The sequence below is a fragment of the Plectonema cf. radiosum LEGE 06105 genome (genome assembly GCF_015207665.1).
GTDB lineage: Bacteria > Cyanobacteriota > Cyanobacteriia > Cyanobacteriales > Nostocaceae > Rivularia > Rivularia radiosa_A.
Map to the genome: position 1 here is coordinate 1 of NZ_JADEWL010000023.1, position 57,671 is coordinate 57,671.

The 57,671-nt window shown below is 36.8% G+C and carries 41 protein-coding genes and 1 pseudogene; 27 read left to right on the plus strand and 15 right to left on the minus strand.

Annotated elements, in window-relative coordinates:
• Positions 1-968 (plus strand): hypothetical protein (locus IQ247_RS09960; protein WP_228059621.1); only part of this gene is annotated, 968 nt, incomplete at its 5' end.
• A gap of 98 nt (positions 969-1,066) precedes the next feature.
• Entirely contained in the window at positions 1,067-1,423 is a 357-nt protein-coding gene (locus IQ247_RS09965) for a hypothetical protein (RefSeq protein ID WP_193919455.1), read from the plus strand.
• Between the two features lie 15 nt (positions 1,424-1,438).
• Here IQ247_RS09965 and IQ247_RS33370 read toward each other — a convergent pair whose 3' ends face one another.
• Both IQ247_RS33370 and IQ247_RS33375 read right to left on the minus strand, forming a co-directional pair.
• Positions 1,439-1,561 (minus strand): hypothetical protein, encoded by a 123-nt coding sequence (locus IQ247_RS33370; RefSeq protein ID WP_375341222.1) that lies wholly within the window; start codon positions 1,559-1,561, stop codon positions 1,439-1,441.
• Between the two features lie 37 nt (positions 1,562-1,598).
• On the minus strand, positions 1,599-1,829 hold the full coding sequence (locus IQ247_RS33375) for a Uma2 family endonuclease (RefSeq protein ID WP_322745480.1): 231 nt from the start codon (positions 1,827-1,829) through the stop codon (positions 1,599-1,601).
• 321 nt (positions 1,830-2,150) lie between these two features.
• Here IQ247_RS33375 and IQ247_RS09975 point away from each other — a divergent pair, with 321 nt between their 5' ends.
• The 13 genes from IQ247_RS09975 (at position 2,151) to IQ247_RS10030 (ending at position 20,711) form a co-directional block, all read left to right on the plus strand.
• Positions 2,151-2,903, plus strand: coding sequence for a Uma2 family endonuclease (locus tag IQ247_RS09975; protein WP_322745481.1), 753 nt, complete (start codon positions 2,151-2,153; stop codon positions 2,901-2,903).
• Positions 2,904-3,108: 205 nt separating this feature from the next.
• Positions 3,109-3,498, plus strand: a complete 390-nt coding sequence (locus IQ247_RS09980) for a hypothetical protein (RefSeq protein ID WP_193919457.1) — start codon at positions 3,109-3,111, stop codon at positions 3,496-3,498.
• Positions 3,499-3,622: 124 nt separating this feature from the next.
• Positions 3,623-4,093, plus strand: coding sequence for a DUF885 domain-containing protein (locus IQ247_RS09985; RefSeq protein ID WP_228059622.1), 471 nt, complete (start codon positions 3,623-3,625; stop codon positions 4,091-4,093).
• A 297-nt stretch (positions 4,094-4,390) separates the two neighbouring features.
• Complete coding sequence (locus IQ247_RS09990; RefSeq protein ID WP_228059623.1) at positions 4,391-5,110, plus strand: hypothetical protein; 720 nt, start codon at positions 4,391-4,393, stop codon at positions 5,108-5,110.
• Positions 5,094-5,387: a hypothetical protein gene (locus IQ247_RS09995; protein ID WP_228059624.1), complete on the plus strand. Its 294-nt coding sequence runs from the start codon at positions 5,094-5,096 to the stop codon at positions 5,385-5,387. Before IQ247_RS09990 ends, IQ247_RS09995 begins: the two co-directional genes overlap by 17 nt.
• Before the next feature lie 275 nt (positions 5,388-5,662).
• Positions 5,663-6,526, plus strand: coding sequence for a hypothetical protein (locus IQ247_RS10000; protein WP_193919459.1), 864 nt, complete (start codon positions 5,663-5,665; stop codon positions 6,524-6,526).
• 24 nt (positions 6,527-6,550) lie between these two features.
• Entirely contained in the window at positions 6,551-6,958 is a 408-nt protein-coding gene (locus IQ247_RS10005) for a hypothetical protein (protein ID WP_228059625.1), read from the plus strand.
• A gap of 38 nt (positions 6,959-6,996) precedes the next feature.
• Positions 6,997-7,785, plus strand: a complete 789-nt coding sequence (locus tag IQ247_RS10010) for a hypothetical protein (protein WP_193919461.1) — start codon at positions 6,997-6,999, stop codon at positions 7,783-7,785.
• An 81-nt stretch (positions 7,786-7,866) separates the two neighbouring features.
• On the plus strand, positions 7,867-9,162 hold the full coding sequence (locus IQ247_RS10015) for a DNA cytosine methyltransferase (RefSeq protein ID WP_228059626.1): 1,296 nt from the start codon (positions 7,867-7,869) through the stop codon (positions 9,160-9,162).
• Positions 9,163-9,857: 695 nt separating this feature from the next.
• Positions 9,858-10,001 carry a hypothetical protein gene (locus IQ247_RS32485; protein ID WP_228059627.1) on the plus strand — a complete coding sequence of 48 codons (144 nt, stop codon included), beginning with the start codon at positions 9,858-9,860 and terminating at the stop codon, positions 9,999-10,001.
• 486 nt (positions 10,002-10,487) lie between these two features.
• Entirely contained in the window at positions 10,488-19,184 is an 8,697-nt protein-coding gene (locus tag IQ247_RS10025; protein WP_193919463.1) for a putative Ig domain-containing protein, read from the plus strand.
• A gap of 125 nt (positions 19,185-19,309) precedes the next feature.
• The gene (locus IQ247_RS32490) at positions 19,310-19,459 is read left to right on the plus strand and encodes a hypothetical protein (protein WP_228059628.1); all 150 of its coding nucleotides are present in this window, start codon (positions 19,310-19,312) and stop codon (positions 19,457-19,459) included.
• Positions 19,460-19,940: 481 nt separating this feature from the next.
• Positions 19,941-20,711 (plus strand): PEP-CTERM sorting domain-containing protein, encoded by a 771-nt coding sequence (locus IQ247_RS10030; RefSeq protein WP_193919465.1) that lies wholly within the window; start codon positions 19,941-19,943, stop codon positions 20,709-20,711.
• A gap of 157 nt (positions 20,712-20,868) precedes the next feature.
• Here the strand turns inward: IQ247_RS10030 and IQ247_RS10035 are convergent, their stop codons facing one another.
• From IQ247_RS10035 to IQ247_RS10070, 8 genes are all read right to left on the minus strand, one after another.
• Complete coding sequence (locus tag IQ247_RS10035) at positions 20,869-23,088, minus strand: caspase family protein (RefSeq protein ID WP_193919467.1); 2,220 nt, start codon at positions 23,086-23,088, stop codon at positions 20,869-20,871.
• Between the two features lie 61 nt (positions 23,089-23,149).
• The gene (locus IQ247_RS10040; RefSeq protein ID WP_193919469.1) at positions 23,150-26,164 is read right to left on the minus strand and encodes a CHAT domain-containing protein; all 3,015 of its coding nucleotides are present in this window, start codon (positions 26,162-26,164) and stop codon (positions 23,150-23,152) included.
• 67 nt (positions 26,165-26,231) lie between these two features.
• Complete coding sequence (locus IQ247_RS10045; RefSeq protein ID WP_193919471.1) at positions 26,232-27,476, minus strand: tetratricopeptide repeat protein; 1,245 nt, start codon at positions 27,474-27,476, stop codon at positions 26,232-26,234.
• Between the two features lie 94 nt (positions 27,477-27,570).
• Entirely contained in the window at positions 27,571-30,918 is a 3,348-nt protein-coding gene (locus IQ247_RS10050) for a tetratricopeptide repeat protein (protein WP_193919473.1), read from the minus strand.
• 95 nt (positions 30,919-31,013) lie between these two features.
• A complete protein-coding gene (locus IQ247_RS10055; RefSeq protein WP_193919475.1) occupies positions 31,014-31,745 on the minus strand; it encodes a DUF928 domain-containing protein in 732 nt (243 codons plus the stop codon).
• A gap of 20 nt (positions 31,746-31,765) precedes the next feature.
• Positions 31,766-34,210, minus strand: a complete 2,445-nt coding sequence (locus IQ247_RS10060; protein WP_193919478.1) for a CHASE2 domain-containing protein — start codon at positions 34,208-34,210, stop codon at positions 31,766-31,768.
• A gap of 76 nt (positions 34,211-34,286) precedes the next feature.
• Complete coding sequence (locus IQ247_RS10065) at positions 34,287-35,615, minus strand: DUF1822 family protein (RefSeq protein ID WP_193919480.1); 1,329 nt, start codon at positions 35,613-35,615, stop codon at positions 34,287-34,289.
• A 1-nt stretch (position 35,616) separates the two neighbouring features.
• A complete protein-coding gene (locus tag IQ247_RS10070; RefSeq protein WP_193919482.1) occupies positions 35,617-37,014 on the minus strand; it encodes a hypothetical protein in 1,398 nt (465 codons plus the stop codon).
• A gap of 361 nt (positions 37,015-37,375) precedes the next feature.
• Between IQ247_RS10070 and IQ247_RS10075 the strand changes: the two genes are divergently transcribed.
• The 7 genes from IQ247_RS10075 (at position 37,376) to IQ247_RS10105 (ending at position 50,188) form a co-directional block, all read left to right on the plus strand.
• Positions 37,376-37,888: a hypothetical protein gene (locus tag IQ247_RS10075; protein WP_193919484.1), complete on the plus strand. Its 513-nt coding sequence runs from the start codon at positions 37,376-37,378 to the stop codon at positions 37,886-37,888.
• 278 nt (positions 37,889-38,166) lie between these two features.
• Positions 38,167-38,655 carry a hypothetical protein gene (locus IQ247_RS10080; RefSeq protein ID WP_193919485.1) on the plus strand — a complete coding sequence of 163 codons (489 nt, stop codon included), beginning with the start codon at positions 38,167-38,169 and terminating at the stop codon, positions 38,653-38,655.
• A 93-nt stretch (positions 38,656-38,748) separates the two neighbouring features.
• Positions 38,749-39,186, plus strand: a complete 438-nt coding sequence (locus tag IQ247_RS10085) for a hypothetical protein (RefSeq protein ID WP_193919486.1) — start codon at positions 38,749-38,751, stop codon at positions 39,184-39,186.
• Positions 39,187-39,280: 94 nt separating this feature from the next.
• Complete coding sequence (locus IQ247_RS10090) at positions 39,281-39,967, plus strand: hypothetical protein (protein WP_193919487.1); 687 nt, start codon at positions 39,281-39,283, stop codon at positions 39,965-39,967.
• A gap of 155 nt (positions 39,968-40,122) precedes the next feature.
• Complete coding sequence (locus IQ247_RS10095) at positions 40,123-42,945, plus strand: CHAT domain-containing protein (RefSeq protein ID WP_228059629.1); 2,823 nt, start codon at positions 40,123-40,125, stop codon at positions 42,943-42,945.
• A gap of 73 nt (positions 42,946-43,018) precedes the next feature.
• Positions 43,019-43,534 carry an RDD family protein gene (locus IQ247_RS10100; protein ID WP_193919488.1) on the plus strand — a complete coding sequence of 172 codons (516 nt, stop codon included), beginning with the start codon at positions 43,019-43,021 and terminating at the stop codon, positions 43,532-43,534.
• Between the two features lie 21 nt (positions 43,535-43,555).
• On the plus strand, positions 43,556-50,188 hold the full coding sequence (locus IQ247_RS10105; RefSeq protein ID WP_193919489.1) for a CHAT domain-containing protein: 6,633 nt from the start codon (positions 43,556-43,558) through the stop codon (positions 50,186-50,188).
• Between the two features lie 223 nt (positions 50,189-50,411).
• Here IQ247_RS10105 and IQ247_RS10110 read toward each other — a convergent pair whose 3' ends face one another.
• A complete protein-coding gene (locus IQ247_RS10110) occupies positions 50,412-50,570 on the minus strand; it encodes a hypothetical protein (protein WP_228059630.1) in 159 nt (52 codons plus the stop codon).
• Between the two features lie 24 nt (positions 50,571-50,594).
• Here IQ247_RS10110 and IQ247_RS10115 point away from each other — a divergent pair, with 24 nt between their 5' ends.
• The gene (locus tag IQ247_RS10115) at positions 50,595-50,837 is read left to right on the plus strand and encodes a hypothetical protein (protein ID WP_193919529.1); all 243 of its coding nucleotides are present in this window, start codon (positions 50,595-50,597) and stop codon (positions 50,835-50,837) included.
• The gene (locus IQ247_RS33580) at positions 50,720-50,962 is read left to right on the plus strand and encodes an IS1096 element passenger TnpR family protein (protein WP_193919490.1); all 243 of its coding nucleotides are present in this window, start codon (positions 50,720-50,722) and stop codon (positions 50,960-50,962) included. The genes IQ247_RS10115 and IQ247_RS33580 overlap by 118 nt, the downstream gene beginning before the upstream one ends.
• Positions 50,963-51,119: 157 nt before the next feature.
• Here IQ247_RS33580 and IQ247_RS33755 read toward each other — a convergent pair whose 3' ends face one another.
• Positions 51,120-51,866 (minus strand): element excision factor XisH family protein, encoded by a 747-nt coding sequence (locus IQ247_RS33755; protein ID WP_445974523.1) that lies wholly within the window; start codon positions 51,864-51,866, stop codon positions 51,120-51,122.
• Between the two features lie 652 nt (positions 51,867-52,518).
• Here IQ247_RS33755 and IQ247_RS10135 point away from each other — a divergent pair.
• Both IQ247_RS10135 and IQ247_RS10140 read left to right on the plus strand, forming a co-directional pair.
• The gene (locus IQ247_RS10135) at positions 52,519-52,788 is read left to right on the plus strand and encodes a hypothetical protein (protein ID WP_228059631.1); all 270 of its coding nucleotides are present in this window, start codon (positions 52,519-52,521) and stop codon (positions 52,786-52,788) included.
• A gap of 56 nt (positions 52,789-52,844) precedes the next feature.
• The gene (locus tag IQ247_RS10140) at positions 52,845-53,636 is read left to right on the plus strand and encodes an SNF2-related protein (RefSeq protein ID WP_228059632.1); all 792 of its coding nucleotides are present in this window, start codon (positions 52,845-52,847) and stop codon (positions 53,634-53,636) included.
• Here IQ247_RS10140 and IQ247_RS10145 read toward each other — a convergent pair.
• Positions 53,626-54,766, minus strand: a pseudogene (locus tag IQ247_RS10145) (IS4 family transposase). The gene IQ247_RS10140 and the pseudogene IQ247_RS10145 sit on opposite strands and share 11 nt — an antisense overlap.
• Before the next feature lie 624 nt (positions 54,767-55,390).
• Here IQ247_RS10145 and ltrA point away from each other — a divergent pair.
• The gene (gene ltrA, locus IQ247_RS10150; RefSeq protein WP_193919491.1) at positions 55,391-57,052 is read left to right on the plus strand and encodes a group II intron reverse transcriptase/maturase; all 1,662 of its coding nucleotides are present in this window, start codon (positions 55,391-55,393) and stop codon (positions 57,050-57,052) included.
• A 154-nt stretch (positions 57,053-57,206) separates the two neighbouring features.
• Here ltrA and IQ247_RS10155 read toward each other — a convergent pair whose 3' ends face one another.
• Both IQ247_RS10155 and IQ247_RS33100 read right to left on the minus strand, forming a co-directional pair.
• On the minus strand, positions 57,207-57,383 hold the full coding sequence (locus IQ247_RS10155; protein ID WP_193919493.1) for a hypothetical protein: 177 nt from the start codon (positions 57,381-57,383) through the stop codon (positions 57,207-57,209).
• 10 nt (positions 57,384-57,393) lie between these two features.
• Complete coding sequence (locus IQ247_RS33100; RefSeq protein ID WP_265579678.1) at positions 57,394-57,525, minus strand: hypothetical protein; 132 nt, start codon at positions 57,523-57,525, stop codon at positions 57,394-57,396.
• Between the last annotated feature and the right edge of the window lie 146 nt (positions 57,526-57,671).

Consider the following 57,671-nt stretch of genomic DNA (forward strand, 5'->3'; position numbering starts at 1 on the left):
GAGGGAGAGAAGGAGGGAATACTAACGAACAATTCCTCACTCCCGTTTCCCCACTCCCCCACTCCTCCACTAAAGCGCTCCTAACCCCCGGAACGCGAATCGTAGTCGCAAAAGATGATCGAGGGTGGACTGGTTACGCTGGGATAATCATGTCCGAGTGGAACAATGATTTCTGGGTGTTGCTCGATCACGTAGTTACTCAAGGAATGGACACTAAGCAGCTGTTCAAACCCCATCAACTTCAGCCAGAATCTCTTCATACAGTTATAAAACCAGCTTCTCCCAAGGAAATGTTTATACCACCCGAAGTTGAGCAAAAAGTCGCGGAAGCTTTAGTACAACGAGATAAAGAGAGAGCCGAAGAAGAATTGGGAAAATTTGTAGAAATTCGCGATGCAGCGCTAAAAGCAGCAAAAGAGGAAATAATTGCGGCGCAAAAACACGCGACTCAGATGGAACAAGCTAAACATGAACTAATCGAGCAGTTAATAGCGAAGGAAAACGAATTGCAGTCTGTACGTAGTTTAGTAGATCAAAATAACCAACTCCAACAACGAATAAAAGACTTAGAAAAAGCCCTCGAAGATTCTAATAAAGATAGCTGGGGAAATACGTTTAACAAACAAGCTGCGAAGGTGGTTAACAAGGAGTTGGAGAAAACTATCGAGCCATTAATGTCGGAAGTTGAGCGCTTGAATAATGTACTTTTTCAAAGAGAGCAACAACTAACTCAACTTCAAGCACATAGTATAAAACAGCAAGAAGAATTGCAGCAGAAGTCAAAATCTAATTCGGTAATTGCTGAGTTTGGCGAAATTGGAGAAAACCTTGGTTGGAATGGTTGGAGTGGTAAAGGATACCGAACAAAAAGTGGAACGCTATATACAGGGATTCATGCTCTAACTGCTTTTATTTGTGATTTGAAAGCATCGCATCCTAATTATCAAGGGCAGGAAATTCCCTTCTAAATTAAGTAAAAATTGGATTTTTGTAAAACCTTGCCTTTAATTCAAAATTAATGGCACTGAGCTTCGGCATGATAAAAAATCTTCCATAAATAAGTAATATGCAATTGCTAAAAGAGCCACAAGTCAATACGAAGAAAATCCCTCGTTGGTTAGCAAAATTTATCTTATATCAAACACAAAATAATTCTAGTCAACAAATATTTTTTGAACTGCTAGAGCCAATGTCCCCAGAAGAATGGTGCATTATTTGGATACCAATTATTCATCCCGGAATAGAAGTTCCAACACCCGGTAAACGAAGTCCTCACGGCTATATGAAAGCTTGTAATGCTACTCTTTCGTACTTAACTGGTTACAACGAAAGAACGATTGAAGGTTGGTTTTATAGTAAGTCTTATCATTATTCTGTGGGAATTTTATTACGGTGTTTTCATTTAATTTTTCAATTGCACTAAACCTCTTACTACCTATTACTTATTAATAATTTGTTCTACCAAAATAGAAAAATCATCAAATGCAAGGGGTTGAATTGTTCCGCTAGTAAGTGTAAATTTAGTTGCATAATTTCCATCTAATGGCTCTCTAAATACCACTAAATGCAACTTTTTCAAATTAACAACCCAATATTCCTTAATCCCTGTTTCGTGCCAAAATTTTACTTTTTCTCTCTAAATCTTTCTCTAAACTGGAATTAGAATACTCAATTACCCAGAAAATATTTTCTACATAAGGGTGATGTTCTCGGTAATCTCTTCCTAAACGTTGAACAATTGCTAAATCTGGTTCGGGTTCTGAATCGTTGGGTAAAGTAATTGGTTTGGCATGGCGAATTTTTGCACGTTTACCTAATAATTCACTCAAATACTCCCCTGCTTCATCGCGCTAAGTAAGCATGAGGCTCCCCTTCTGGTGATATTTCGACTACTTCTCCTTTGAGTAATTCAACGCAGGCGTTCGCGAAGCGACTCCTCTGGAGTTTCGCGCAAAATTCCTTTCTCAATCATCTGATGGTAATCTTCAACTGTCCATTTCGCAGCAATAACAGTCATGCCACTTGCTTCTCCCCATAATGGTTTTCTAATCCTACTCTATTTTTTCTTAGGTTCTGTGCGTCTAAGTAGTTTTTGATTGGTTTTCCGGTGAGGAAGTTAACTTAGATTTTATACTGAACTTGCTTCGGGTATGACGTTAGCAACCGATAGACAATTTAACTGTAATAATAAAACTGAAGCCATATTGGTAACAGCCATGCCTTCAGATAAATCTAAACTTATAGAACTACCAAGCACTGACGAATTAGCTTGCTCGGACGATATTCCAGTGGATAACGAAGACCAAAATTTTCTGCCCAACATTCTACTGTTCCTGCTTAACTCAATTTGGGCAAACCGCACTGATTGGTTTTTCGGCGTAGATATGGCAATTTACCATACAGCAGGGGTTAATCCAAGAGTACCTGTAGTCCCAGATGGATTTCTCAGTTTGGGAGTAGAACGTAAAAAAGGTGGAAAATCTCGGAGGAGCTACGCTGTCTGGGAAGAAGATGAGGTAGTCCCGACATTAGCGTTAGAAATCGTATCGTACACTCCAGGGAACGAATATGATGAAAAATTAGAAATTTATCGAAAACTTGGCGTACTTTATTACGTAATCTACAATCGAGAATATTGGCAACGCGACCGACATCAACCGCTTGAAATTTACAAGTTGGTAGATAGTAATTACCAACTACAAATAAGCGAACCATTATGGATGCCAGAAGTTGGTTTAGGTATTGGCAGACATCAAGGTGTTATTGCTGGAATTCAACAGGAGTTTTTGTCCTGGTATGACGAAAGTGGAAATCGCTATTTGACGGCAGAAGAAAGAGCAGATAATTTAGCACAACATCTACGTTCTCTTGGCATTGACCCGTCGAATTTACCCAGTAATTAGAAATTTACTTTCATCAAATTACAGCGCCAAAATTCTTCATCCTGGTGCTTTTTTTGAGCAGATTAGCTACCGAATAATTACGTATAACCTTGTACACAAACGGATATTTTATTGTTTAATAAAAGTAATTAAATACTTTAACTAAATGAAACTGTTTATTTAGTTAAACATCAGAATAACTGTAGATTAACTTACAGATTGATTCATGAAATATGTACACAAACTTTACACTCAGTCGTCTTTAGCTAAAGAATTGAACGTCAGCACTACAACCGTTAGAAACTGGTGCAAGCTAGCTGACATCAAAATCCCAAAAAGAAGAAGCTTTTTCAGTTGCTTCGATTTAGAGCTATTAGCTTGTTTTTACGTGGCTAATCGATTTCTAAGAGTCGGTCAGTTCGATTATCTGCAAGAAGTAGTTAACAGAGGAGGATTGAAATTATATGTTCAAGAAGTTCGACGGACTGACTTGTATCGCTTCTTAACTGAGTTCTTAACCCCCCAAGAACAAGACTATTTTTTTGTAAAAATTTTGATTGAAAAGTTGCAAGAGGAGAAAAGCAATGAATCTGTCAACAGCGGTACAGCAGCTTGAAATACCCCTGGGTGATTTCAAAGCTATTTGTTAAGCGCTACATATCGCAATCGTTAACAACTCAATCGACGATAAAAGTTTGAATGAGGTAAAAGTATTTGTTGATGCTTGCAAAGAAAGAAATATGACTATTTCTGAAGGTATTCAAGAGATAGTACGCTTGAAACAAGAAGCCCAAACCCAAGAAAAAGCTTTGGGTGAAAGATTCAATTTAAAGGAATTTTTTAAGCAACGCATCGGCACCTCTCCAGAAGAATTAAATTCTGGTAGCTATCATTACGACCTTTATCAGTTGTTGTTGAAATCCCAATCAATATCTCAGGTTGGTTACGCATTGTTTAGAGAGGCGTTTCTACGTCAAACCCAAGATTTGATAATGAATGGTACGGAACAATCATCTATAAATCAAAATCAAACAGCTGCTGGTTTTGATAAGGCTTTTGATACTATCGAAACTCAGTTCGAGCAAAATTTTTTGGGGACATCGGTAAATTGGGGGGAGGAGGAACATCCGATGTTAGCAAGTTCTCAAAAAACAGCCCTACCTTCAGCACAGAAGACCAATACATCAACATCCCCGTCGTCGAAGAAGTAATTGAAGCTGCACCTAAATTAGCAACCGCAACTGTACAAGCAATCGCGCCGACAATCAATAAAGCCGTAGTTAATGACCGACAAATTATTACCGATTTTATGACTGAAGGGGGATTTCTTGCAACGACTGCGGCAATAACTACAACTTGTACCGTTGCAACAATTACTGTATGTGTTACCTCTCCACCAAAACCAGTTTTCTTCAAAATTATGCTTGGTGGGATTGGCGGGACTATTTTGGGAGGATTTATTGCAGTACTTATCTTAAGGCACTATAGAAAGGAGGTTTTGAGTAACGATGCTTTCTTCAGATCAACATCCGAATTATCAAAACAATCAACTTTCAGAAGATGACTTTGATAAAATATGGGTGCCAAATCCTCATGGGCAAGTACAAGATAGTGCTGCAACACATGGGTTAATAAATAGTATTAAATCCGGAAGCTTAGATTCCTTGCTAACTAATCCCTGGTTGATGTCGATTTTTGTGGCAACAGTAATATTGGTTGTTATTAGTGCGATCGCAACAGTTCTTTCAGGTCAACGTTCATCAGAAATGAACCCATCCCAAGAAGCTTATTCTACACTTTTGGAAAAATCCCAAAATTTAGATGCAGCTGATAGCAACTTTCGAGAATACTTGACCCGCAATGATTATAGCTCTGGATTGGTAAGCAATCCTGGTTTATTACAAGCTGTGGTGTTGGAAGCGAGCGCGAGATATAGTAATCGCATGATTGCCAGCCAAAACAATCCCCAAAATCCGGCTTATAACCAACACGAGGAAGTAATTAATCACGGTTCTGAAATTGAAGCACTAAAACGGATTAATCTTGGTGCGTCAGGTAAAGAAGCAGAACTAAAATATGTCGATCCAAGTAGCGGTTCCTGGGTAACAATTCCGATTGACTCAGCAGAATTAGCAGCCAGCGGTTTGGTTAAGCTGAATATTATCTCGATTAGTTGTTGGCTCCTGGGTTACTCAATTCTTTTTAGGAGGATTGATTGCAACTCGTAATCCTCGACAATTACCGCAAAATACATCAACAGCAGTCCGATTCGGTCATGGCGTTGTAAATGCTGGTAAACCTGTCGCTAACGGCGTTTGGAATGGATTTGGTCAAGTTGCCACAGGTGCGGGAGATAGTTTGGATAGGGCTGTACGTTTCCAAACTGTTGAATCTAATAATTGGCAGCAATCACCTGTCAATGTGAAACAGCAACAACCCACTACCACTTTACCGTTGACTACTTGGACTGGTGATGGTGGATATCAATCTGTAGGGAGGAAGTAAAACATGAGTTGGGTGAGGATTCCTACGTCGAGTTTTCTTATTACCAGTACTGTGTTTGTTGTATTTGTTTTGGATATGGCGAGTCCTGGATATGCTTCGTTTGCTTTAATCCCAAATGTGCAACCTTACATTGCAACACTTGCTACCGATATCCGTTCGGATATAGAAAATTTGACACGCTCTGAATCCTCAATCCCACTCCCCTATAAAATTCAAGCAAACTCCGAACCATTAAACTGCCGAACACTATTAGATGCTTACAAAAAGAGTGCCAAATGTCATTTCGAGCGCCCGAATTACTCAAATATCTCCCATTAGAGATTCAGTATCAGGAAATCAAGGTATCCGAAGAAGCATCTCGTCAACTTCAATTATCGATAACACGAGGGCGTATCTGTTGTTTTGGATTGTCTTTAGTTATGGCGATCGCTATAGTTCACCCCGGAATTAACCAATGGTTTGAAGGTAAACTCCAACTCAATCGCATCGCTGGCATAAGTGTTTCAACTACCTCCAATAAACCAAAAGAAGCCGATAAAATAGCTGCTGCGCTTGTCAATTACGCACGCAGCCAAAACTGGGAAATACGAACTGGAGAACGCCGATACAACATTTTTTACGTCCAAGGTATGTTTCCTTCGGGGATACAAAATGAAAATGCACCCAACCAATTTAATGATTCGAGGTTTTTAGTTGAAGTAAATCCGACTCCCAGACTGATTGGAGCTTGGGAGGCATCTATTGAACCGGGAAATCATTATACTAAGCAGCCCATGAATAGTGATGGTGCAGCACACATACAAGTACCGGGACATTACAAAGCTTGGCGAATAGGAAAACATAAAGGTCGTGAGATTGCGCTAGTCCAAGTTGCACCAGTAAATATAATCCGGGATTTCAATCGTAATAGCAAAGTTGACAAGGAAGATAAAAAGGAATATTCCATAATCGGAGCAAATCAACATAGCGCAAGCGACCAAAAGTTTGTTGACAATGCAAGCGCTGGATGTCCGGTAGGACGTACATCGAAAGGACATCAAGAGTTTATGAATTATTTACGTCAAGATGTGGATTATCAAGCAGATAATAATTTCATATTTTCAACAACTTTTATCCAAGCAAAAAACTTAATTTTTTAACATTTAATAGGAGAAAAACTATCTATGAAAACAAAAAAATATCTTTCTTCAAGCGATTATTATTCGTACATTAAATCCGATGCTTGGAGAAGTAAGCATTATCACTGGCTAAAACAATCTGGCAATAGATGTTCAATGTTTCCTTGGATAAGAATAGGCAAATATGCCCGTAATAAATACGGTAAATACAACATACATCATACAGGTGTTGGCTATCGGCATTTAGGACAGGAGGAATTAGGAAAAGATGTACTTCCGCTTTGCCCGTTTGCTCATTGGTTAATTCATGGTGGAAGAATGAAAGCGAAAGCGCCTTGGCAACCGAATCTTATTCAAAAGTCTTTGCATTTATGGTGCAGCTTTCCACTGATTATAAAACAACTATTTTTCTTGTTTAGTGGTTTATTAATAATATTTTATTTAAGAGCATGAATAGAATTATGTAGTAGTGTTTTATTTTTCTGTAGATAATGAAAGATTCAATAAAATTAGGATACAAATGGGATTTACTCAATATCCTATTACTATTGTTAATTACAAGCTTTGCACTAAGTAAACCAGCAATTAAGTTTGTTTCTGATGGCGTAGAAAATATCTCAGAAATTAACGCTTCATATTCTGGGAAGTTAAACGATTTATTTGCTAATAATTATTCTATAGGTGTATTAGCAATTTGTGCAGCTGAAGGAAACTGTGAAATTGATGGTAGTAGAACAAAGCTTTATTCAGGTCATATTGACCCAGGAAATGGGGTTCTCAATAGAGGATGGTGTAGCGACCAAGGTAGAGGTGGCACAAATTTAGAAAATGCAGATACTTTATGTTTAAAAAGAACCAAAAGCCGTATTCCTAGATTAGCAAACAAACTTCAAATCGCTGGTATAAATCCCGAACAAAATATCGAAGCATTTATCAATAATTTAGACCAGTGGAATCAGGCATCACCTCGCGTATCTGATGCTTTTCCTAAAAGATATGCTGATGCTTTGAAGAAAGGGTTAAAGAGAAAAGAAGCTATTTTATGGGCAAGAGTAGAAGCTTTTCGTAAAAATAATGGAGAGCTTGAAGCAGGTAATTCGCGAGTTGGTTTGTTTTCAATTTGTGCTAACTCTCAAAATACTTACTACACTACAAAATTACAGCAATATTCAATGTGGTCGGAACGTTGGCGTTGGAATTGCATTGCTTTAGATCAAAGGCGAAGGTTAGAAGCTATTAATCAAGTTTTGATGAGAAATGAGAATAGTTTGAATAAATAAAAATAACTAATGATATTAACATGGCTATGAAGTTATTCTATAATATATGTATAAGAATTAAATCTATATTTTTTCATTAAAATGTTATCAAAAAGCAGGAAATTGGTAGTAAGTTTATTCTGTGGAGTTGGCGGTTTGGACTTGGGTTTTCAGTCTGCTGGGTTTGAAGTCGCAGTTGCCATAGATAATAATCCCAAAGTTTTAGAACTATATCAAATTAACTTCCCAGATACATTAGTTTTGTGTAAAGATATTGGCGATATTTCAGCAGCAGAGATTAGAGAATTTATTCAAAATAAATATTCAGATTGGGATGGAGAAATTGCAGCGGTTATTGGCGGTCCTCCTTGTCAAGGTTTTTCTGCTGCTGGTAAGCAAAACCTTGATGATGCTCGCAGTCAGTTAGTAATCAAATTTATCAGTTTGGTGGTAGAACTAAATCCATCGATGTTCGTAATGGAGAACGTTCCTGCTATCGAATGGAACAAATTTTCTCATATTACAAGTAATGCAATAGCTCTCATAGAAGAACACTATTTTCTGTCTAAATGGTTGCTTACAGCATCGGATTATGGTGTACCCCAAAAACGTCAAAGGGCGATTTGGGTTGGTTCTAAGTTTGGCGAGGTTGATGCACCGTACCAAAGCAATAGAAGGTTCAGTGCGGGGGAGGCGATACCGAAGGTGAGCGTCTTTGAGGCAATCGTCGATCTATCTTATATTCCGATTAATTCTCAAACAGACACCTGGGAGTGGAATTCTGAATGGGGCGAAAAGGGAGAATATGCCCAATACCTAGAGAAATTTTTCCCTAATTCGTCTAGCTCACAAAAAGATATTATCAGTGGTTGTAAAGCAACTGTGCATACAGTAGCCACCCAACAAAAATATGCCGATACCAAACCTGGAGAGAAAGAACCGACGACTTGGGCTTATCGACTTTCCAAAAACGGTTTCTCTCCTACCCTACGTGCTGGAAGTGGAAACAGAACAGCTGCACGTCCAATTCATTACGAACAAGCGAGAGTTATAACAGTTCGCGAAGCAGCGAGGTTACATAGTTTTCCAGACTGGTTCGATTTCGGGACGAGTAAGCTTGCGGCACATAAAGCTATAGGTAATAGCGTTCCACCATTGCTGGCTTATGCAATAGCGCAAACGTTGAGTGTTGAGTTAGAGCAAAAATTGCCGTATAGAAAATCTGCTCTCAAGACACTTTCAGCAAGCTCGTTTTTCGCATTAATTCATGCGCCAAGTTTTGCTTACATAAAGACTGTGAGCTTTTTAATGCGTTCCGTTCCACTTGAGGGAGCGATCAAAAAATGTTCGGGTAATAAATATTCGCTACGGGAAATTATTTTTGTTGATGATTCATAGGACCACCCCGCCAGACGTTAACTTTTATTTTCTATAATTTTTTAGGCTTATTGGTTTTAAAATAATTTAACAACCAGTAAAGTTGTGTTGCTCAAAACTATTTTGAGACTAATTATAAAACGACGCATCATACTTACTCCAAAATTTACAAGGAAGCTAAATACTCCAACCTTTTTCGCCAATTTTCATCATGTCGCAGGGTCAGAACGGTATAGCTGGTACTATATCTCAAGTTATCTCGTTCAATTGTGTCTCGCTTTCTTTGTTCGGAATTATCGTGAACTGAACGTCGCAGAAAACAGCAATTTCTGCCAAATGATAAATAAAATCTGGTATTAATGTTACCTTACTTACGCAAACCAAAATTGTCATAGCGACCGAAACGCACTGTAGGGAAGCAATCCCTGTGACTGTGGAGATTACGTCGCTACCGCTCGTAATGACGTAATTAGGTTACTTTTGCGTAAGTCCTATTATACTCTCTTTACTTTATCTGCATTTTTCCGCAATTATGATAAAGCTTTAGTTAAAAAAATATAGAACCACGCAAAAATACTAGACTTTGATGATGATAATAGGTTACACAGTAGAAAGTCAGTAATGTTAGCAGTTAATAGCTCATATTGTTTAATCTAATTCAATATTTTGTCGGTAAATTGTCTTCTTTTTAGTCTAAAAAAGCAGTATAAATTAAGATGCAAGTTAATAAAAAACTAGAACTCCAAGAATTGGTGATGCCTGCGGCGGGCGGAGCCATCGCAATCGCTGCGAAAAATCTCAATCCCACAGTCCTGAATCCAGACTTTCTTAAATGTACGGGAATTATACCGACTGATTGAGAATTAGCACGACAGCCAGTTTATACAATTAAGCGACACAGCTAAATTTCCAAAAATTTCCAGATAAATCAGTGTCAGCTATTCTATTTTCTGGTGATTTCAACTATCAGATAGCAGGGGATAATCCAAAAGAAAAAAGAATCGATTTGCAACAAATAATTCAAAGCTGGTAAACTGATTTGGGAACTTCCCAGAAGCTGATTGAAGACAAGTTATTGTCATCTGTTACTAGAATACTACATATATTTCCAGTTATGTCCTCACTATTTTAGCGACTTGATTAATAATTAATTGCAGTCAAGATAATTCGTGATTAATAATTCATAATTAATAATTAGTAATTCGTTAAATTTATCCAATTAGGTAGTATTTTTTTCAGTAAAATAATTAAAATAGTTTCTGCCTCTGCCTAGTTTCCAATGAATTAAAAATATTAAAAGCGTCCTCAGTCAAAATTTTACAATAGATTTAAGTGAGAATCCAATAATGGAAAACTTAGAATCAAATAACTTTCTCAATCAGTCCAGTTTATTCGCAACAAATAATATTTATTCTATTGGTGCTGAACCCTCTCCCTTTGAGGCACCATTTACATTAAATAACAGGCAGAGCTTTTCTTCTAGTCTTCCTCTTGACGAAGGAATCATACATGCTTTTGATTCCTCTGGAAATTATCTACCCTCACAACTAATAAAAGGTATTCAGTTTCCATCATTTACAAGTACTGTCTCATCGTCAAAAGATTCTTCGCTGGGTGATTTTTTTGTAGTAAATAAAGAAACTGGTATTTTTTCGGAATATACCAATATAAATAACTCACTATCGCGCGCAATTTCCCAAATAAAAAACTCCTTAGAAGATTTTTTACAAGAACCAGATTATCTTCAGAAATTGCAAATACCTTTTGGTAAACAATGGCAACCAGAAACCGCCACGACTTTGATTAGGGACTTTATAACTGGTAATTACTTTCCTTCTATAGAAATTGTTGAACTTCAGTCTCAGGGGGCTTTCAGTCAACAGACAAATACTATTTATCTGGCAAAATCATTTTTAGAAGCGAATCAATATAATGTTGAAAAAATTGTCCCAGTTATCACCGAAGAACTGGGACATTATCTAGATACACAATTAAATCCAAGTGACAGTGATGGAGATGAAGGAAAATTATTTTCTCTGTTAGTTTCTGGAAGTAATTTAACATCACAACGAATTCAAGATTTAAAAGTAGAAAATGACTTTAAGAATATAATTTTAAACGCTCAAACATTATTAATTGAGCAATCCACGAATGATATTGTAGGTACATCCGGACGGGATAATTTAGTTGGGACTTCTGGGAGCGATCGCATTACTGGTGGATTTGCAGCTGATACAATCTTCGGTGGTTTGGGTAGCGATACATTTGTTTACAATAATATCCGTGATGCTGGAGATATCATTAAAGACTTTGAACTCCGCACAGATGTCATCGACCTCACGGGGGTTTTAAACAGTTTTGGATACAACGGGGTAAATCCCATCAGTGATGGTTATCTCAAATTTAGCTCCTATTCTGGAGGAACAACAATTCTCCTAGATAGTGATGGCAATAGTAGTTTAACTGCTAGACCTTATCTCCAGATCGAAAATGTTACGCCAAATCAAATCAGTAGTTTTCCCAGTCACTTCCTTCCTCGGCAAACGATTCAACCACCGACTATTAAATTAACTTCCGATAGTGATAGTGGTATTAGCAACATTGACAATATTACCCGCGATCGCACTCCGACAATTACAGGTAATACGGAAAATAATGCCATAGTCCAGCTTTATAACGGTTCGACATTGCTAGGGGAAACCACTGCAAATAATACAGGTGCTTGGCAAATTACCACAGGTGAATTAAACGATGGGACGCAAAATTTCACTGCGATCGCAACTGATACCGCTGGTAATGTTAGTTCCCTCTCCCTACCATTAAATGTTGTTATCGATACAGTTAATCCATCGTTTAACCTTACCAACCCAATTGATACAACTCTCCTACAAACTGGTGCGAGATTGACGGGTAATGTTGATGGGACAGGTTCGGGTATTGCTGCTGTTAGTTATCGATTCGATAATTTACCAGAGATACCTTTGGTGTTTAATGCTGGGGGAGAGTTTGACCAAGTAATTGATTTAACTGGGATTGACAGTGGCGATCGCATCCTCACAATTACAACTACAGATATTGCTGGTAATGCCACCACAAACCAGTTGAATGTGACTATTGCCAATGCGGGTGGTGCTGGAAATAACGCTCCCGAAATTATCAGCCAACCAGAAACCGACTACATTATTCTGCGTAACACCAACACGAAAATCAAGGGAATTGAGTTAGGAACAACTCAAGCAGGTTTAGCAGAAATTCAAGGTCAAGCATTCTTGGATTTTGATAGAAATGCTGTGCGTTCAAAAGAAGCTGGTTTGGATGGGTTTGTAGTGGAATTAGTCAACTCAACTACAGGGGAAATTATCGGAACCCAGGTTACTCGCAGTTTTGATGTGAATGGGGATGGTAAAATTGACCCCTTTTCAGAACAAGGATTATACAAATTTACCAATCTCCAAGCAGGAAGTTACCAAGTTAGACAAGTCTCCCAAGATGATTGGAGTTTAACTTTACCAGCCTCTTCTACATATAATTTGACTTTAAATGGTGGTGAGAGAAGAGAGGGTATTGATTTTAGCAATGCTCAAAATTATGTTTACGAAGTACGAGGAATCGACGCAGATAGCGATACCCTTACCTACAGTTTAGTTTCCGCACCCCAAGGAGCAAGCATTGATAGCCAAACAGGTAAATTAATTTGGACTCCACCTGCAACTGGGGAATATGCTTTTAAAATCAAAGTTGCTGATGGGAAAGGTGGGGAAGATATTCAAGAGTATAAATTAAATGTCCTCGACCCGAATCGCTTACCCAGCATTTCTTCTAACCCAGGTGGGAATGCGACTGTCGGACAAAATTACACCTACCAAATAATTGCTGATAATCCCGATTTAGATGGTTTAAATTTCCAGTTAAATCAAGCACCCCAGGGAATGAATATTTCCCCCGATGGTTTAATTCAGTGGACACCGCAAGGAAACCAAATCGGCGCTCAACAAGTAAAATTATTAGTTAAAGATGACCGGGGTGGTGAGGTTGAACAGGTATTTACGATTTTGACCCAAGGAACACCCGCAAATCCTCAGCCATCGGGTAATTATGCACCTGTAATTACTAGTAAGTCTATAGAAAATGCTATAGTTTCGCAACAGTATACCTATGATGTTGATGCTGTTGATGCCGATGGGGATGTACTAAGTTACTCTTTAGTAAATGCTCCACAAAATATGGTCATAGACCCAATATCTGGAGTGATTACGTGGAATACTTCAACTCAAACATTAGGAACCTACAACGTAACTGTTCAGGTTAAGGATAATCGCGGGGAAATTGATAATCAAACTTTTAGTGTAAACTTAACAAATTCGGAACCTGGAACGATTCAAGGCTTTAAATTTAACGATCTGAATGCAAATGGTATTTGGGATATTGGCTTTACACCCACTACTGGTTCTCCTGCGAATGTCACCCTCACAGGTAATTCTGTTCTACTAGAAAACAATACAACAAGACTTGAAGTCAAAGGAGGATTAGCAAACAATGGTCTAATTCCTTTTGATGGTTATTTTAGATATATAGATACTCCAAGCAATGAAGAGGTTACTTGGTCAATAGACCCTGTACTTCGTTTTTCTGATGGTACTACAAAAGTTCTGAGTAATAGCTCAGGTGGTGGATTTGGCTCTCCAAATGTCATCGATGATGGGGTTGTCAGGAGTACAACCACAACTAATGGAATTGTAGTTCAAGCAGACACAACACTGATTGGTACAAATGCAAAGACAACTTTTACATTTAGCGGAAATCAGCTTGATGGTACAACATTTATTTTTTATGCCGAGAATGATATTTTTAGCTTTTCAGACGATACAGCTGCTTTTACAGGGTCAATTGCTGGCAATGATTTAGCCCTGTTTATGTATGACACCGCAGCAGGTGGTCTTTCGGTTCGGATGACAACCGAGACTGGACCTGGTTCTAAACTAACTTCATTTGGTTCTGGAAGGTGGACAGGTTTTGGACAAGCACTAGAACAAGGAAATTTATCAGTTCTTTCTGCAAACGCTTCAAACTTTGTTAGGACTGGTGATATTGGGAACGCATTTGCATTTGAACTGACTGGTTCAAATGCCAGTTTAGTCATTAATTATGATACAGATCCACAACCTCCTGAACCTGGTCTTGAAGGATGGGTAATTTACACTGATGATAATAATAACGGTAAGCGTGATGATGGTGAACGCTTTGCAACTACTGATGCAAATGGTAGCTACACATTAACTGGATTGGCTCCAGGTACTTACAAAGTCCGCGAGGAACTAAAACCCGGTTGGCAACAAACAGTACCTCAAGACAAAATTTACGAATTGACTGTTGCACCAGGTAATTCGGTTACTAATATTAATTTCGGTAATTATCAAACACCCGATCCCGCAACTAACTCCAATCCATTTTTTACTAGTACCGCTCCTACAAATGTTATCTCTAATGGCTTATTTCGCTATAATGCTTTCGCTAGAGATAGAGACGGAGATGTTCTAAGCTTTGATTTGTTGGAAAAACCTGATGGCATGGCTGTAGATGCATCAAAAGGTGTGGTAGTTTGGAGACCTACAGCAAATGAAATAGGAATCCAGAATGTTGTTTTGCGGGTACAAGATGGACGCGGAGGTTCTGCAACCCAAACTTTCCAAATAAATGTCGGTGATGGAGTAGATAGGGAATTACCTACAGTTCAATTTGGTTTTAGCAGCAATCTTGTTAACATCGGCGAAAGCGTCACTTTCCAAGTATCTGGTACAGATAATAATGGTATTGCCAATATTGCCCTAACGATCGATGGAAATCCCGTCACTCTCAATGCAGGTTCTGCGACAGTCCAGTTAAACAAAGCTGGTGTATTCCAAGTAGTGGCAACTGCAACCGATACCGCAGGAAATGTAGTTAAAAAAGATTTATCTCTGCGCGTACTTGACCCCAGCGACACTAATGCACCAACAGTTGAAATTATCAGTCCCCAAACCAATAAAACTATTACCAGCCTCACAGATATTGTTGGTAGTATCAGCGATGATAATCTGGAATTTTACCGCGTAGATTATGCACCTTTAGACCAAGTTGATATTAATAATCTGGCTGCTGTTGACCCAGATTTTGTGACTATCTCTGAAGGTAAAACTAATGTTAATCGCTCGATAATCGGTCAATTTGACCCGACTGTATTATTCAATGGTAACTACGTACTGCGAGTCACAGCCCAAGATTTTAGCGGTAATATTAGCTCGCGAGGAGTTTTTCTGGGTGTTTCCGGTGACAACAAACTTGGTAATTTCCGACTTGAATTAACCGATTTGTCGATTCCATTAGCGGGAATTCCTATTCAAATTAATCGAGTTTACGACACACTCCAAAGTAGTTTCTCCGGTGATTTTGGCTTTGGTTGGAGTTTGGGAGTTAAAGATGCCAAAATTAAAGAATCAGTACCATTAACGGATGCCGAAAAACAAGGTGTACCATCACTATTTGGCGCAAATCCCTTCACTGCTGGAACAAAAGTCTATTTAACCAACCCCGAAGGTCGTCGTGTTGGCTTTACCTTTGACCCCTATGTCGCTGGTGGTAGCTTGTTGGGTGCATTTTGGAAACCCCGCTTTGTTGCTGACCCTGGAGTTTATGACAAGTTAGAAGTTGATGACATTAACCTGCAACAAAGGTCAGATGGTAGTTTTGGTTTATTCTTGATTCCCTTTGCTTATAACCCCTCGGAATATAAACTCACTACCAAAGACGGTACAACTTACGAGTATGACCAATTTAAAGGTCTGCAAGAAGTTAAAGACCGTAACAACAATACTTTAACCTTCCGGGATAATGGTATTTTCAGTTCTACAGGCGCTTCTGTTGAATTTCTGCGGGATACCCAAGGACGAATTACCCAAATTAAAGACCCCACAGGTAAAGCAATTCTTTACGGGTACGATGCGAGGGGGAATTTGGTAAGTGTAAGCGACCAAGCAGGGTTGGTTTCCCGTCACACTTACTTAAGCAATCCCAATTACCTAGAGCAAATTATTGACCCACGGGGTAAAGCTGTTATCCGCACCGAATATGATGCAAAAGGTCGGGTGACAGCAACTAAAGATGCTTTAGGCAATACTATTTCTAGTGATTACAACGTTAGTGCAGGTGGTTCTACCCTCACCCAACTCGATGCACTTGGTAACACCACAACAACAATACGCGATAGTCGTGGTAACGTGACCTCGGTTATCAACCCATTAGGTGCAGTCACTCAGTCAAACTATGACGCAAACAATAACCCGATTAACATTACCGATCCTAGAGGGTTTAGCACAACTCGGAAGTTTGATGCTAGGGGAAATGTCAGTAGTATTACTGATGCTTTGGGTAATACTCGCAGCTTCACTTACGACCAATTTAATAACATTACGTCGGAAATTGACCCGTTAGGACGCATAACTCGCTTTGTTTACAGTACTAACGGTAATTTAGTTGAATTGATTGATGCTACAGGTACAAGCAATACTTTTGCTTACGACAATCTCGGTCGAGTTAGCAGTTTTAATGATGCTAATGGTAACACCACCACTTTTGGTTACAACGGTACAAATTTGGGTAAACCAACTCAAGTAACCTTCCCAGATGGCAGTACGCAACAAATTGAATACAATCAATTTGGTCAAATTAGCCGCTTAGTTGACGAAAATGGTAGCGCTACAGAATATGTGACTGATGATGTTGGACGGTTAATTGTTAAACGCGATGCTTTGGGTAATGAAACAAAATACACTTATGATGCCCAACTTATTAGCAGTGTTATTGACCCATTAGGTAACGCAGTTAAGTATGAATATGATGATGCAGGTCGCTTAATTCGACAAATCGACCCATTTAATGGTGTAACAGAGTTTGGTTATGATGCTCTTGGTAGACGCATTCGCGAAACTGACCCATTGGGACGTACAACCACCACAACTTATCGAGAAGATGGTTTAATTGCAGCAGTCACAGATGGGAATGGTAGCACTACTTCCTTTGAGTATGATTTAGCCGGAAACCAAACTGCGGTAATTGACCCATTAGGCAATCGGACAGGTTTTGCTTATGATGCATTGGGACGGCAAATTCGTAAAATTGACCCATTAGGTAATGTGGGGAATTATGCTTACGATGCGGTAAATAATGTAATCCAAATTATAGACCGTAATAATCGCCAGCGTACCTTTACTTATGATGGGGTTAATCGTCTAGTTCAAGAAAATTGGCTGAGTAATAGCACCCCAAGCCGAACAATTAATTTTACCTACGATGCTGTAGGTAATTTGGTTAGAGCTAACGATGCTGATAGTACATTTGCTTTCAACTACGACAGCCGGGATAGAGTTACCCAAGTCAACCAAACTGGTGTATCTGGATTAGTACCAGTGAGTTTGAATTATACCTATGATGGAACAGGCAATAGAACATCAGTTAGTGATAATTTCGGTGTTCGGGTTAACTCAACTTACGATGCGCGTAATTTACTAACCAGCCAAACTTGGCAAGGAACAGGTATTGACCCAGCACGAGTTAATTATTCCTACGATAGTAGAGGCGATCGCACTCAAATTCAACGCTTCTCAGACCTGGCTGGTACGCAGCTTGTTGGTAGTAGCAATTTCAATTATGATGCACTACAACGGTTAACTGGTATCACTCACTCTAACGGTACGGGTTCTACCTTAGCTAACTACAGCTATAACTATAATTTGGCAAGCTTCTTAAACAGTGAAACCTACAAAGGACAAACTACAAATTACACTTACGATAGAGCTAACCAATTAACTAATGCTGACAGGTCTTTACTCCCAGACGAAAATTATACCTACGATGCGAATGGCAACCCAACGGGTAGTAGTTTTGTAGTTGGCGCAAATAACCAAATATTATCCGATGGTCAATTTAACTACATTTACGACAGAGAAGGTAATTTAGCAACCAAGACCAATATTTCGACAAGTATTACTACCACCTACAACTACGATTTCCGCAACCGATTGATAGGAATTGTAGATAGAAATACAAGTGGAAATATAACCCAGTCAGTAGAGTTTAAGTATGATGCTTTTGACCGTCGGATTTCCAAAACAGTTAATGGACAAACAACATACTTCGTCAATGATGGCGATGAATTATGGGCAGAATTAAATCCAGCAGGAGAAATTATTAGTCGATACTTGCAAGGTGCGGATGTTGATGAGTTAATAGCTCGTTATCGCCCAAGTGAAGGTACATCTTGGTATCTAACAGACAGGTTGGGAACTATCAGGGATATGGCGAATGCTGTAGGTAATTTGGTTAACAGTATCAACTACGATAGTTTTGGGGAAATTCTTGGTCAAACCAATCCTAATCTGGGAGATAGATTTACTTTCGCTGGTAGGGAATTCGATAGCGAAACTGGTTTATATTACAACCGCGCTCGTTATTATGATGCGAATTTAGGGCGGTTTATCAGTCAAGATCCAATAGGTTTTGGAGGACAAGATGCAAATCTTTACCGTTATGTGGGCAATGATCCTGTTAATGCAACCGATCCAAGTGGACTAGTTGCAGCTCTGGAATATAGCCGCAGGTTAGGTGAAATTTTCGGAAAACCTGTTGAGCTTGGAGTATCAGTTAATCCGTATGAAGTCTCAGGTGCCACAATTGGTTTTCTTCAGGGGTTTGGCGCAACCAATCTAATATTTATTGGCGAGGTTTTAGGTCTTGCCTCTACAAAAGGTTCTCCACTCGACCAAACTGATTTTAGTACAGCGCTTAACAATACAGAGAAAAAAATGCAGGAAATTGTATCTATTTACAAAATACTTCAAAAACTTGATAATAAAGGTTTAGTGGGTGGTTTTGTCAATGGTGTAAACGTAAATGTAAGTCTCAAAGTAGTTGAAAAATTCAAATTTAAGATACCTAAACAAGGTGGGTTCAAGAATGGCTATGGATTTGGAATAGAATACATAAAGGATAAATTAAACATCCCTAAATAAAAAGCCAGAAAACGAAAACTAGCATGGATAAGGCGTAAACTCAATACGTATTCAGGATGTGCGATCGCCTTTGGTGTAGTTTGCCATTAAGAGTAATTTGGGGCGATCGCATTTCTAGGTGAGGTATGGAAAATGCGATCGCTGTCGAATTCACCTTAATAAAAATGGCAGGCGATCACTTTTTCGTGATTGGGGAATTGATTGTTGAGAATGCGATCACCATTGTATATTTTGTAGAGAATGAAAACGATCTAGATGATGAGTTCTATGCTTGAATTGCCTTTCACATATTATTTTTGTAACAACTCGAAAAATGTTTCTTTATCAATGCCAATATCTTGAATCATTCCCATTAGATTAGAGTACCTTTTTTTAGGTCTTTAATTTTGACTAAAATATTACAGAACTGTCACAGCATATTTACTGCCATTTGACATACGAGGTAATTTTCTTCACTTCAAATTTACCTATCTCCTCGTTAATATTCTTATACTTGATTTTCAAGCAGTATCTTAGATGTATCTCTACTGGGTAAATCCAAGCAAATCAGTTATCCATAATAATTGATTCTGCACTTTATCTACGGATATTAACCCAAACAATAGATACATTATGATTTTTATTTAAGCGTATTTTTTGACAAAAGCATAACATTGCACTGAAGCAGTATAGGGCAGAAAATATTTTTCTGTTGACTATATACTCTTGATTTTTATTCAAGGAAACAAAACATTTTTAATAATACAAAATAAACCTATGAAAACTACTATTAAACTCGTTAGCATATTAACCTGGGGAAGCTTGCTTTTTTCCAACCCAGCGCAAGCGCTAAATTTAAAATTCGATAACTCTTGGGAAAAATTTGGAGATGTAGAAGTAGTTAACCCTACGACTGCAAATTTGTCCACCGATGGTTTATTTGATGATGATTTTGATTTAGGAGCTAATAATGGCGACTTTAATTATTCTGGAAATCCTGCTGGGACAGTTGGTTTTGGGGGTTTAGAAGACTTTCTTGGTGTAGATGTCAGTATATTTGATATCGACGGTGTAGCCTATGAAGGTTCTGCGATTCAAAAGACGATTAACGTTAAAGCTGGTGATAAATTAAAATTTGCATGGAACTTTAGTACTAATGAAACTTCCCAAGTCATCTCTCAAAATGTAGAAACCTTTCGTGGCTCATTTTTAGATTATGGCTTCTTCTTGGTGAACGGACAAATCACAAAACTCGCTGATATCAATAGTACAACTACAAGTTCTACTAATAATTTTGATCGGCAAACGGGGATCCAAAGCTACGAATACAAATTTAATAACGCTGGAGCTTATACAATTGCTTTAGGTGTAATAGATATAAATGATTTTAGCATGACCTCTGCGTTGTCTTTGAACAATATTAGTTTAGAAACAAGTCAATCCGTATCCGTACCAGAACCCCTTCCTCAACCTTTAACTATCTTAGGAAGCGGATTAGTCTTGGGGTTTGTGAATTTATCCAAAAAGAAGCATCCTTATCAAAGATAAGGCTTATTTCACCAATTAAATTTGTCATATTAGATATTGACTGCTTAGTTTTAGTCAATATCTTGGAGACGCTCCAGGAAAATTTCCCTGAAGCCATAACTTTGTGGTAAATTGAGGAGGCTAAATTATTTGGGTGTTGCAGAATAAAGTTTACTACTTACCCAACCTCAAAACTCATTGACAAGGTAGCAATATTATTGGCTTTCACTTCTCTTGGTTGACTGCTACCTCCACGACTGCCACTTAAATCATCAAGCAAGTCATCAATCACTGTAACAGGTTCTCCTCGGCTAATATCTATTGGCTGATTGGCTTTTCCTCTTCCTCCTCCTCTGGTTTCACGTACCAGTTGCTGTAACATCTTGGCAGCATTTTTTAATTCCGAACGACTTGTAACTATTAAAGCTTCGGCTGTTCCTTTTTCTACTGCTTTTAGTTCTATTTGACCTAGTTTTCCTACTATTAAAGGTGTACCTGGCTTGATTTGTAATGTCTCGTTCTTAATTCTATTTTGGTAAGGGAATACTACATAAGGTTTACCAGTTACATCAATTAGTATAACTATGACATAGAGGTTTTCAGGCGTATTATTTTTGATTTCAAATTGGAATAGTTTATTCAGGGGTAAAACACGGGAATAAGTTTCTTTCGCTTGAATTTGATTGCTTTTAGCTGTTGCTATTTGCGTTTTTGCAATTATTGTATTGGGTTGTTCTAATAAACTAATGGATGCTTCTACATCTAGTTTTGAAGAGTTAGCATTTAATGTTTGCTTGAGAATATGCATTGCTAGAAAAGATGTGAGCTTGGGTTTTAAGCGAGAGATTGCATCTGTAATAGATTCTCCTTGTTTACCAAAAGAACCTGGGATAAATTCTAATGACTCACTAAATAAACCTATAGTGTCAATATCTGGTAAATCTTCCCGATTTGTTTGTTTTTTTCTATTATCTTTGGTCATGCGACCGAGAATATATTCTACTTTTTTTGAATATAGTGTATTTGCTTGTGCGGGTATTGCTTCCATGCGCTTAATTTTGGAAATATTTTCCCTCGCATCACCTATATCCTTTGTTAAGGAAGGGTCTAAACCGATATTGAGTTTTAAATTAGCTGGTATAACACGACTAATTTCTTGTATAAACATTCCTGGCTGGATATTCAAGTTAGCCGATTGCGGTAATAGTTTTGCTTTTGCATTTAAAAAATTACGAGAAGTTGTTAATACAATTTCTCCTAATACTTCTCCCAAATTATTTAAAACCGCAAATTTCGCATCTTTTTGCATACTTGATAAGCTCTCATACTCGAGTCCTCCTAGCCATAAATTTATTTCTTTTCCATTAATCTTAGAAATTACACCTTGGGATGAAGGAATTGATTTAGTATCAGTAAAAAATATCGGTTGAGTATCATCACCATCTACCACTGGGTTTTGAAATGTAGCAAAAGATTGTATTGGGGATTTAATTTCAGTGATAACTTTACCAACTGTATTGGTTTGCTGCCATAGATATTGTGTTAAAAAGTAAGTAAAAGCGCCAGCAGGAAAGTCACTAATTAGTCCGTCCCATGATGCTAAACCTTTTTCTGATGAAGCAATTACTACTCCGTTCCCTACACTAGAACAACGTAATTTTTGGAATGCATCTTCATCTTGAATTTGCAAATAATCCATCCAGCGTTTCTGATATTCTCTTTCATCGGGGTGAGGGTCATAACCATCACCAGAAGCCCAGCGCCCGACAAAGTTACCACGAGTTGCACCACCAGAAAAGCAGCTATCTAAAAGCATGGTTACATTAGTTACACCTTTTTTTTGTAATGCTAATCTCAGCAGAAATAAAGTGCGTCCCATAATGTCTGGTGCAAAATTATTCTGACTGTCGTCAATAACTGCCAAGGTACTATTAAATTCGAGAAATCTTTTATCATCACAACTTTGAAGGGATTTAGGATCTCGCAAGTGTGAACCATGACCTGAGAAGTGAAATATTACTATATCCCCTGGTTTTGCTTGTTCAATCAGGTGTTTTTCAAATTTTTCTAAAATATTTTTACGAGTAGGTTTAAATTCTAGTGGGGTATCCTTTGTAGTAGTTAATGTCACAATATCATTAGAACAAAATCCAAATCTATGAACTAAAAGTTCTTTCTGAAAAAGTACATCGTTTACACATCCTTCTAATTGCTTTTTTTCAAAACGTTCAATTTTTGGATATTCTGTAATCCCTACTAATAGTGCTAGCTTCCGTGGTGTGTTTTCTGCTAAAACTTTAGCGTAGCGGTTTCCTTGATTCATAATATCAAGGTGGCTCATTCCTAATGCTGCTAGGGTTGAGCCTGTTAATTGTAAAAAGTTACGACGTTTGATCATGACGGTTTTATATTGTTGATTGTTGGTTTGAGATTTGGGATAGAAAAAACTAATTTATCACCTAATTTGATTCCCCAATTAAGGTAAATGCTGCCCAGTCTTTGGGTGGTTTATCTTTAAATTTGAGCATTGCTTGGCGTAATGCTTGGGCTTTATCGAGTGGGTTTCGCTTGTTTAGGAGATTTTTATAAAATTCGGTCATCAATTCGGCTGTGGGTGCGTCGGGGACAGCCCAAAGTGAGACGATTACGCTGGGGGTTCCGGCGCTAATTAAGGAACGGGATAAGCCGATTACACCATCACCAGTAATACGTCCTCTGCCTGTGTTGCAAGCACTAAGAACTACTAAGTCCGCATTGAGTTTTAAGTTCAGAATTTCTTCGGCTGTCAGCAAACCGTTATCTTTACCTGATGGTGCAAGGGCGATCGCACTCTGCAAACCTTGGATGTTATCAAATAAGCCGTGGGTGGCGAGATGTATAATTTTAGCTTGGGGTAATAGTTCTAAAACTGCGGCTTTTGTCGCTTGCTTATCGATAAGCAGTTTGGTTTTGAGCTTATTTTCTTCGAGAAGAGGTTTAATGGCTTCCGCTTCTTTTTCCGCTCCCGGTAACTTGGATAGGGGTTGTGCTTCATCTCCAATTTTTGGCGCTACACTTGGCATATCGGGATTACCGACGACTAAGGCATTTTGCACGGAAGCAAGTTTTACTTCTTTTGCTCGTTTGTGGGTTAATCCTAGTACCTGAATTGAAGGTGCTGTTAATATTGTGTGTTTTTCAATTAAGTATTTGCCTTGTGCGTCTTTGAGTGCGGGGAAGGGAACTAAAAATAGTTCGTTTTGGGGGATAAAAATTACACGCTCATTTGGGTCAGTGGGGAGAAGGTCAGCGATGGGGTCTATTAATATTTCATGGAGTTTTTGTAAGTCTTTACTTGGGTCATCGTCGGAGGATGGGAAAACTTTGATGTCAAATTGAGCGCGTTTGGCTGTGGTATTTTGAGTGGTGGAATTTGTTCGTGCAAAAATACTGCGATCGCGCACTCCTATAAAGTCACGGGTATTCTCAACCAGTTCTTCAAGAGTGGTGTTTTCTTTTTGTAAAATAGGTTTGAGGTCAACTGGGCGGAATGTTATTTCACCTGTGGGTTTAATGACCCACATATAAAGACTATTTTTCGTAAATTGAGTGCCAGAATTGACTTTATATCTTCTATTATCTTGAATTAGAGAATAATACACTACTGTTGCTTTTTGTGCTTGAGTTAATTTCTGAATTTCATCTAATGTTGGGAGCTTAATATTTTCTATATTTAATTTTTGACTAGATTGATTTGATAGTATTAATTCTATTAAAGTGCGAGCGCGACCTCGCTCTGCTACTTCTAATGCTACATCAGTTTTCTTTTGTGTAATTAGTAATTTCTGTAATAGGCTATACGTAAAAAATGAATCTTGAACTACGCTAATTTTTAGATCATCATTTAATTTACTTAAATTTTCATATCGGAGATATTCCCAGTTTGTAATTGCATCAAATAGATATTTTTCAGCATTTTCATATTGTTGATCATAATAGTTAACTAAGCCTAAGTTTGTAAGAGTTATACATATCGATAACCTAGCAGCAACTTCACCACGCTTGTCATTATTTTCTTTGAACCAGTCTAAAGCATCCTGATATGCTTCTAAAGTTTTGGGATAGTCTTCTATTTTTTCATAAATACCACCTATTGATAATAATATCTCGCCTGTTCTAGATTTATAACCTAAATTTTTGCGAATATTTAAAGCTTGTTTATAGAATGAGAGTGATTCAGAATATTTAGCTTGAAGACCATAAATGTTTCCAAGATTGTTGAAAAGAATTGCTTCTAATTCTTTGTTGGCTTCTAATTCTTTGCCAGTAACAGTCAATTGCCTTAAAATTTTCAATGCTTGATTAAAAGCTTTCTCAGCTTTACCATAATAAATCTGCCCAATATAAATTTCTCCTATGCTATTGATTACTGTAGCTTCAAGTTTTTTATCGGGTATCTTTTTTGCAATAGCTAAGGCTTTTTCATAAAAATTTAATGCTTGGGGATAATGTTCTTTTCCTTGTATGTAATAAACTTTTCCAATTTCATTGAGAGTGTAGCCTTCATTTGAATATTCCATAAGTTCTCTAGTAATTACTAAAACTTTTTGAAAAGTTTCTAAAGCTTTTTTATACTCACCTTCTTTATATTGGTGTTGACCTAATCTGTATAAAAAGAATAACTCATTTATTGGATAATTAATTGAAAAAGGTTCCGGTGGTAAAAACAATGAAGCTTTTTTTTCTATCTCTGTATTATGAATTTTTCTTGCAATTACTCTGCTTTCTTGGTAGGAGTCAATTGCTTTTCTATAGTCATTGAGATGGACATAAGCTTCACCTAGAGTTAAGAGAGTTTGAGGCTCTAGTTTTTTGTCTATTGTTGTTACTTGCCTTACTTTTAGTAATGTTTTCTGCCCGTACTCGACAACTTTAGTATAGTTACCTAAATATTCATAAGCCTCAGTTAATATTCTTAGACTCATTATTTCTATTTTATGATTATTAATTCTTTGCGAAACTATTAGTGATTTTTGTAAGTATTCAATAGCCTTGGCATATTGTTTTAAGTTAAAATAGTAAATAAGAATAATATCTCTTAAAGCATTTATTTCAAATTCACTATCAGAGTTTTTTTGACTAATTACTAAAGATTTGTTATAATAGTAGACTGCTTGATAGTAATCTCCCAAAGCTTCATTAGCAGAACCAAGGTTATATAGAACCTTGATCTGACCTTGTCCATTTTTGATTCTTTGGTAGATAGCAAGTGCTTTTTGTAAAGACTGTAATGCTAGTCCATATTGACGGTTATTATATTGCTGCAAAGCTTGCTGTAATAGACTTTCTGCTTCTGCTTTCCGTTCATCATTTGTCTGCCCCACTGCTACAGAACCACCAAAAAGCATAGGCAAACTCAACCATAAAGGCTGCGAGACACAAAGTAATAAAGCGATCGCAAAAATTACAATCAATTTCCGCAGCCCCATCTTCATAAAATCACCACTCCATTAATCAAAATAGAAAAAATTAAAACAACCACACCAACACATTCAAACTTAATTAACTATTAATTTTCTTAATCATCTCATTGACTTTTTTCGCCTCATCTTGTTTACCCTGCTCTCGGAATAAATTAGCAGCAACTTGTAAATCAGCAATCCCTTCTTGCTTATTCCCTAAAAGTAGAGCGCGAGACATACCACGGTTTAAATATCCCAGTGCATCTTGTGAATCTTTTACCTCCCAAAAGAACGGCGAGATTTTGATAGCACTTTTTTCAAATATTTTGCTTAAAGGTGATTGAAAACCCTTAAAAATATTAGATTTTTGATAATTACTTAAGGCTTTCTCATAGTTTTCAAATGCCTTTTTCATATCGCCTGCTCGACCATAAATAAATCCGAGATTATTTCGGAAATATCCTACATCTTTATCTTTCTTTATTGCCATATTCAAATCTTCTATTGCTCCTTTCATATCTCCCATCTGAACGCGAACATTAGCTCGTTGTGCATAGACAGAAGCTTCATCAAATTTTTGATTTATCGCTAGATTTAAGTCTTCCATCGCTCCTTTGTTATCTCCTCTTTGAACGCGAATGATACTTCTAAAAAAGTAAGCACCAGGTTCTGAACCAATTTTGATAATTTTTTCGATATCTTCACTCGCTTGTTTATCATTACCTGAAAGAATATAGGCGAAACTTCGCATGATATATCCGTTAGTATTTTCGGGATTTTTTTGTATTGCTTGGCTAGCATTTTCTATTGCTTGCTTATAGTCATCAATAAGCAGCATCACCATCGCTCGAAAAGAATACCCATCAACAGAATAGCTATTGAGAACTAAAAAGCGATTAGAATCTTCAGTTGCTCCTTTTACATCCCCCGTTATCGCCCTAGCCAGGGCGCGTATATAGTATCCTTGTTCAGAATTGGGATTGATCGCTAATGCTCTATTAATATCTTGAATACCCGTCTTATAATCTCCTAAAATAAATTTAATTGTACCTCTAATTAAGTAAGCATTATCATTGTCTCCATCCGCTTCAATTGCTTTAGTACAACTATTTAATGCTCGCTCATACTCTTTTGATTGATATCGCTTAACACACTGCTCTAATAACTTATCAGTATTGGATTGTGCTAAAAGTAATTGTTTATTGGCTGCTACTTCTAAAGCTTGGACTGAAAAATTATTGCCTACAGAATTCTTAGCGATCGCATCCGATTTTGCAGTATAAATTGTCCCTACGAAACTTAAAACAACGACAGCAGCGCTGAGAGATAAGTATTTAACTTTCATCTTCTATACCTCCAAACTTGATACACATATATCTCCAGCGTCAGGAACTTATGTAAAAATTCACCACAAACCAAACCTTCCCAAACCCTCCTATTTACTCAGACTCGCCAATCAGCGTAAATGCAGCCCACTTTCTCGGACTATCAGAATACTTGTCTTTCATTTTCAGCATTGCCATGCGTAACGCCTGTGCTTTGTCAAGTCTATTTTTGTTTTTGTATAAATTCTTATAAAACTCCGTCATCAGTTCCGCAGTAGGTGCATCGGGAACAGCCCAAAGGGAGACGATAACGCTGGGAGTTCCTGCAATAAATAGCGATCGCGATAAGCCAATTACCCCATCACCAGTAATGCGTCCCCTACCTGTATCGCAAGCACTGAGGACAACTAAATCTGCTTTGAGTTTTTGTTTAAAGTTCAAAATTTCTTCCGCAGTTAGCAAACCGTCATCTTTACCAGTAGGAGCTAACGCGATCGCACTTTTTAAAGCTTGGAAATTATTGAGAATACCGTGGGTAGCAAGATGGATAATTTTAGCTTGGGGTATTTTCGATAAAACTGCGGCTTTATTTGCAGCATCACCTGTGAGCGCTTTTGTACCTAATAATTTAGCGATCGCATCTGCTTCAAGTTTGGCTCCTGGTAAGTCTGCTAATTTTTGCGGTTCATCCCCAATTTTGGGACTAACACTTGGCATGGTGGGATTCCCGACTATGAGAGTATCAGATGCAGGGGAAAGTTGGTTTTTTTGCTTTTGCTGTCGAGTTAACTCTAATACCTGTATTGATGGAGCCGTTAAAATTGTGTGTTTTTCAATCAGGTATTTACCCTTTTGGTCTAACAGTGCGGGGAAGGGAACCAGGAATAATTCATCTTGCGGGACAAAAATCACGCGATCGTCTGGGTTGGTGGGGAGAAGGTCAGCGATGGGTTCGATTAATATGCTGTGGAGCTTTTTTAAGTCTTTGCTGGGGTCATCTTCGGGAGAAGGGAAGGTTGTGATTTGAAATTGGTCGCGTTTGGTTGTGGTGTTTTGGGTGGTGGAATTGGTTCGTGTGAAGAGATTGCGATCGCTTACTCCTATAGAGTCACGAATATTTTCAACAAGTTCTTCGAGAGATGCTAAATTGCTATTTTCATCTTTAAAAAATGCTTTGAAATCTATTGTGCGAAAGTTTACTTCTCCTGTCGGCTTGACAACATAAATATAAAGTTGTGATTTATTCCATTGTTTTTTACCTTCTATTGTTGATTCTTCATTGATAATTGAATACTCAACTAGTGTTGCTTGTTGTTCTTTAGCGACTTGTTTAAGTTCCTCAATATTTGGTAATTTAGCTTTTATTGAAGTTTCAGTGTCGAGACGATAAGATAATAAATCAACGAATGCACGAGTGCGACTACGTTCAGAAGTTTCTAATGCAGCTTCAATTTTATTTTGGGCTATAAGTGCTTGTTGTAAAAAGCTGTATGTAGCTCTCTGGCTCTCAATAATTGAAATTTTATCACTATCTTTTAATCCTGGTCGTAGAGATTCTCTAGTTTCAACAGCAACACGTAGTGTCTCTGTTGCTTCTTTTAAATTACCAGTTCTTAGGAGGATATAACCGATATTACTGACAGTGGTCCCTTGCCCCAACTTATCATCAATTTGTCTGCGAATTGCTAAAGCTTGTTGAAAAAAATCCAATGCTTTGGGGTATTGCCCTAAACTGCCGTAAAGAAACCCAATATTGTTGAGAGTACGTCCTGAAGTGTTTTTATTACCAATTTGTTTGCTAATTAACAAAGCTTGTTGAAAGAACTCAAGCGCTTTAGGGTATTCTCCCAATTCGTTATAAACGAATCCAATATCGCCGAGAGTATTCCCTTCCCCTGCTTTATCACCAATTTGTTTTCTAATTGCTAAAGCTTGTTGGTAAAACTTCAGTGCTTTGGGGTATTCTCCTAAATTGCTATAAACTAACCCAATATGGTTGAGAGTATTCCCTTCCCCTGCTTTATCACCAATTTGTTTGCTAATTGCCAAAGCTTGTTGACCTAACTCCAAAGTTTTGGAGTTTTCTCCCAAAACTTCGTAAATTCCTCCAATATTGTTGAGAGTTGTCCCTTCCCCTGCTTTATCACCAATTTGTTTGCTAATTACCAAAGCTTGTTGGTAGAACTCTAGTGCTTTGGGATATTGTCCCCAACTGCCATAAACGGTTCCAATATTGTTGAGAGTTGTCCCTTCCCCTGCTTTATTGCCAATTTGTTTATGAATCGCCAAAGCTTGTTGGTAGAACTCCAGTGCTTTGGGATATTGTCCTAACTGGTGGTAAATTCCTCCAATATTGTTACGATTACTTCCTTCATGTGCTTTATTGCCAATTTGTTTGCTAATAGCTAAAGCTTCTTGGTAAAACTTCAGTGCTTTAGGGTATTCTCCCAAACTTTGATAAACTGACCCAATACTTTCTAGAGTATTCCCTTCCCCTGCTTTATTGCCAATTTGTTTGCTAATAGCTAAAGCTTCTTGGTAAAACTTCAGTGCTTTGGGGTACTGTGTGAATCCATTATAAACTGACCCAATACCTTTTAGACTACTTCCTTCCCCTTCTTTATCACCAATTTGTTTGCTAATTGCTAAAGCTTGTTGGTGGAACTTTAGTGCTTTGGGATATTGTCCTAACTGAAAGTAAATTCCTCCAATATTGTGAAGAATTCTCCCTTCCCCTTTTTTATCACCAATTTGTTTGCTAATTGCTAAAGCTTGTTGGTGGAACTTCAGTGCTTTGGGATATTGTCCTAACTGAGCGTAAATTCCTCCAATATTATGAAGAGTACTTCCTTCCCCTGCTTTATCACCAATGTGTTGCCGAATAGCCAAAGCTTGTTTGCAGAATTCCAAGGCTTTGAGGTATTGCCCTAACCTGCCATAAATCACTCCAATATTGTTGAGAGTCTTTGCTTCCCCTGCTTTATCACGAATTTGTTGCCGAATTGCCAAAGCTTGTTGGTAGAACTCCAGTGCTTTGGGATATTGCCCTAACTTGGCGTACATTACTCCAATATTATTGAGAGTATCCCCTTCCCACCACTTGTCGCCGATTTGCCTACTAATTACCAAAGCTTGTTGGGAAAATTCTAACGCTTTGGGGTATTGCCCTAAATTAAGGTAAACTAACCCAATCTTGTTGAGGATAGCTGCTTGACCTTGGCGATCACCTATTTCTCTAACAATCAGTAAGGCTTTTTGAAATGTATCTAAAGCTGCTTGATACTGGCTTTTGCTTAACTGTTCATTACCTAACTGATAAAGCCGTAGCGTCTCTTCTCGCGTTTTAATTTGTGCTACTACCGCAGACTTCCCAAACACAGGAGAAAAACTAAACCACCAAGGTTGCGACACACTAAGCAATAAAGCACTAAAAATAATCAGGACAAATTTATGTAATCGCATCTCCGTAAAACTACAACTCCATAAGCCGTAATAACTACCCCCTAATACATATCTCACATATCAGGGGGACTTGTGTAAAAAATTTTATTAAGAAGCTATGGCAACGTAGAAACCACAGCCTGCTTTGAATTACAAAAGTTATGTCCTTCAATGTTCTTGATAGTATCTACTAATTGTGGTGATGGATTCTGCACCGAGTAAAGCTGTTCTAATACATCTGTCCACATTTCTTTCTTAGCAAAATAATCAGCTTTCCCCAGAGCAATTTTTTCTACAGTCGCTCCCTCCTTTTTGAGTGTTGCTTCCAATTGTTTCAAGTTCTTAGTGATACCATCTCGTTTTTCACTATCCATCACTTTAAAATAGGAAACACTCTCTTTTGTAGGAAATCCCCTAACTTTTTCAGCAGTAATTTGCCATCTATAATACTCTCCGAGTTGCAATGGCTTACTATCATATTTAATCTTTGTTAATCCATCTTTGACTTTTAGAGTTGCAAAAATTTCACCCTTACTATTTTTGATATCAATTTGTGTAGCCCCTACACCTCGCCAATAAAATATAGGCTTATCAGTCCAAATTTCATCAGTTCCTTTTTGACCATTATCTAAATTTTCTAATTCTTGCGGAAGAATTGCACAAATTTCTCCTCTTGATCCTCCCGGAGTTTTGCGACGACGAAAGACATTAAAAATATCACCCCATGACAATGCTAAATATAAACGTTTAGTTATTTTTGGTAAACTTCGGTTTTGTTGTTTGATAGCAGCTTTTATTGGGAAACTCGATAAAATAGAAAGTGTTAAGAACAAAAATGAAAAACTCAAACCTAAATATTTCAGCCTATTCATTTAGATAGTCTCCTCAAAGTAAAGTGAATGTATTTCCAAAATATGGTAGCGGGTAAAAACACAGGAAGTAAAATATATCCTGATATATATAACTGTAATGAAGTTAAGAAATAAATAATAGTATTTGCCGATACAACTTTAATTACTAGCTTTCGATTTTGAGGATTATCAATTAAATATAATGACACACCTTTGGCTAGTAAAGCTGCTAATAAAATAACCAAAAAATCGGGAACTGGAACCACCAAATGTTTATTAAGTAAATGATGAACCATATAAGCATGAGCTTCTCCTGTCGGGAACTCTCCATCTTCCCATCCTCGCCAATAAGCTACTGCTAAAGGTCTAGTAGCATTATCTTCACCTTTTCCAGTTAATCCGGCTTGACTATATCCTCCAGGTGCAATAATCACTAATGTTTTATCCAAGTTATCTGGAATTTCTGATGAGTTTTCTTGGCTCTTACAAGTACCTAGTAAATTGCAAGCTGATATACTTTTATAAGCGTTGTCGGGATGAATAGAAAAATCTATAATTGGATGAAACCATTCAAAAAAACTTGAGATCCGTAATTGTTTAGGTGAATTATAAATATTATTTGAACGTAAGTTTTCGTAAAAAGCTATTTCTTCATGGAAATTTCCGAGCTTATTGATTGAATCAATATTTAGTTGTTGCTGTTCAATAATCGTTGGATTTATATTTTGTAATTGATAATTTAATGCTAATAAATAACTAAAAGGACAATTGCTCTTATCAAGACATTCTTTCCCTGATGGAGGTAACTCAAGATACCACTGCGTTAAATATATGCTTCCATCAATATACTTACTTTGTTGACGATTAATGATTTTATCACTAACTTTACCTTTTCGTGAGTCTTCTTCCAAATCATCATAGCCAAATACAAAAGTAGTTTTTTTCGCTGTAGCTTCAAGAATTGCTGCTTTAAGCTGAGATGTATTAGCTGGCTGCTTATCAACTTGATCTAAAATATAATCTATACCAATTAATTTAGCATTTCTGTCCGAAAGAGCTTTAATAATTCGTGCTAGGTAACTGTAATCTAAAGGATATCTTTGTTGAATTTTATCTTTCTCAAATGATTCTTTATCAATTTTTATAAATAATACACGTGGTTTTGTGCTTAGTGGTTTGAACGGTGTTTTTTCACGATAAATAGCTTGCACTAAAATACGTGGTTCAAGTAATAAACTTTGTGCATATGGCAATAAACTTAAAAGTAATAATCCAGCTAACCATTTTGCCTCCAATTTTGTAGGGAACCATCGCTTAATTCTCGAAGTAATATTAAAAGGTTGAATCTGAAATAATTTGGCTTCTGCATGACGAAATAAAGACGGAACTAAATAAGCAGAAGGATAAGAAACACGCTTTTCATCTTCTTGAAGTAACTGAATTGCGTCTAACAAAGCAGTGTGAACATCTTTATATTGAGCTAAACTCTGAAGAAACTTGACTAAAAATATCTGTGCAACTTGATCGTGAATGGGTTCCCGCATCACCGCAACTTGACTCAACCCCAAATTAATCAAAAATTCAGCAATATTAATTCCATTACAAGAATTAAAAATAGCAAATTGTAATCCTCGTTTCCTAGCGATTTTGAGCGAACCTTCTATTTCTTGCATTGATAATGCAACCCCTGGTGCAATTCCTAATTCCCCTCCTGTCAGTTGAGTTTCATTGCTATGTCCAGCAAAAAATAAGATGTCCCAACCTCTTTTATCGGAAATTGCTTTGATAATTTGATGTTTGAGTGCGTTAGCATCAAAATTTGTTGTATCTGTCTTTTTATTCCAACCAACAAACTGAACATCAACAATCGAATTTAGAGCTTTTATCGCTTCTTTATCATCTTTTAAATCTAAACCACTATCATCTCCTAATATCGCTAAAACTCTAATTTTATGACGAATTGGATGTATTGCTTCGTAGCTAATATTCGCAGGAGTACGAGCAATACGTATTTTTTCTGCTATATCAGAATCTGTATCAAAATAAATATCCCAACTTTCCCAAGGAAGTTTTGCTATTTCAATAGGTGTACAAGTGAGGAAAATTTCAACAGGTTGTTTTTCCGAAGTTTGGCTTACTGATTTTGTAATTGTACGATTTATACTGACCAATTCAGGACTTAACAGCCATTGCTGGAACTCGCGTAATAATTGGGCTTCTGTCTCTACGAGTTGTTTATGAAAGTCTCTAGGTGCGCTTCCAGTACCGCTTATTCCCTTTTTTCCTCGCAGTCTCACATAATAATCTAAATACGCTCTATGCCAGTTTTCATAACTCTGAGTTAAGGAGAAAGGATAGTTAACATTAACATCAATAACTAGACCATCACCCCAACTTAATTCAAAATTACAAGTTGAAGTAATTTGTCTAACTTTGAGTTTAAAAATAGTCTTGTTAGTCATTTTAGTATTTTTTAGCTTAATTATATTTAATTTTTTACTACTATATAATTTAATTATTTTATCTTCTAATTTTTCTCTATTCACTTACAAATACAAATGGATTAAACGTCTTCACCTCACCATTGGATGAAGTGAGCGTTACCAAAAACTTATCTGCATAATTACCGATAACTTGAGCAAAGATATAATCATGATAAGTATCTGGTTGTAACTGTTCTTCAACTAAAATTTCATTTTGGTCGCTGATTCTTAAATTTAAGCTGTAAGGTCTTTGATTTCTTGAAAGAACCTTTAACACTACTAATAATGTCCATTCATCATCAGGTAGAGACCAAATAACAGCATAAACTCGCAGGGGAACTTCTAGTACAATATCTTGATGAAAATAATTAGCTATATTCGGAATTTCGAGATTACGTCTAATTTCTGTGAGAATATCTCCTAATTGTTGGCTTAAATTTGATGATTCACGCATTGGACTTGGAAGTGCATTTGATAATTGTCCCCGTATCGGTGACATTTGCCAAGAGAATGCCTGCATCACATCATCAATTTGGTTGTCTAACCAACGTTGAATATTTACCGCTTGTTGAGTGATCATTTTGATAAAATCTGATAAATGCAAAGCAGATATTTGAGAATTTTTTGTAGAATTATCATACAACCATTTCACTAATTCAGGATTGGTTAAAACAGCTACACCTTCTTCCCAAGTTAAAACTTCCCAGAGTTGACGGTTATTTAGTTGAGGCAATAAATTCACAAGTTGCCTCTGCATTTGAGCAAGAAGATTTTGACGATTATTCGGAACTGCTGGTAAAGGTATAGTCGAAGGTGAGTAACATTGCAAGTACATTAATAATTCGTCAACTTCGTGATTAAATAAAGTTAAAGATAATTGATAAGTCCAATCTTTATCTAGCTGAAACTGTGATTTATCTTTAATTAAATCTTGATAACTAATAAATCCTTTAATAGCAGCAATTTCTAATTCTTCCTCTACCGCAATGACTATATAAAAATGATTATTAAATTCTGCTATATCAACTACTGCTCTCGGAATAGTAACTTCATCCTCACTAAAAGAAATAATGGGAATTAAACAAACTTTAAAATCACCAATCTGTAAATTATAAACAGCATTAATTAAGCTAACGTGTTCAGGTTTTAATATTGAAGATATTTGCTGCTGGATAGTGTGATAAATAGTAAGTGACGGTTCTCGTTTCTCCAGCCATTCCGCAAATGCAAATAAAGCCAAAGCTTGAAGATAAACCTGCCATTGTTTCCCTTCTATCCTCATATCTTGACTAATCTGTAAAGCTTTCTCACATTGTTCTGGCTCTAACTCTATAGTTTCAATATTCTCTGAAAAATCAAATAAATCATCAATATTATTATTCATACTATCCTCTACTACTATTTAAATAGTGACAAACATATTCACAAATAGCTCTAGCCATTTTACTATTCATAGCTTGCCTTTGTCCGTTCCTGGCTTCTTGTTCTGCTTCTTGAATCACTGTTTGAATTTCCTTGTCTAAAAAAGCTTGTACTTTCAATTCCCAATCAGGGGGTAAATCATCATCAATTTGAGATTGAATTAGTTCTAAAATACATTTTTTCAAACACAATGAAGTGTTACGACCAATATCATTACGTAAACCTTTTAACTCCAACAAACGGCTAACAGAAGGTTGATCAATTAAATTTAAACGAGGAGCAATTTCTGTCATGGGAACTCCTTCACAGTGAAATAAATGTAGTGCTTCGACAAAATTCTTTAGTTTCTTTTGAAATTTAGTAGTTCTCTTGGCTTGAAAATATGTAATTCTTGCTTCAACAACTTTTTTAACAGCACCCGTAAAACATCCATCAAATGAAGAATTATATAATCTCGAAAATTCTGACTGTTCCTCTTCACTACTATGATTTTTTTCAGGTATATTATCCCAAGACTTTTGAGAATTTATCGATGTTACTCCTTGCCTAACTCGAATACGTTCTTCTCTAATAAAATTGGCAATATTTTCTAATTTACTACGAACATTTTGAAGAAAGTCTTGAGAATAGTTTCTATGGTTAGGAAATAATTTTTCTGCTATTTGACGTAACTGTTCTTCCGTTGGATCTGGATATCTACTTTTACTACCAGCTTTCCGAGTTTGCAGTAGCTGACTGCGATAAATTTGGTGATAAGCATCAAGTAATTGCAATGATTGTTGAATTTCTCCTACACTGCAACAATTATTTTTGAGAATTTTTTCTAACTTTACAGGTGTTACATAACTAAGAATCATCCAATCGGTAACTTGCTCTATTCCATGATATAGTAAGAAATTTTTGACTTCTCTATCGCTGTAAAATATCCTAATCGTCCAAGTCGAGAGATTGCTCTTTTCGGCATCGAATGTTTCTAAAATCCGATTAATTAAAGTTGAAATATTAGAGGAATTTGGTATCTCTTCAATTCTTCGAGATTTATCCAAAACAAGAAGTAATATTTGATTATTTGTCAAGTCATGGGTTTTACCAAATTTTTTCTCCAATTTAATAGAAATATTGCGGAGTTGGTTGGATATAAAACAACGTAGACATAGCTCCGCCATTTGACGACGGTTATCGTCATGACGCAACCACACCATGAGTTGACGTTGAATATCTCGATCCGATACATCATCACCTCGACTAAGTTGAGGAAATTCTTGTTGAAAAAAAGCTTTAACCTCGTTCAATTCAATGCTTTGACATCTACTTAAACCAACAACCCTCACCCATATCCAGTATTCCGACACCACTCCCATAGTGATTTTGCCTTTTGTGTTTAGTAAAAATATTACCGTGAATCAAGGAACAGAGAGAGAAATATTTGGATTTTTATGGGCTGGGATGCTGATATCATGCATTTACGAAGATTATCTAGGTTTTATCCAGATTTCCCCTGAGAAGCAAATATAACATCTCTAATAATGAATCTTAATCAAGTGTGTTACTCTCATATATCTCTGAGACGTTGAGCTTATGTATTTTTTTTGCTACCACGCAAGAAAAATATTGACGACCGTGAAAATACTTATACAGCAAAGATTTAACCCATTTTTTGCATAACCTCTGAAGCTCCGGAGATATACGTAAGTACAAAGCATAACAGTGGAGATTCACAATATGAACTTTAAACGAACCGGAGCGATAAGCCGGGGGCTTGACGCTTCGCTGATCGCACTTTTGTCTCTAACTGTGGGACTGTTGGGTATTGAGTCAGCAAATGCAAAAAACCCCTTGACAGAAACACCTGTAACCGCACCTTCTAATTATATTGCTCAAGTTACTGATGCAAGTAATCCAGTTTACGGAAGCTGGAAATTGAGATATAGCGTTGATGGAATTGTCTATGAAAGCGTTCTTGTGATGGACGGATTTTCGGGAAGTATGAGAACCAGATATTACCATCCCAGCTTAGGAAAGCAAGCTGTAGACCAAACAATGTATCTTAAAAATTCCCCAGATGGGTTACTTTTATTCGGATATAACCCCGTCTACGCTGGAACTAGCACAAAACATCCCTATTTCTCTGCTGACAACTTTTTGTTTGCAATTGAGCCTGATGGTAGTCCAAAAATTACCAATTGCGATGATGCGGGACAATGTTCTGCTGTAACCGCACAAACCATTAGATAGGGAATAGTTTTAGATTTCAGATTTATTAATACGAACAAAAATCTAAAGTTTGAAATCTAAACTTAGTTCGTCAATCAAGTTTTTGAGACTTTTTCTACATAACCTCCCGATATCAGGAGATATACATAAGCAGTTAGCTAAGATAACCAAACCAAGCGATTACCGCTTTGTACTATCTGCTAATAAATTCTGCTAATAAATAAAGCAGAAAAAGTGTACAAATCTCATTTCATTGTTACCAATCAAAACTCATAAATTATTCATTACTAGGAGTTACTATGCAACGCTTATTAAAGTCTGTCGCCACAATTGCTGCTGTTTCTACATTCGCTTGTGTTTCTACTTTCTTTTCCGCTAAATCAGCCAATGCAGAACAAAGAATGAATGGTAGTTACGTCGGGGTTGGTGTTGCTGCTGATGGTAGTGGTGCAGATTTGGCTGGAACTTTCCGCTGGGATTTAAAGCCCGTTTCAATTCGTGCTACTGCCGTAGGAGCTTGTGAAGGTAGTCTCTGTGCGACTCTATTTATTCCTACTGTTACCTATGATGTTGGCATTAGTAAAAACGCCAATATTTATGCAGGTGTTGGTGGTTCTGCTATTTCTATAAGTGATAGTAATTCCTCTGTCTCTTTGGGTACAGGTGCTGTATTACAAGCTGGTGCAGAAGGAGAAATTAGTAAAAATATAGTCCTCTATGGCGATGGTACTTATTTTACCAATGGTGGTGGAACTATTTGGAAAATTGGGGCTGGTTGGAAGTTTTAAAAAAGTTTAATGTTGGGAAAAGATAAAGGTAAAACCCTTTATCTTTTCTAAAAAATGGTTAACATCTTTTTACACAATGAGAATTCATCAAATATGATTGCCACAATAATTATCTTATTCATATTAGCAATTATCGGAATTGTCTTGGCAGTTTTTTATTTATACTCTTGTGCAGATCAAAATTATAACTTTAATGTTTTTGGATTTGGTAGCTTATCACTTATTCCTCCAGCATTAGCATCAATAGGTCATTTTATAGTTGGAAGTCGAAATACTAATTATTTGGAAGCTTTACTACAAAAAGATATTGATGTTGTCGTCTCTCTAGGGATAGCTAGCTTAGTATTTATTTGGATTTTTGTATTGATTATCCGAAGAACTAATTTTTTAATTGCTCTACTAACAATGTTACTTGTACCTCCTTCTTTATTTACAATTTTTCTGATTCTCATAGTTATTGGTTTTGGATTATTTTCTTCCCCTATTGGGTGGCTATGGCTGATATGGATGGCATTGAATGAAAAAAAATAGTACTCATATTTTTTCATAGTTTGTATTTAGAGAATAATTACTCATAGATTTTACACAAGAAAGTTTTGATAGGATTTTAATCAAGGACTAGGCAATGCAAATAGTAAATAATAATAATTTTGGTTTGCACAACAAACGTAGTTTTGTCTTGTTTGAAAAATGGGTGTTAGCAAACTTCATCGCAGAACTATTGGGTTTAGGGATAATTGCATTTGTAGGTAAAAAATTTCCCACTTATGATAATCAAAATTCACAGATAGTTTTAATCTTACAGGGTGTATTCCAAGGACTAATATTAGGAATTGCTCAATGGTTAGTGTTACGTCGTTATATGCGTAACTCGATTTGGTGGATACTAGCGACAATAATTGGATGCTTTTTTGGATGGTTGCTAGTATTATTCGTGAGTGCGATCGCTCTTTTTACTATGGCAGTTACACAAAAAGAATTAGATTCCATCACAGCATTTTTGGGAGTGATTTGGCTGGGGACAGCAGTAGGAACGTTAATAGGGTTGCCTCAAGGGTTGGTTTTGCTTACATCCTTGAAGGTAAAGTTTCACAAAGCTGTCTTGTGGATGAATGTGAATGCTTTGGCTTGGATTTTACGTTTGTTCTTGGTGTTTACTGCACTGAGTATCATATCAAACAAATTTTCTCTAAATACAGTCTTTATGATGTTTGCTGCGGAAATATTGATGACGCTTGCTTATAGTGGAATTACGGGTGTTATGTTGGTTGATTTGTTGCAATCAAGCTTGCGAAAACGCTATCCTTTATAAGCTGATTTTCCTTGAAATTAATTTGAATGGAGAAAATTTAAAGGAAAATAAGAATTTAATTTAGTCCGTAATTGTCAGATTTTTTTTACATAAGCTCCGAAATGTGGGAGATATATATAAGTGTTGAATCTGGCATATACGAGGGGAGACTGTGTATGAATTTTTATCTGCGCTGCTTAAGCGTGTTTACTGTAACTATATTGCTGTCGCAGAGTTTTCCCTTAAGAATGACTGGGAATACTTGGGTAAGCAGTGCGGTTATGGCACAGACAATAGGCGATCGCAAGGATGAAGTATCACGCTTTTTTCTAACTGGAACTGATTTTTTAGAAGCTAGTCAATTTAAGGAAGCTTTAGCAGCATTCGAGAAAGCTTTAGCCATTGCGAGAAAAACAGGCGATCGCAAAATAGAAAGTCTTGCTCTCATGACTATAGGTAAAACCTACGATGATTTGAGAGATTACCCTAAAGCTTTAAACTATTATCAACAAGCCTTAAGTCTTGCTATAACTATAAATTATAAGGATATAGAAGGTAATATACTTAATAATATTGGTTGGGTTTATCTCAATTTAAAACAGTATAATACAGCCCTACAATACTACCAAAAAGCTTTTACTATTGCAGAAAAAAATGCCGATGAAAGGTATATAGGCATAACGAGAAGGGGTATTGGATTAGTTTACTATGCACAGGAAGAGTATTCTAAAGCTTTACCAATATTTAATCAAGCTTTAGCTATAGCTAAGAAAACAAGCGACAAAGAGCAAGAAGGAGTTACTATCGGTAATATAGCAGGAATTTATCTAAAACAAAAGCAGTATATAAAAGCCTTAGAAACTTATAACCAAGCTTTAGCTATTTATCAAGAAATTAATGATACTAAAAAGACAGGTGATACCTTCATAAACATAGCAGAAGTTTATTCTTTGCAAGAAAAATATGCAGATGCTTTAAAGTTTTATCAAAAAGCTTTAAGTATATCTCAACAATTTAAATATCAAAAAATACAAGCTGATTCAGTAAGGAATATTGGAATGATTTATAATAGAATAGGGCAGTATCATAAAACTTTAGATATTTATCGACAAGCTTTAGAAATTTACAAAAAAATCGGTGATAAGGAGGGAGAAGGCGAAATTATTAATATTATTGGTATTGCTTATAATAGTTTAGGAAAATATTCTGATGCTGAAAATTCCTATAAGTATTCTTTAAAAATTTCTCAACAAACTGGTGATACAGTAGAAGAAAGTATAAGGCTTCAAAATCTTGGTTCTGTTTATCATTTTCAAAATAAATTTACTGAAGCATTAAATTATTACAATCAAGCTTTAGAACTGGCTAAAAAATTGAATAACAAGGGAGCTGAAAGCCTAATACTTCATAATATTGGTGGTATTTATCTCGATAATGGGAACTATGCTAAAGCCTTAGACTATTATCAAAAATCTTTACAAATTAACGATAAAATAGGAATTAAGGAATGGAAAGGTTTTACACTAAGTAATACTGGAGTGGCGTATATTGCGTTAGCGAAATACTCTCAAGCTGAAGCAGTATTATTTTCTGCATTAGAAGTTTGGGAGTCTTTGCGGTCTAGTTTAAAGGATGACCAAAAGATTACAATTTTTGAAAGGCAATCTCACTCTTATCGCTTTTTACAACGAGCATTAGTTGCTCAAAATCAAAGCAATAATGCTTTAGAGATAGCAGAAAGGGGACGTGCTAGAGCATTTGTAGAGTTATTAGCTTCAAAACAATTAGAAAAGAATCAAAATAAGCAAAATAGTAAACTCAACATTCAACAAATTAAACAAATAGCTCAACAACAGCGAGCAACTATTGTCCAATATTCAATAATTCCTAACACATTTCAATTTCAAGAGAAACAGAAATTAGATTATCCACTACTCTATATCTGGGTAGTTAAACCCACAGGAGAAATTACATTTAAACAAGTAGATTTAAAATCCTTCAATACATCATTACAAGACTTAGTTATCAACAGTCGTGACTCTATCGGTGTGAGAAGTCAGGATATGTTTGATATCAAAGTAATAAATCCTCAACCTGAAGATCCAACTGAAGAATTAAAGCAACTGCATAAAATCCTCATTGCACCTATTGCTAATTTACTACCGAAAGACCCGAATGAGAAAGTTATTTTTATTCCTCAAGAATCCCTCTTTCTAGTTCCCTTTCCTGCATTATTAGATGATGAAGAAAAATATTTAATTGAGAAACATACTATCCTGACTGCACCATCAATTCAAGTTTTAGATTTAACTCGCAAGCAAAAAGAAAATTCACTCAAGATTGAGACATCAGATAGAAATACAGCATTGGTAGTCGGAAATCCTACCATGCCAAAAATTAAGATTGGTGATTTAGAGTCAAACTTAAAACCTCTCCCCGGTTCCCAAAAAGAAGCTCTTAAAATCGCTAAATTTTTCAATATTGAAGCACTCACAGGTAGCAAAGCAACTAAAAGTTCAATTATGCAAAAAATGGAGCAAGCAAGCATAATTCATCTAGCTACCCACGGCTTACTTCATGATTTTAAAGGCTTTGGTGTACCAGGTGCGATCGCATTAGCTCCTTCTGGTAATAAGAATGATTCAATTGATGGTTTACTTACCGCAGGTGAAATTCTAGATATGAAACTAAAAGCTGATTTAGTTGTCCTCAGTGCTTGCGATACAGGAAGGGGAACAATTACAGGTGATGGAGTAATTGGTTTGTCCCGCTCTTTATTTTCTGCTGGTGTCCCCAGTGTCGTCGTATCACTATGGGCAGTTGATGATGATTCTACAGCTTTTTTGATGACTGAATTTTATCAAAACTTGCTCAACAAAGAAAAGCCACTTAATAAAGCCCAAGCATTACGTCAAGCCATGTTAACAACAATGAAACAAAAAGAATATTCCAATCCTCTTCATTGGGCTGCTTTTACCTTGATTGGTGAGGCTGATTAGCATTACGCATATATAAATGAGATGGATTGCAATTTTAGAAAAGCTGATTTTTTTCGACAAAATGTGGTAATTTATGAAACATGAAATTGAATATGACAAGCCTAGTGTTACTTCTGTAATTGAAATAGTAAAAAAATACAATAACACATCTATATTATGTCGTCGCTGGATTAGTAGTTGGATAGATTTTATTGTCTTGATTTCTATCTTATTTATTCCCACATTATTGCTAGATGATGCAACTTATGAAAATTTATTTCATCTCTGGTTTGGACTTTTATTTATTTATTTTTGTATTACTGAGTTGTGCTGGGGTAGAACTTTGGGCAAAGTAATTATGGGGACAGTTGTTGTTGACAAGCATGGTAAATATCCTAATATTTTTCAGGTATTAATCCGAAATATACTCCGCATTTTTGAAGCGAATCCATTTTTATTCGGAATGTATTCGGTGGGAGGATTTCCAGCAGGAATGCTCGTTTTGATGACAAAACGCAAGCAAAGAGCAGGTGATATATTTGCAGGGACTTATGTAGTGTTATTAAAAGACCTCAAACGTCTCCAAGCTATGAAAAATTCGTTGCAGTAATAGCAGTATACCCTAATTAATATGCGCGATCGCAAACGAAAACGAATTGTAACGGTATTTATCGCTCTCGTGGCAATGGTTTCGACTTATTTGCCCCATTTACCAATCCTACCTGCTCAACAAGTATTTGCCCAAACCCCAAATACAGAAGTTGAAGCGAAGCCTGCTGAAAAACCTCCGGTATCGGGGAATTTTATCGATTACTATGCTGAGGAAAGGCAACTCAAAGGACATGAGGGTAGCGTTAACAGCGCTAATTTTAGTCGCAATGGTAAGTTTATAGTGACTGCGGGTGTCGATAAAACCGCTCGTATATGGGATTTTTCTGGTAAGCAGTTGGAAGTATTACGAGGACATGAAGGTAGTGTACGTAGTGCAAATTTTAGTCCCGATGGACAACTGATTGTTACTGCATCTTTTGATGGCACGGCGCGAGTGTGGGACAATTCGGGGAAAGAGCTTGTTTCGCTGAAAGGGCATAAGGGTAAGCTTTTCAGTGCAAATTTTAGCCCCGATGGTCAGCGAATAGTGACTGCGGGGGTGGATGGTGTTCGCTTGTGGGATACGGATGGTAAACAGCTGGGGGAAATTAAGGGACATCTGGGGAGTGTTTACAGTGCAAATTTTAGCCCTGATGGTAAGTTGATTGTTACCGCAGGTGCGGATAAAACTGCCCGCATTTGGGATAGTTCGGGTAAGTTTTTAACCGAGTTGAAAGGGCATACGGATACAGTTTGGAGTGCGAATTTTAGCCCTGATAGTCAGCAGGTTGTCACAGCTTCTGAGGATAAGACAGCACGGGTATGGGATTTGTCGGGGAAATTATTGATTGAAATAAAAGAGCGTTCTGAGACCGAATTAGAAGCTCATACTGATGGGCATACTAATACAGTTTGGAGTGCGAGTTTTAGCCCTGATGGTAAACGAATAGTTACGTCATCTTTAGATGGAACATCCCGTATGTGGGATACTTCCGGTAGATTAATCGCTTACGTACAACAGCAGGAAGGTAGCATTAATAGTGCCACTTGGAGCCAGGATGAAAAATGGATAGTCACAGCATCAATTGATGGTAGTGCATCAGTGTACAGTATGAATCAAAAATTATACAGTGAACTTAAGGGACCTTTTAATGTTGCTATTAATGATGCTAAGTTTAGTCCTGATGGTAAGAAGATTATTACCATATCCATTAGCAAAAGCCGCAATTTAGAACTTTCAACAGCTATTTTATGGGACACTTCCAGCAACTTTTTTACTGAACTAGAGAATCCTCCCATTATTACGGATGCCAACTTTAGCCCTGACAGTAAGCTAATTGTTACGGCAACTGCTTTTAGAGGATTTTTTGAGGATGAAGCAGTGGCGCAAGTATTCGACAGTTCTGGAAAGTTGATTGCAGAGCTAAAAGGAGATAAATCACATATTGAAAATGCTAATTTTAGTCCTGACGGTAAACTGATTCTTACTAATAGTGGAACTGTAAGGCTGTGGAATGTTTCTGGTAAATTATTGACCAAACTCAAAGGTCATCAGGGAGAGATTCAAAGTGCGAGTTTTAGTCCAGATGGTAAACTAATAGTTACTACATCTGCGAATGAAGCACGAGTGTGGGATATCTATGGTAACTTCTTAACAGAATTCAAAGAGCATTTGGGAGAGATTCAAAGTGCAAGTTTTAGTCCAGATAGCAAACTAATAGTTACCATATCTGCGAATGAAGCACGAGTGTGGGATATTTCCGGCAAATTACTAACAAAGATCAAGGGACATAACGGAGAGATTAAAAGTGTAAGTTTTAGTCCAGATAGCAAACTGTTAGTTACTGCATCTGCTGATATAGCGAGTATTTGGGATATGTCTGGCAAATTGTTGATAGAGCTTAAAGGTCATCAAGGAGAGATTCAAAGTGCGAGTTTTAGTCCAGATGGCAAACTAATAGTTACTGCATCCGAAGATAAAACAGCTCGTATTTGGGATATGTCTGGCAAATTGTTGACAGAACTTAAAGGGCATAAGAGTAAGGTTAACAGTGCCACTTTCAGCCCTGATGGCAGTAAAATTATCACTGCATCTGAGGATTTCACAGCCCGTGTGTGGTATTTATCCGATAAGCTACAATATCAGCTGAAATTTCCCAAAACTTTTGTATTGGAAGAAGATGATGGTGTAAATATTGATGAGTTAGTTCAGAGGTTCAACCAGAAGAAGTCCAACAAATTTTCTGGACTCTGTGAACTTGATATACAAAACGAAACTTTTAGCCCAGATAGCAAGTTGATTGCTACATTTGGTTCATCACATGATGTTTGTATATGGAATACTTCTAGTAAACTAATTGCAGAACTAAAAGGGCACGTGGATAGTATTAATAATGTGGAATTTAGCCCTAACGGAAAACAGATTATTACTACATCGATAGATAATACAGCGGTTGTCTGGGATACTTCTGGTAAATTACTGGCACAACTTCAAGGTCAAAGCCGTGCTATATTTAGTGATGATAGCAAACTAATACTAACCATATCAGAAAACAAAAAAGTCTTTGTTTGGGATACTTCTGGCAAATTACTAGTACAACTTCAAAGTCAACAATTTGAAAATGCTAGCTTTAGTCCTGACAGCAAGCTAATACTAACTACATCGTTTCCGGAAACAGCCCGTGTATGGGATACTTCTGGCAATTTACTAGTACAACTTCAGGGTAAAATTAACAATGCTAGCTTTAGTCCTGACAGCAAGCTAATCCTTACGGAATCGGAAGACAAAATCACTCGCATTTGGGATATTTCTGGCAAATTAATAGCACAATTTTCAGGTCAAAGCAATGCTAGCTTTAGTTCTACTAGTAAGCTAATCCTTACGGAATCGGAAGACAAAATCACTCGCATTTGGGATACTTCTGGCAAATTGATAGCACAACTTCCAGGTCAAATCAACGCTAGCTTTAGCCCTGATAGTAAGCTCATTATTACTACGCAGTATACAAACTTTCCTCGCACGCTTCTCCCTCTTCCTGTTTCTAAACCTACTCAAAGTAATCAAGTAATCTGTATCTGGGATACTTCTGGCAAATTGCTTGCAAAAATCAAAGGTGAGCAATATGGAACTGTCTATAGTTTTAACCCTAATAGTAAATTAATTATTACCTATGGTAATTTCAAATCAGGTTTGTGGGATGTTAATGGAAAATTAATTTTTAAATTTCAAGGAAACTTCAAAAGTTTTAGTCCAGATGGAAAACTCATTTTTGATGGTAATTATATTTGGGATACATCTGGTAAGTTAATTGCAAAACTAGAAGCAAATACTTATCAAGGTATAAGTTTTAGCTTAGACCAAAAATTTATTCTTAATCCATCTATTGTATCACCATCACGCCTATGGAATACTTCTGGCGAACTAATTACTGAACTACCAAAAAATCCAAATGATTGGACAAATGATATTTTTAGCCCTGATGGAAAGCTAATTTTAGCTGTACCAATTACTTTTGGCATTGAGCATTCAAAAACAGCTAGACTTTGGGATAATTCTGGTAAATTGATTGCAGAATTTAAAGGACATCCAGACAGAATAACATCTGCTAGTTTTAGCCCTGATGGAAAATTAGTCATTATTGTATCAGAAGATAATACAACCAGTATTTGGGAAACTTCTGGTAAATTAGTTGCAGAACTTAAAAAACATCAGTCTAGTTTAATTAATGTCAGTTTTAGTTCTGATGGTAATTTTATTATTACCAATGACGGAAAAGTAAGCTTATGGGATATTTCGGGGAAATTGCTAGCTGAACTCAAAAGAAATGAAACTAGTAATATTAAAAGTTTTACTATTAGCCCAGATAATAAATTAATTTTTACTGTATCTAGTGAGGGAAACGCTTGTATCTGGGATATTTCTGGAAAATTACTTGCAGAAATAAAAACAGATAAGATTAGTAATGCTAATTTTAGCCCAAATAGCAAACTAATAATTACAACTTCTAGTGATGGAGTAGTTCGCATATGGGATACTTTAGGCAAATTGCACACAGCAATGGAAGAAAATGAATATTGGGAGAATGCTACTTTTAGTTCAGATGGTAAATTGATACACGTATACAATAATTTCGGCAAATTGCTTGCAGAAATTAAAGGAGATAAAAATTGGGAGAATGCTACTTTTAGTCCAGATGGTAAGTTAATTTTAACTAAAGCTAAGTGTTTTAATCAGGATTTATTTCAGGAATTATTATGTGATGTTTCCTTGTGGGATACTTCAGGTAAATTGCTGACAGAGCTAACAGTATCTACAACTGAACCTGGTTTTACTAATGCAATTTTTAACTATGATAGCCAGTCTATTTATACGTTATCCATAGACGGTATTTTTTCTGTATGGGATACTTCTGGTAGAGAACTGCGCTCTCTAACTTTATTTCCTGAATATATCAGCCTAAAAGTGAGAGCGGATAGATTAAAAAATTTAAACTTTGATGCTCCTAATTGTGGTACAGCGTTTCAACCGTGGCAAAAAGCTCTAAAAATCTACCAAGATATTTCTGACCATGAGAACCAAATCGTGATGGTAGAAAAAATAGGTAAAGCTTACTATTGTCTCAGCGAATATACTGAAGCTATCAAACAATATTCTCAAGCTATAAGCCTTGCGAAAAAATTTAATTATGGGCAATTACAAGCAAAAAATACTAGCAATTTGGGAACCATTTATAATAGTTTAGGAGATTCAATTCAAGCTCTTGATTACTACAACAAATCATTAGCCATTATTCAAAAAGAACAAGACTCCCTCATAAAAGCCGAAATTTTCAGAGGACGTGGTAATATTTACACTTCTCAAGGTAAAACTAACGAAGCAATTAGCGACAACTCCCAAGCCTTAGCCATTGATGAAAAATTAGCCAATAATATAGGGATTGCAGAAAGTAAATTAAACTTGGCAAGTATTTATTATGTCAAAGGTGATATCAATAAAGCTACCCAACTTTATAAAGAAGCATTACCAATAAACAAAAGTGAAGCACTCGCAGGTTTAGGAAATATTTTCCTCACGCTTGGTGATATTCCAAAAGCAATTGACTACCAACAAAAAAGTTTAACCCAAGCGCGTCAACAAGCAAATAAAGAAGCCGAAGTAACTGCTCTTTACAACCTTGGAAACGCTCTATATAAAGCAAATAATCTTCCCGAAGCTGAAAAACATCTCAGAAATGCAATTGAGATTTTTGACACTCTCCGCTTTAACTTAGACGATACCAATAAAATCTCCATATTTGAAAAACAAACCCGTGCTTATCGCCTACTCCAACAAATATTAATCGCTCAAAACCAACAGGAAAAAGCATTAGAAGTCAGCGAAAGTGGACGTGCTAGAGCCTTTGTAGAACTCCTCAGCCAAAAACTATCACCCAACCCAAAAGAAGAATCAAAACCTATTCTCCCGCCAGATATAAATCAAATAAAACAAATCGCAAAATCTCAAAACGCCACCATCGTCCAATACTCAATTATCTACGATGAATCACCAAACGAAAGTAAAGCACAAAAACAAGAATCAAAACTCTATATCTGGGTAGTTAAACCCAATAACGAAAAAATAGAATTTATACCAGTAAACCTCAAGCAATATTTACAAGCAGACGATATTAACCTAGAAGAACTAGTTAACAACTCTCGTCAATCATTTGGAGTTTACCGTAATGCCTCCAGAACTACAACTCCAGTTATTAATACCCCAGGCAAACGCGATCAATTTCTCATAACAATTAATCATGACCTTGAAACAGAAAATCTCACCGAATACTTAAAGAAACTCCATAAAATATTAATCGATCCCATCGCCCAATTTTTACCCAAAGATGAAACTCAGCGTGTGATTTTCGTTCCGCAAGGAGAACTATTCTTAGTACCTTTCCCCGCACTAATCGACGAAACTGGTAAACATCTCATCGAAAAACATACCATCCTCAGCGCACCCTCAATTCAAGTATTAGAATTAACTCGCAAAGCAAAAGAAGAAAACAAAAAACAAATAAACCCAAGGAAAGCTTTAGTTGTCGGTAATCCCACAATGCCAGATGCGTCCTTAAAAAGTTTAGAAGGTGCAGAAGCAGAAGCAAAAGCCATATCATCTCCCAAACTACTCGACACCAAACCCCTCATCGGTAAAGCAGCTACCGAAACAGAAGTAGTCGCCAAAATGCCCCAAGCTAAAATAATTCACCTAGCAACACACGGATTATTCGATGACTTACGTGGTTTAGGAAGTGCGATCGCGTTAGCTCCTTCTGGTAAAGACGACGGTTTGCTAACTGCGGAAGAAATTTTGAACTTTAAACAAAAACTAAACGCTGATTTAGTTGTTCTCAGCGCTTGTGATACAGGTAGAGGAAGAATTACAGGTGACGGGGTAATTGGCTTATCACGCGCTTTTATTAGTGCAGGAGTACCAAGTGTTGTTGTCTCCCTATGGGCTGTACCCGATGGTGAAACAGCATTTTTAATGGAAAGATTCTACGAAAATTGGCTACAACAAGATATTGACAAACAAGACAAAGCAACAGCATTACGAAATGCAATGCTGACAACGAAGCAGAAATATCCAAATCCCCGTCAGTGGGCTGCATTTACCTTGATTGGGGAAGCTAAGTAAGTAAAAATCGAGTATTTGACATTTGTAGTGTGGGCATTATTCAATCCAGAGACAATTAGAAAGTATTACCGATACAGAACCTTTAGAAGCCCTGCCAGTTGGTGTTTTGGAAGCTATGAGTCTAGATGGTGTAATCTACCTTCTATTGTACACAAGGATTAGACCATCTTTTTATCTAAATCGACCTAAACATACCCAAGCTTCTACTGAAATTACAAGTAACTTATGCAGAGCTTTCTCCGTACTTAGTGCGATTTTTCTTAAAAGTTAACTCCTCTACTATTTCTAAAACGCGATCGTATTCTTCTTCTGTTTCAATTGCAACAGGAATAACTTCTGTAAGAAGATTACGGTAAGTATTTCTATCAAAAGTAAGAGTCATTTTTACACTAATACTGTATCAACAATGGTTACGGTTCATTCCGATATTGGTAGTGGTTTAGAAAATCCCCAAGAAGTATCGGCACAAACTACTCCCCATATCCATACCATATTCACGGCAAGCAGTTCGGTATTCCTGAAATTGGAGGAATGTACTTTTCTGATAATCCAGAAGAAGTCAGATTATCCGATTTTGGCTTGCGAATCCGAGCGCGTTTTTTATACGAGTATGATTTTGGTGATAGCTGGGAGCATCAAATTCGAGTGAAAAAAATTCTAACTCCGAAATCCAACTGCTTTTATCCAGTTTGCATTGATGGTAAACGCGCTTGTACTCCCTTTATATTGTGGTGGTCCGTGCGAATTTATGGCACAAAGGCAAGGAATACTTGATAGGTCATATAGCTTCGCGGTTGATTGAGAAATCCGGGAGTGGAGTTTTGAGGAGGGCAATCGCGTTTTGGGTTTGTGGAGTTATGCGATCGCCACTCACTTTACAGAAATTAGCTTGTTCGTAGTGAGGGATTTATCCCTCTCAATAAAATAAAAACTAAGCTACCCCATAACCTGTATAAGGACGTTTATAACTTGGATGCAAACCGATAACAATATCCTCTTTGGGTATACCCATATCTACTAAATCTTGCGCTAAATCAGCTTCCGTCATATTTCGCTGAATCCAGACTTTACCATCTTTGATATCTATATGGATGAAACAGTTATAAACTCGTTTAAGACCATCCCAGCCAATATCAAGAAGTTGGTAATGGTCATGCTCGGTGTCGAAAATAAGTTGACACTCAATCTCACTAGAAGGATTGTTCTCTTCTAGCTTGGCATGATTGTTTAGTAATTCACGAACAAATAATCGATATTGGTCTAATTTCTCCATTCGACGACTACCTATGGCAACAGGATCGTAGATTATCAGTTTTACTTGATAAAGTTTGACTGCTTCTTGAGTAAACTTTTCCTGAAAAAATGATTCAAATGTATCAATCGGAACTGCTAAATAAAGCATTCTATCCGATTCACTCATCTGTAATGCTAGACGATAATTCAAAAATTGACCTAGCGCTGCATGAAAATCTGTGATTACAGAAGTCTTGAGGAAGCTTTTAATTTCTACTGCTATCTTGTTTCCTTCTTTTTGAACTGCTAAAACTTTCTCCGCTGCTAAATCTATCTCAAGCTTGACACCTTCAATTTTAATCTTTAGTGGGTCTGCTGTGATAACCCAGTCTTCTTTCAAAAGTGGTTGTTTTACAGCATCATGGAATAAGTCGCGAGCAGCCATTGATTTTTTTGCAATTTCTAAAAGTCAGTTCCGCACTATTTAAGAATTTAACAGCTATCTGGGCATTACCGTTGACCAATATATAATTTGCTAATTGTCGCAAATCTTGTGTTGCCCGGTATGCAGATAATTAAACGATAGTTCATGCGTTATTCGGGTTTTCCATTGTTCTCATCTTTAACTTATAGTTTCACGTTAACCCCTCTAACAATAGCTTTCCAAAAATTGGTCGTTGCTTTAAGGACTGCATATTGGTGAGTTGTTAGGGTAATATCGGCTAAAAGATACGAACTGGGGTAAAACTGGGGTAAAAATATTGTTCGTAAGCTAAAACCCTTATGAAATGGGAGTTTTTCAAGGTCTGCAAAACCTTTATCCCCCGGTTCAAATCCGGGTGTCGCCTTTGTTAATATTCCGTTGTTTCCTGCTCTACAAGCACCTTCTAGCTTCGAGGAGTGGATTCTTCCTTTGTACCATTTTAAGTCAAATTGGGTAGAATCAACTCACGATTTTAGGCACAAATTTAGTCCAAGTTTTAGCTACCATTTAAAAGTTGAGGAAAACGACTCAGCTAAGTGCTGCGTATTTATCCGTTTGAAATTGGGTGACATCTATAAAAAACAGTCCCTTAAAAACTTTGGGGTAAATTTTTATGGATATTAGTAATCGTCTTGCTCAAGCAAATGGTAGATTACGGGCTTCCAAAATTGGTATAACTATCGACCAGCGTGGAAATACTTTATGGCTAAGAGGCACATTCCCGCCTAAGCTAAATTCACGTAAAACAAAGCCCCACCAACAAAGAATATCTCTGAAGACACAGGAACAGCCTTTAGGAGTTAAAGCCACGATTGCAGGATTGCAGTATGCCGAATTAGATGTGCTAGGCAAATGCCAAAAATATAGGTTAAAAAGGCATTGAAGAACGAACTATTACGACTAAAGAAAGTTGGTAACCACGAAAAATTGAGGACTAATATGAGCGAACAGTCTTGGAATCCGGAGATTGGGAACCAGCAAGTTAGGTTGCGTAGAAATCCTGGTAAGCGAGGGTTAACGACGGGAAAAATAAGACAATCTGCGGGTAGACTTCTAGTTTTTGTAAATTTCGGTCCTAATGAAAAGACTTACAAACCATACGATCAACTGGAGTTGTGTGGAGAACCAGAGGAAATCAAAGATTTGATAAAATCTGGGCGTTTCGGTACTCCCGATGATTTACGGCGAATTTTAACTTTTGAGAAGGTAAAGGGTAATCTAACTAATATTTTCTATAGTATGGAGTCAAGCAATACCGACTTCTATGCGTATCAATTTAAGCCAGTTTTAAAGCTTCTTGATTCTCCAGTTAACCGTTTACTTATTGCCGATGAGGTAGGGCTTGGTAAGACAATTGAATCTATATATATTTGGAAGGAATTACAGGCACGAGAAGATGCGCGTCGTCTGTTAATTGTTTGCCCTGCTATGCTGCGAGATAAATGGTTAAATGACATCAAGTCTCGCTTTAATTATGATGCTAAAGTTGTTAATGCTAAAGAAATATTAGAATCTACTCAGTCTTTTTTACAAGGAGGAAAACCACATACTTTTATTTATATAACTAGTTTAGAAGGTTTACGTATTAAAAATTGGGATGAGAGTGTTGAGAATTATCGAGCCGATTTAGCAAGATTGTTGGAAGCCAGAAGTAATTCTACATATAATGAGTCAAGTATATTTGATTTGACAATTATTGCTGAAGGGGCGACGAAAATGGTTATAAAGTAGATAGCATCAGCTTCATAGCCCTCATTCCTCGTAAATAATACTTCTTCTTATTAGGATTCAGTCTCATTAATTCCAACACTAAATTAATACAATCGTGGCTACAATTGACCCAAGTTTGAGCATATAGACCTACATAAAAACTACTATGTCGTCTTTGTAAACGACTATATTCTTTGACTCTACCAACATATTTTTGAATTCCTTTATGTTTAATTTGTTGCCCTTGAATAGTCGCACAAGTATAGGCTATTGCTATCAATAAAATCAACGAAATTAAACGTTCACCTTCAGGCATTAGTGTCTTCCAAATTATAGCCGCCTGTTTTAAAATCTTTAAACATTTCTTCAATATCAAATCGTCGTTTATAGGAGGCGATAGCGAAGCGCTGCTGCAAGCAGATCGCCAATTCTAAATTTTTTAAATTGGTAATCAGAAACCATGCTTCTTTAGGCGCAATTCCTGAAATTTTTCTTTTCCATTTACAGGCAACATTGAAGCTGATAAATCCCTTAGCTTTTGTAACTTTAACGCCTTGAAAAAATAACGAAGTTCCTGGTACTAAGCCTAAATGCTGTAACTCAGTCCAAATTTCTTTTTTGACTTCAATAAATTCATTTTTTTTAAGACGTAGACAAAAGTAAATAGACTGTTCTGATAACCATTTTGCTAACCTAACAGAACAAAACTCTCTATCTCCCAAGATGCATATTTTATAATCTTTAAAGATTGGCATTATCTTTGATAGATGACTTCTCTGCTCGTTTATATTACTGCTGCCTAATTTCGGTAGTAATTCAAAGTGTATTGGAAATGCTCTTTTATCCCAAATTATGGTTGTTACTAATAGATTTATTTTACCCCAGTTTGTACGGTCAATTGCTACATGAACTAGTTTATCTGTCTCAAAGTATGTTTTTAAAAAACTACTTATGATTGGAAACCAGATATTTTCAATAGTTAAATTTTGTCAAGATAAAAAACGCTGTATCCTTTTTCTTCTACTTTCAAATTTTATTCCAAGAGGTAAAGCATTAGCTAACTTTTCAATACTAACTTTTTTGATTGATTGTAGAAGGATTATCAAAATTTTCAAGAAAATAAAATCGCGACTACTTAGTTGATTTCTCAGATGATTTTGATAGAATTTAGATAACTTTTGTGCGACCCAAAGTCGCTCGAAAAGAGTGGAATTCTTAAAAAAATTCTCAGGCTAGTATCCGAAGCCTGTACCCACCCAAAGGGGCATTGCGGGTAACTACGATGTCTCACAGCTAGCGGGTAATGTCTAACCCCAAGTAGTAGTCACGAATGAAAGGGAGGGCTAGGGTAAGACCAATATGGATAAGTACATGAATCTGTGTTGAGGCTCCGATATCTGATAGGCTGCCGAAAGTGACTGATACGACAGTGTGGGGTAAGAAAATCGTCCAAATGTTACGATTTTGGGGATACCACGCTTCCGGAGTAAAGCAGAATCCGGGCGTTGGTCATATCTCTTTTCGTGTAGAACGGGAAAACCCCAATGAGGTCTAGCAATGCTGGTCGATGTTGTTAGTAGGAATGACCGTAAGGTATTCGGAATCCCTCAGTGGGAGCAGGAAGCCCCAAGAAGCTAATGCCACCAACCGAAAGGTAAAAGGAATAAATAACTTGGTGGATAGGTCTATTGACTGACTCGAAAGGGTGCAGACGTGGGGTTGGTGAATCTCTTGAAATTTGAAGTAAAGGAATCGAACTTTTCGGGAAAAGTTTGATGCAAACCATAAGGAATGTAAATGTAACCAAAAGAACTACTGATTGGCGAAACACCAATTGGCGTAAAGCTCATCGGATAGTCAGAAACCTAAGACAGAGAATATTCAAGGCTGCTCAGAAAAGAAACCTACGAAAAGTACGTCGTCTTCAAAAGCTAATGATGAAATGTTATTCAAACATCATCTTAGCTGTTAGGAAGGTTACGCAAATAAATCGTGGTAAAAATACGCCAGGAGTGGATAAGCTGGTAGTAAAAACACCAAAAGCTAGGGGGATTTTAGCAGATGCATTATCTTTATTTATTTCCTGGAAACCACTTCCAACTAAACGGGTTTATATTCCCAAAGCGAACGGTAAAAAACGCCCTTTAGGGATATCAACCATAATAGACCGCTGTATACAAGCAATCGTAAAGAATGCATTGGAACCTTATTGGGAATCCAAATTTGAAATCAGCACTTATGGTTTTCGCCCTGGCAGAAGCGCTCATGATGCAATTAGTAAAATATACTTAATTGCCTGTCCTCATCGAAGGAAAAAATGGGTGGTAGATGCCGATATTAAAGGATGTTTTGATAATATTTCTCATGATTTTCTGATGAAAACAATTGGTAATTTTCCTGCAAGAAAATTAGTATACCAATGGTTGAAATCAGGATATGTAGAACATGGGAAATACTTCGATACCAAATCCGGAACACCACAAGGCAATATAATCTCGCCATTACTCGCGAATATTGCACTTCATGGGATGGAAGAAGCGTTAGGGATAAAGTATAACAATCGCTCGGAAATAATAGGTCATCGGGTATTGGTGAAATATGCAGATGATTTTGTAATTTTCTGTGAAACGTTTGAAGATGCGGAACAAGCACAATCTGCAATAGATAAATGGTTGAACTTGAGAGGTTTAGAACTATCAAAAGAAAAAACCAGAATAGTTCATCTAAAAGAAGGTTTCGATTTTCTTGGTTTTAATATAAGACAGTACCAGGTCACTAACACTAAAACTGAGTGGAAGTTACTAATAAAACCTAGCAAAGAATCCATTTTAAATATCCGGAGAAAGCTACGTCAACAGTGGCTAAATTTAAAAGGTCATAGCGTTAAGGCTGTAATTGGAAAACTTAATTCAATTATCCGAGGAGAAGCCAATTACTTTCGTATTGGTGTTGCTTCAGAGGCATTTAGCGCACTTGATGACTGGATGTTCAAACGGGAATGTAAATATGTAAATCGTACACACCCGAACAAAAATAAGAAATGGCGTAAAGATAGATATTGGGGAAAATTAAACTTAGAAAAAAACGATAAATGGGTATTCGGTGATAAAAGTACCGGAAAGCATATATTAAAATTTTCTTGGTTTAAGATTAAACGACATAAACTTGTAGTAGGCAGGTCATCTCCTGATGACCCAACATTGAAAGAATACTGGGAGAAAAGGGAAAAGAATAAAGTTTCTAATCACTCCAAAAGTATTCAGAAAATTGCTGAAAAACAAGGTCATATTTGTCAAGTTTGTGGACAAAGCCTATATGACGGGGAAGAAATCCACAAACATCATAAAATCCCAAAATCTAAAGGTGGTAAAGATACTTATTCCAATTTGGAGTTAGTTCATTTTTATTGTCATCAACAAATCCATTCTGAGACATAGCTTTATGATTTGCTTGAGCCGTAAACTTGGAAATTTGTACATACGGTTCTTAGGGGGGAAAGGAGTAGCAATACTCCCGACCTACCCGACTCAACAGATAGGTCTTATTGACAATTTTAGACCTATCTTTTTCTATCATAAATAGTTACACTCTTTACATATCAATTCTTTGAAGGGATATCGTCACCCCTTCAGGTTTCTCCCACCAATTTAAAGTAGCTTGTCGCAATTTTTCTTCTTGCTTCACCACCCCCGCATCAGCTTCGATAAATTGCTTTATCCCAGAGCGTTCGGTTAAATTTGATTGAAAATCTAAGTATTCTTCTTCCATATTTATATTTTTAAATTCTTTCTCCCCATTTGTCATTGCGAGTGGAACGCAGCAATCCCTGAATATTGCGATTAAACCCTACATTTTGCGATTGCTTCACTACGTGAGCGCTATCGCGCACGCTACGCGAACGCAATGACATTTGATAATTGTTTGATTAAAGTTGGTTTAAAATCTAAATATTCTTCCATATGATTATTCTCTCCATTTGTCATTGCGAGTGGAACGGAGTGGAACGAAGCAATCCCAAGATTTTGCGATCAAACTCTATATCTAGCGATTGCTTCA

Bases quoted from the DNA above. Each gene is read 5' to 3' on its own strand.
- IQ247_RS10040 (WP_193919469.1), bottom strand. From the start codon at position 26,164: ATGAAGATGGGGCTGCGGAAATTGATTGTAATTTTTGCGATCGCTTTA.
- IQ247_RS33755 (WP_445974523.1), bottom strand. From the start codon at position 51,866: ATGGCTGCTCGCGACTTATTCCATGATGCTGTAAAACAACCACTTTTG.
- IQ247_RS10095 (WP_228059629.1), top strand. From the start codon at position 40,123: ATGAATTTTTATCTGCGCTGCTTAAGCGTGTTTACTGTAACTATATTG.
- IQ247_RS10065 (WP_193919480.1), bottom strand. From the start codon at position 35,615: ATGAATAATAATATTGATGATTTATTTGATTTTTCAGAGAATATTGAA.
- IQ247_RS10030 (WP_193919465.1), top strand. From the start codon at position 19,941: ATGAAAACTACTATTAAACTCGTTAGCATATTAACCTGGGGAAGCTTG.
- IQ247_RS09975 (WP_322745481.1), top strand. From the start codon at position 2,151: ATGACGTTAGCAACCGATAGACAATTTAACTGTAATAATAAAACTGAA.
- IQ247_RS10070 (WP_193919482.1), bottom strand. From the start codon at position 37,014: ATGGGAGTGGTGTCGGAATACTGGATATGGGTGAGGGTTGTTGGTTTA.
- IQ247_RS10080 (WP_193919485.1), top strand. From the start codon at position 38,167: ATGCAACGCTTATTAAAGTCTGTCGCCACAATTGCTGCTGTTTCTACA.
- ltrA (WP_193919491.1), top strand. From the start codon at position 55,391: ATGCAAACCATAAGGAATGTAAATGTAACCAAAAGAACTACTGATTGG.
- IQ247_RS09980 (WP_193919457.1), top strand. From the start codon at position 3,109: ATGAAATATGTACACAAACTTTACACTCAGTCGTCTTTAGCTAAAGAA.
- IQ247_RS10000 (WP_193919459.1), top strand. From the start codon at position 5,663: ATGTCATTTCGAGCGCCCGAATTACTCAAATATCTCCCATTAGAGATT.
- IQ247_RS33580 (WP_193919490.1), top strand. From the start codon at position 50,720: ATGTACTTTTCTGATAATCCAGAAGAAGTCAGATTATCCGATTTTGGC.
- IQ247_RS10105 (WP_193919489.1), top strand. From the start codon at position 43,556: ATGCGCGATCGCAAACGAAAACGAATTGTAACGGTATTTATCGCTCTC.
- IQ247_RS33100 (WP_265579678.1), bottom strand. From the start codon at position 57,525: ATGTCATTGCGTTCGCGTAGCGTGCGCGATAGCGCTCACGTAGTGAAG.
- IQ247_RS10155 (WP_193919493.1), bottom strand. From the start codon at position 57,383: ATGGAAGAAGAATACTTAGATTTTCAATCAAATTTAACCGAACGCTCT.
- IQ247_RS32485 (WP_228059627.1), top strand. From the start codon at position 9,858: ATGCAAGTTAATAAAAAACTAGAACTCCAAGAATTGGTGATGCCTGCG.
- IQ247_RS10085 (WP_193919486.1), top strand. From the start codon at position 38,749: ATGATTGCCACAATAATTATCTTATTCATATTAGCAATTATCGGAATT.
- IQ247_RS09985 (WP_228059622.1), top strand. From the start codon at position 3,623: ATGACTATTTCTGAAGGTATTCAAGAGATAGTACGCTTGAAACAAGAA.
- IQ247_RS10010 (WP_193919461.1), top strand. From the start codon at position 6,997: ATGAAAGATTCAATAAAATTAGGATACAAATGGGATTTACTCAATATC.
- IQ247_RS32490 (WP_228059628.1), top strand. From the start codon at position 19,310: ATGGAAAATGCGATCGCTGTCGAATTCACCTTAATAAAAATGGCAGGC.
- IQ247_RS10035 (WP_193919467.1), bottom strand. From the start codon at position 23,088: ATGATCAAACGTCGTAACTTTTTACAATTAACAGGCTCAACCCTAGCA.
- IQ247_RS10025 (WP_193919463.1), top strand. From the start codon at position 10,488: ATGGAAAACTTAGAATCAAATAACTTTCTCAATCAGTCCAGTTTATTC.
- IQ247_RS10140 (WP_228059632.1), top strand. From the start codon at position 52,845: ATGAGCGAACAGTCTTGGAATCCGGAGATTGGGAACCAGCAAGTTAGG.
- IQ247_RS10100 (WP_193919488.1), top strand. From the start codon at position 43,019: ATGAAACATGAAATTGAATATGACAAGCCTAGTGTTACTTCTGTAATT.
- IQ247_RS10045 (WP_193919471.1), bottom strand. From the start codon at position 27,476: ATGAAAGTTAAATACTTATCTCTCAGCGCTGCTGTCGTTGTTTTAAGT.
- IQ247_RS10075 (WP_193919484.1), top strand. From the start codon at position 37,376: ATGAACTTTAAACGAACCGGAGCGATAAGCCGGGGGCTTGACGCTTCG.
- IQ247_RS09990 (WP_228059623.1), top strand. From the start codon at position 4,391: ATGCTTTCTTCAGATCAACATCCGAATTATCAAAACAATCAACTTTCA.
- IQ247_RS10050 (WP_193919473.1), bottom strand. From the start codon at position 30,918: ATGCGATTACATAAATTTGTCCTGATTATTTTTAGTGCTTTATTGCTT.
- IQ247_RS10015 (WP_228059626.1), top strand. From the start codon at position 7,867: ATGTTATCAAAAAGCAGGAAATTGGTAGTAAGTTTATTCTGTGGAGTT.
- IQ247_RS10115 (WP_193919529.1), top strand. From the start codon at position 50,595: ATGGTTACGGTTCATTCCGATATTGGTAGTGGTTTAGAAAATCCCCAA.
- IQ247_RS10090 (WP_193919487.1), top strand. From the start codon at position 39,281: ATGCAAATAGTAAATAATAATAATTTTGGTTTGCACAACAAACGTAGT.
- IQ247_RS09965 (WP_193919455.1), top strand. From the start codon at position 1,067: ATGCAATTGCTAAAAGAGCCACAAGTCAATACGAAGAAAATCCCTCGT.
- IQ247_RS10110 (WP_228059630.1), bottom strand. From the start codon at position 50,570: ATGACTCTTACTTTTGATAGAAATACTTACCGTAATCTTCTTACAGAA.
- IQ247_RS10005 (WP_228059625.1), top strand. From the start codon at position 6,551: ATGAAAACAAAAAAATATCTTTCTTCAAGCGATTATTATTCGTACATT.
- IQ247_RS10060 (WP_193919478.1), bottom strand. From the start codon at position 34,210: ATGACTAACAAGACTATTTTTAAACTCAAAGTTAGACAAATTACTTCA.
- IQ247_RS10135 (WP_228059631.1), top strand. From the start codon at position 52,519: ATGGATATTAGTAATCGTCTTGCTCAAGCAAATGGTAGATTACGGGCT.